The 54,319-nt window shown below is 70.3% G+C and carries 55 protein-coding genes (2 of these 55 only partly in view); 37 read left to right on the forward strand and 18 right to left on the reverse strand.

The features are described from left to right. The 8 genes from D9R14_RS12535 to D9R14_RS12570 form a co-directional block, all read left to right on the forward strand. On the forward strand, positions 1–597 hold the 3' portion of the coding sequence (locus D9R14_RS12535; protein WP_245420790.1) for a septal ring lytic transglycosylase RlpA family protein. The gene continues 222 nt to the left of window position 1, outside the view; the window shows 597 of its 819 coding nt (coding positions 223–819); its start codon lies beyond the left edge, outside the window; it ends in the stop codon at positions 595–597. After that, entirely contained in the window at positions 587–1,861 is a 1,275-nt protein-coding gene (locus D9R14_RS12540; RefSeq protein ID WP_121623673.1) for a D-alanyl-D-alanine carboxypeptidase family protein, read from the forward strand. Before D9R14_RS12535 ends, D9R14_RS12540 begins: the two co-directional genes overlap by 11 nt. Continuing rightward, positions 1,861–2,505: a dTMP kinase gene (gene tmk / locus D9R14_RS12545; protein WP_121623674.1), complete on the forward strand. Its 645-nt coding sequence runs from the start codon at positions 1,861–1,863 to the stop codon at positions 2,503–2,505. The genes D9R14_RS12540 and tmk overlap by 1 nt, the downstream gene beginning before the upstream one ends. Further along, complete coding sequence (locus D9R14_RS12550; RefSeq protein WP_121623675.1) at positions 2,502–3,563, forward strand: DNA polymerase III subunit delta'; 1,062 nt, start codon at positions 2,502–2,504, stop codon at positions 3,561–3,563. The genes tmk and D9R14_RS12550 overlap by 4 nt, the downstream gene beginning before the upstream one ends. Before the next feature lie 100 nt (positions 3,564–3,663). Then, positions 3,664–5,220, forward strand: coding sequence for a methionine--tRNA ligase (gene metG, locus D9R14_RS12555; protein ID WP_121623676.1), 1,557 nt, complete (start codon positions 3,664–3,666; stop codon positions 5,218–5,220). Between the two features lie 126 nt (positions 5,221–5,346). Beyond that, positions 5,347–5,847, forward strand: a complete 501-nt coding sequence (locus D9R14_RS12560; RefSeq protein WP_121623677.1) for a hypothetical protein — start codon at positions 5,347–5,349, stop codon at positions 5,845–5,847. A 457-nt stretch (positions 5,848–6,304) separates the two neighbouring features. Beyond that, entirely contained in the window at positions 6,305–6,859 is a 555-nt protein-coding gene (locus tag D9R14_RS12565; protein WP_121623678.1) for a DUF2087 domain-containing protein, read from the forward strand. A gap of 7 nt (positions 6,860–6,866) precedes the next feature. Continuing rightward, positions 6,867–7,760, forward strand: coding sequence for an alpha/beta fold hydrolase (locus tag D9R14_RS12570; RefSeq protein WP_121623679.1), 894 nt, complete (start codon positions 6,867–6,869; stop codon positions 7,758–7,760). Here the strand turns inward: D9R14_RS12570 and D9R14_RS12575 are convergent. Continuing rightward, the gene (locus D9R14_RS12575; protein ID WP_121623680.1) at positions 7,757–8,356 is read right to left on the reverse strand and encodes a biotin transporter BioY; all 600 of its coding nucleotides are present in this window, start codon (positions 8,354–8,356) and stop codon (positions 7,757–7,759) included. The genes D9R14_RS12570 and D9R14_RS12575 overlap by 4 nt on opposite strands. A 214-nt stretch (positions 8,357–8,570) precedes the next feature. On the opposite strand from D9R14_RS12575, the gene D9R14_RS12580 reads away from it, so the two are divergent. The 3 genes from D9R14_RS12580 to D9R14_RS12590 all read left to right on the forward strand — a co-directional run bounded on the left by D9R14_RS12580 (position 8,571) and on the right by D9R14_RS12590 (position 11,312). Then, positions 8,571–9,347, forward strand: a complete 777-nt coding sequence (locus D9R14_RS12580; protein WP_121623681.1) for a TatD family hydrolase — start codon at positions 8,571–8,573, stop codon at positions 9,345–9,347. 59 nt (positions 9,348–9,406) lie between these two features. Further along, positions 9,407–9,946, forward strand: coding sequence for a CoA-binding protein (locus D9R14_RS12585; RefSeq protein ID WP_121623682.1), 540 nt, complete (start codon positions 9,407–9,409; stop codon positions 9,944–9,946). Positions 9,947–10,028: 82 nt separating this feature from the next. Next, a complete protein-coding gene (locus D9R14_RS12590; protein ID WP_121623683.1) occupies positions 10,029–11,312 on the forward strand; it encodes an O-acetylhomoserine aminocarboxypropyltransferase in 1,284 nt (427 codons plus the stop codon). A gap of 16 nt (positions 11,313–11,328) precedes the next feature. Here D9R14_RS12590 and D9R14_RS12595 read toward each other — a convergent pair whose 3' ends face one another. Continuing rightward, positions 11,329–12,219 carry a LysR family transcriptional regulator gene (locus tag D9R14_RS12595; protein WP_121623684.1) on the reverse strand — a complete coding sequence of 297 codons (891 nt, stop codon included), beginning with the start codon at positions 12,217–12,219 and terminating at the stop codon, positions 11,329–11,331. A gap of 186 nt (positions 12,220–12,405) precedes the next feature. Here D9R14_RS12595 and D9R14_RS12600 point away from each other — a divergent pair, with 186 nt between their 5' ends. Together D9R14_RS12600 and D9R14_RS12605 are read left to right on the forward strand one after the other, a co-directional pair. Further along, positions 12,406–12,816, forward strand: coding sequence for a CidA/LrgA family protein (locus D9R14_RS12600; RefSeq protein WP_121623685.1), 411 nt, complete (start codon positions 12,406–12,408; stop codon positions 12,814–12,816). After that, positions 12,806–13,501 (forward strand): LrgB family protein, encoded by a 696-nt coding sequence (locus tag D9R14_RS12605; RefSeq protein WP_121623686.1) that lies wholly within the window; start codon positions 12,806–12,808, stop codon positions 13,499–13,501. Before D9R14_RS12600 ends, D9R14_RS12605 begins: the two co-directional genes overlap by 11 nt. Positions 13,502–13,513: 12 nt before the next feature. Here the strand turns inward: D9R14_RS12605 and D9R14_RS12610 are convergent, their stop codons facing one another. Beyond that, complete coding sequence (locus D9R14_RS12610; protein ID WP_121623687.1) at positions 13,514–14,596, reverse strand: COX15/CtaA family protein; 1,083 nt, start codon at positions 14,594–14,596, stop codon at positions 13,514–13,516. A gap of 129 nt (positions 14,597–14,725) precedes the next feature. Between D9R14_RS12610 and D9R14_RS12615 the strand changes: the two genes are divergently transcribed. Continuing rightward, positions 14,726–14,938, forward strand: coding sequence for a DUF2842 domain-containing protein (locus tag D9R14_RS12615; protein ID WP_121623688.1), 213 nt, complete (start codon positions 14,726–14,728; stop codon positions 14,936–14,938). A 3-nt stretch (positions 14,939–14,941) separates the two neighbouring features. Here D9R14_RS12615 and D9R14_RS12620 read toward each other — a convergent pair whose 3' ends face one another. After that, the gene (locus tag D9R14_RS12620) at positions 14,942–16,438 is read right to left on the reverse strand and encodes a hypothetical protein (RefSeq protein ID WP_121623689.1); all 1,497 of its coding nucleotides are present in this window, start codon (positions 16,436–16,438) and stop codon (positions 14,942–14,944) included. 245 nt (positions 16,439–16,683) lie between these two features. On the opposite strand from D9R14_RS12620, the gene surE reads away from it, so the two are divergent. From surE to D9R14_RS12640, 4 genes are all read left to right on the forward strand, one after another. Beyond that, positions 16,684–17,451 (forward strand): 5'/3'-nucleotidase SurE, encoded by a 768-nt coding sequence (gene surE / locus D9R14_RS12625; RefSeq protein ID WP_121623690.1) that lies wholly within the window; start codon positions 16,684–16,686, stop codon positions 17,449–17,451. A gap of 172 nt (positions 17,452–17,623) precedes the next feature. Then, on the forward strand, positions 17,624–17,932 hold the full coding sequence (locus tag D9R14_RS12630) for an FAD assembly factor SdhE (RefSeq protein WP_121623691.1): 309 nt from the start codon (positions 17,624–17,626) through the stop codon (positions 17,930–17,932). Between the two features lie 33 nt (positions 17,933–17,965). Then, positions 17,966–21,478: a transcription-repair coupling factor gene (gene mfd, locus D9R14_RS12635; protein WP_121623692.1), complete on the forward strand. Its 3,513-nt coding sequence runs from the start codon at positions 17,966–17,968 to the stop codon at positions 21,476–21,478. A 92-nt stretch (positions 21,479–21,570) separates the two neighbouring features. Continuing rightward, positions 21,571–23,112 carry an EAL domain-containing protein gene (locus D9R14_RS12640; RefSeq protein WP_121623693.1) on the forward strand — a complete coding sequence of 514 codons (1,542 nt, stop codon included), beginning with the start codon at positions 21,571–21,573 and terminating at the stop codon, positions 23,110–23,112. Positions 23,113–23,205: 93 nt separating this feature from the next. Here D9R14_RS12640 and D9R14_RS12645 read toward each other — a convergent pair whose 3' ends face one another. Continuing rightward, positions 23,206–23,547: a bacteriocin gene (locus D9R14_RS12645; protein WP_121623694.1), complete on the reverse strand. Its 342-nt coding sequence runs from the start codon at positions 23,545–23,547 to the stop codon at positions 23,206–23,208. 118 nt (positions 23,548–23,665) lie between these two features. Beyond that, positions 23,666–24,385 carry an SH3 domain-containing protein gene (locus tag D9R14_RS12650; RefSeq protein ID WP_121623695.1) on the reverse strand — a complete coding sequence of 240 codons (720 nt, stop codon included), beginning with the start codon at positions 24,383–24,385 and terminating at the stop codon, positions 23,666–23,668. Between the two features lie 473 nt (positions 24,386–24,858). On the opposite strand from D9R14_RS12650, the gene D9R14_RS12655 reads away from it, so the two are divergent. Next, positions 24,859–25,353, forward strand: a complete 495-nt coding sequence (locus tag D9R14_RS12655) for a hypothetical protein (protein ID WP_121623696.1) — start codon at positions 24,859–24,861, stop codon at positions 25,351–25,353. A gap of 4 nt (positions 25,354–25,357) precedes the next feature. Here the strand turns inward: D9R14_RS12655 and D9R14_RS12660 are convergent, their stop codons facing one another. Then, positions 25,358–27,187, reverse strand: coding sequence for an extracellular solute-binding protein (locus D9R14_RS12660; RefSeq protein WP_394010697.1), 1,830 nt, complete (start codon positions 27,185–27,187; stop codon positions 25,358–25,360). A 233-nt stretch (positions 27,188–27,420) separates the two neighbouring features. On the opposite strand from D9R14_RS12660, the gene D9R14_RS12665 reads away from it, so the two are divergent. Continuing rightward, entirely contained in the window at positions 27,421–28,185 is a 765-nt protein-coding gene (locus D9R14_RS12665; RefSeq protein WP_121623697.1) for an invasion associated locus B family protein, read from the forward strand. A gap of 145 nt (positions 28,186–28,330) precedes the next feature. Here the strand turns inward: D9R14_RS12665 and hspQ are convergent, their stop codons facing one another. After that, positions 28,331–28,678: a heat shock protein HspQ gene (gene hspQ, locus D9R14_RS12670; protein ID WP_121623764.1), complete on the reverse strand. Its 348-nt coding sequence runs from the start codon at positions 28,676–28,678 to the stop codon at positions 28,331–28,333. Positions 28,679–28,811: 133 nt separating this feature from the next. Further along, the gene (locus tag D9R14_RS12675; RefSeq protein WP_121623698.1) at positions 28,812–29,852 is read right to left on the reverse strand and encodes an HpcH/HpaI aldolase/citrate lyase family protein; all 1,041 of its coding nucleotides are present in this window, start codon (positions 29,850–29,852) and stop codon (positions 28,812–28,814) included. Positions 29,853–30,111: 259 nt separating this feature from the next. Between D9R14_RS12675 and D9R14_RS12680 the strand changes: the two genes are divergently transcribed. The 4 genes from D9R14_RS12680 (at position 30,112) to D9R14_RS12695 (ending at position 32,216) form a co-directional block, all read left to right on the forward strand. Beyond that, complete coding sequence (locus D9R14_RS12680) at positions 30,112–30,390, forward strand: GlsB/YeaQ/YmgE family stress response membrane protein (RefSeq protein WP_121623699.1); 279 nt, start codon at positions 30,112–30,114, stop codon at positions 30,388–30,390. A gap of 11 nt (positions 30,391–30,401) precedes the next feature. Next, positions 30,402–30,659, forward strand: a complete 258-nt coding sequence (locus tag D9R14_RS12685) for a GlsB/YeaQ/YmgE family stress response membrane protein (RefSeq protein ID WP_121623765.1) — start codon at positions 30,402–30,404, stop codon at positions 30,657–30,659. A gap of 145 nt (positions 30,660–30,804) precedes the next feature. Further along, entirely contained in the window at positions 30,805–31,758 is a 954-nt protein-coding gene (gene lipA, locus D9R14_RS12690; RefSeq protein WP_121623700.1) for a lipoyl synthase, read from the forward strand. Further along, on the forward strand, positions 31,758–32,216 hold the full coding sequence (locus tag D9R14_RS12695; protein ID WP_121623701.1) for a type II toxin-antitoxin system RatA family toxin: 459 nt from the start codon (positions 31,758–31,760) through the stop codon (positions 32,214–32,216). Before lipA ends, D9R14_RS12695 begins: the two co-directional genes overlap by 1 nt. A gap of 10 nt (positions 32,217–32,226) precedes the next feature. On the opposite strand, the gene D9R14_RS12700 is transcribed toward D9R14_RS12695, so the two are convergent. Together D9R14_RS12700 and D9R14_RS12705 are read right to left on the reverse strand one after the other, a co-directional pair. Continuing rightward, the gene (locus tag D9R14_RS12700; RefSeq protein WP_121623702.1) at positions 32,227–32,724 is read right to left on the reverse strand and encodes a CinA family protein; all 498 of its coding nucleotides are present in this window, start codon (positions 32,722–32,724) and stop codon (positions 32,227–32,229) included. Positions 32,725–32,728: 4 nt separating this feature from the next. Further along, positions 32,729–33,919, reverse strand: coding sequence for a bifunctional 2-C-methyl-D-erythritol 4-phosphate cytidylyltransferase/2-C-methyl-D-erythritol 2,4-cyclodiphosphate synthase (locus D9R14_RS12705; RefSeq protein WP_121623703.1), 1,191 nt, complete (start codon positions 33,917–33,919; stop codon positions 32,729–32,731). A 160-nt stretch (positions 33,920–34,079) separates the two neighbouring features. On the opposite strand from D9R14_RS12705, the gene dusB reads away from it, so the two are divergent. The 10 genes from dusB (at position 34,080) to hflX (ending at position 47,285) form a co-directional block, all read left to right on the forward strand. Further along, positions 34,080–35,147 (forward strand): tRNA dihydrouridine synthase DusB, encoded by a 1,068-nt coding sequence (gene dusB / locus D9R14_RS12710; protein ID WP_121623704.1) that lies wholly within the window; start codon positions 34,080–34,082, stop codon positions 35,145–35,147. Beyond that, complete coding sequence (locus tag D9R14_RS12715; protein WP_121623705.1) at positions 35,144–36,271, forward strand: two-component system sensor histidine kinase NtrB; 1,128 nt, start codon at positions 35,144–35,146, stop codon at positions 36,269–36,271. The genes dusB and D9R14_RS12715 overlap by 4 nt, the downstream gene beginning before the upstream one ends. A gap of 7 nt (positions 36,272–36,278) precedes the next feature. Beyond that, on the forward strand, positions 36,279–37,721 hold the full coding sequence (gene ntrC / locus D9R14_RS12720; RefSeq protein WP_121623766.1) for a nitrogen regulation protein NR(I): 1,443 nt from the start codon (positions 36,279–36,281) through the stop codon (positions 37,719–37,721). A 230-nt stretch (positions 37,722–37,951) separates the two neighbouring features. Next, on the forward strand, positions 37,952–40,192 hold the full coding sequence (locus D9R14_RS12725; protein WP_121623706.1) for a sensor histidine kinase NtrY-like: 2,241 nt from the start codon (positions 37,952–37,954) through the stop codon (positions 40,190–40,192). A 3-nt stretch (positions 40,193–40,195) separates the two neighbouring features. After that, positions 40,196–41,563: a nitrogen assimilation response regulator NtrX gene (ntrX, locus tag D9R14_RS12730; RefSeq protein ID WP_121623707.1), complete on the forward strand. Its 1,368-nt coding sequence runs from the start codon at positions 40,196–40,198 to the stop codon at positions 41,561–41,563. Between the two features lie 138 nt (positions 41,564–41,701). After that, positions 41,702–43,078 (forward strand): Trk system potassium transporter TrkA, encoded by a 1,377-nt coding sequence (gene trkA / locus D9R14_RS12735; protein WP_121623708.1) that lies wholly within the window; start codon positions 41,702–41,704, stop codon positions 43,076–43,078. 12 nt (positions 43,079–43,090) lie between these two features. After that, the gene (locus D9R14_RS12740; RefSeq protein WP_121623709.1) at positions 43,091–44,506 is read left to right on the forward strand and encodes a TrkH family potassium uptake protein; all 1,416 of its coding nucleotides are present in this window, start codon (positions 43,091–43,093) and stop codon (positions 44,504–44,506) included. A 9-nt stretch (positions 44,507–44,515) separates the two neighbouring features. Beyond that, entirely contained in the window at positions 44,516–45,373 is an 858-nt protein-coding gene (locus tag D9R14_RS12745; protein WP_121623710.1) for a D-amino-acid transaminase, read from the forward strand. A 150-nt stretch (positions 45,374–45,523) separates the two neighbouring features. Next, positions 45,524–45,778 (forward strand): RNA chaperone Hfq, encoded by a 255-nt coding sequence (gene hfq, locus D9R14_RS12750; protein ID WP_121623711.1) that lies wholly within the window; start codon positions 45,524–45,526, stop codon positions 45,776–45,778. Between the two features lie 106 nt (positions 45,779–45,884). Continuing rightward, a complete protein-coding gene (gene hflX, locus D9R14_RS12755) occupies positions 45,885–47,285 on the forward strand; it encodes a GTPase HflX (RefSeq protein WP_121623767.1) in 1,401 nt (466 codons plus the stop codon). Between the two features lie 43 nt (positions 47,286–47,328). On the opposite strand, the gene D9R14_RS12760 is transcribed toward hflX, so the two are convergent. Then, a complete protein-coding gene (locus tag D9R14_RS12760) occupies positions 47,329–47,688 on the reverse strand; it encodes a hypothetical protein (RefSeq protein ID WP_121623712.1) in 360 nt (119 codons plus the stop codon). A gap of 175 nt (positions 47,689–47,863) precedes the next feature. On the opposite strand from D9R14_RS12760, the gene D9R14_RS12765 reads away from it, so the two are divergent. Next, positions 47,864–48,667, forward strand: a complete 804-nt coding sequence (locus D9R14_RS12765) for a histidine phosphatase family protein (protein WP_147453023.1) — start codon at positions 47,864–47,866, stop codon at positions 48,665–48,667. A gap of 9 nt (positions 48,668–48,676) precedes the next feature. Here the strand turns inward: D9R14_RS12765 and D9R14_RS12770 are convergent, their stop codons facing one another. Genes D9R14_RS12770 through D9R14_RS12785 form a run of 4 tightly spaced genes read right to left on the reverse strand, consistent with a single transcriptional unit; the run spans position 48,677 to position 51,103 of the window. Continuing rightward, complete coding sequence (locus D9R14_RS12770; RefSeq protein WP_121623714.1) at positions 48,677–49,153, reverse strand: DoxX family protein; 477 nt, start codon at positions 49,151–49,153, stop codon at positions 48,677–48,679. Continuing rightward, positions 49,150–49,911 carry an HvfC/BufC N-terminal domain-containing protein gene (locus D9R14_RS12775; protein ID WP_121623715.1) on the reverse strand — a complete coding sequence of 254 codons (762 nt, stop codon included), beginning with the start codon at positions 49,909–49,911 and terminating at the stop codon, positions 49,150–49,152. Before D9R14_RS12775 ends, D9R14_RS12770 begins: the two co-directional genes overlap by 4 nt. An 8-nt stretch (positions 49,912–49,919) precedes the next feature. Beyond that, positions 49,920–50,771 carry an MNIO family bufferin maturase gene (bufB, locus tag D9R14_RS12780; protein ID WP_121623716.1) on the reverse strand — a complete coding sequence of 284 codons (852 nt, stop codon included), beginning with the start codon at positions 50,769–50,771 and terminating at the stop codon, positions 49,920–49,922. Between the two features lie 53 nt (positions 50,772–50,824). Then, positions 50,825–51,103, reverse strand: a complete 279-nt coding sequence (locus D9R14_RS12785; RefSeq protein ID WP_121623717.1) for a BufA1 family periplasmic bufferin-type metallophore — start codon at positions 51,101–51,103, stop codon at positions 50,825–50,827. 199 nt (positions 51,104–51,302) lie between these two features. Between D9R14_RS12785 and D9R14_RS12790 the strand changes: the two genes are divergently transcribed. Beyond that, positions 51,303–51,845 (forward strand): sigma-70 family RNA polymerase sigma factor, encoded by a 543-nt coding sequence (locus D9R14_RS12790; RefSeq protein WP_121623718.1) that lies wholly within the window; start codon positions 51,303–51,305, stop codon positions 51,843–51,845. Between the two features lie 4 nt (positions 51,846–51,849). Next, positions 51,850–52,521: an NrsF family protein gene (locus tag D9R14_RS12795; protein WP_121623719.1), complete on the forward strand. Its 672-nt coding sequence runs from the start codon at positions 51,850–51,852 to the stop codon at positions 52,519–52,521. A gap of 9 nt (positions 52,522–52,530) precedes the next feature. On the opposite strand, the gene D9R14_RS12800 is transcribed toward D9R14_RS12795, so the two are convergent. Further along, positions 52,531–53,424: a LysR substrate-binding domain-containing protein gene (locus tag D9R14_RS12800; RefSeq protein WP_121623720.1), complete on the reverse strand. Its 894-nt coding sequence runs from the start codon at positions 53,422–53,424 to the stop codon at positions 52,531–52,533. A gap of 12 nt (positions 53,425–53,436) precedes the next feature. Continuing rightward, positions 53,437–54,319, reverse strand: the 3' portion of a protein-coding gene (locus tag D9R14_RS12805) for a YeiH family protein (RefSeq protein ID WP_121623721.1). Its footprint extends 182 nt past the window's final position; 883 of the gene's 1,065 nt are visible here — the last part of the coding sequence; its start codon lies off the right edge, out of view; it ends in the stop codon at positions 53,437–53,439.

Consider the following 54,319-nt stretch of genomic DNA (forward strand, 5'->3'; position numbering starts at 1 on the left):
TACGGCAAGGACTTCCACGGCCGCAAGACCGCCAATGGCGAGATATTCGACATGGCCTCGGTCTCCGCCGCCCACAAGACGCTGCCCATGCCGTCTTATGTGCGGGTGACGAACCTCGCCAATAAGCGCTCCATCATCGTTCGCGTGAACAATCGCGGACCCTATGTGGGCGACCGGCTGATCGACCTGTCGTACCGCACCGCCGAGCTGCTCGGCTTCGCCGGCAACGGCGTCGCCAGGGTGCGTGTGGAATATGTCGGCCGCGCCCCGATCGACGGCTCGGACGATACGCGCCTCGCCATGACCCTGCGCGACGACGGCAAGCCGGCCGAGCTGAACGGCACGTCCAATGTGATGGTCGCCTCCGCACGGTCGTTCGTGCCGGACGTGAAGGAGTCCGCGCCGCGCAACCAGGTGGTGCCGCTGCCCCTGAGCCGGCCTTACGATCTCGGCGAGTCCGCCGGCGCCCCCCGCGCCGATGCCCCGGCGCCCGCGCGCACGCCGTCCGGCACCGCGGTCGCCGCCGCCGGCTGGTCGCAGGGCGCGGCGCCCGTGTCCGGGCTCGGCTATGCCGGCGTACCCGCGGATGGCCGCTGATCCCTCTCCCTTCCGCTTGGCCGGTGCCGCCCCGCGCCCATCGCGCCGCGCCGCGCTGCTGCTCGCGGGAGCGCTCTCGCTGGGCGCGGGCTTTGGCGCCGGCCTCGGCGCCGCGATCCGGCCCGCCGCTGCGGCGGAAGGCGGCTTCCAGTCCGGCGCGCCCTCGGCGATCCTGGTGGACGCGGAGACCGGCACCATCCTCTACGAGAAGGAGGCCGACCGGCCGATCCAGCCGGCAAGCCTCGCCAAGGTGATGACCGCCGCCGTCGTGTTCGACCGCCTGAGCACGGGCAAGATCAAGCTCGACACGGAATTCTTCGTCAGCCCCGACGCCTGGCGCCGCGGCGGCGGCCCCTCGGGCGGCGCGGCCATGTTCGCCGAGGTGAACAAGCCGGTCTCGGTGGACAACCTGCTCACCGGCGCCTTCGCCATCGGCGGCAACGACGCCGCTCTCACCCTCGCGGAGGGCGTGGGCGGCTCGGAAAGCGTGTTCGTGCGGCTCATGAACGAGACCGCGCAGAAGATCGGCATGAAGAACACCGTGTTCCGCAATGCCACCGGCTTCGCCGATCCCGCCCAGCTCACCACGGCGCGCGATCTCGCCACGCTCGCGCGCCACGTGATCCGCACCTATCCGGACTATTACCCGGTGTTCGCCCGGCCGGGCATCGACTGGAACAAGATCCGCCAGCGCAACCGCAACCCGTTCCTGGAGGCAGGCATCGGCGCGGACGGACTCCAGGTGGGCTGGCTGAAGGACGTGGGCAACAACGCGCTGGTCTCCGCCATCGGCGGCGCCCACCGGCAGCGGTTGATCGCCGTGATCCTCGGCGCCAAGACCGAAAAGGAGCGCCTGGAGGAGGGCAAGCGCCTGCTGGACTGGGGCTTCCAGTCGTTCCAGCAGCGCGCGCTGTTCTCCGGCGGCAAGGAAGTCGCGCGCGCCAAGGTATTCGGCGGCGCGGAAAGCTCGGTCGGGCTCGCCGCGCGCGGGCCGGTCTTCGTGCTCGCCTCGCGCGTTTCCACTGAGCGCGTGGTGGCGCGCGTGACCTATCGCGGGCCGCTGGTCGCGCCGGTGGCGAAGGACACCCAGGTGGGCACGCTCACCATCTCCCGCGGCCAGGCCAAGGTGCTGGAAGTGCCGCTTTATACCACCGCCGACGTGCCCACGGGCTCGCTGGCCCGCCGCGCCTTCGACGGCGCCATGACGCTCACCGGCGACGGCATCCGCGACATGGTGGGCAAGGTGCTGGCGAAGCTGCACTGATGCGCCGCGGCCGCTTCATCACTTTCGAGGGCGGGGAGGGGACCGGCAAGTCCACCCAGGCCGCCCGCCTCGCCGCCCGCCTCCGCGCGCAAGGACGCGAGGTGGTGGAGACGCGCGAGCCCGGCGGCTCGCCGGGCGCCGAGGCGGTGCGCCATGTGCTGCTGTCCGGCGCCGCCGAGCCTTTGGGGCCGAAGGCCGAGGCATTGCTCTTCGCTGCCGCCCGCGCCGACCATGTGGACACGCGCATCGCCCCCGCTCTGGCCGCCGGCCGCACGGTGGTGTGCGACCGGTTCATCGATTCCACCCGGGTCTATCAGGGCGCGCTGGGCGCCGTGCCGGCCGCGCTGCTCGATGCGCTGGAGCAGGTGGCGGCAACGTCCGCGTGGCCGGACCTGACCTTCGTGCTCGACGTGCCGGCCGAGATCGGCCTCGCCCGCGCCGCGGGGCGCGGCGCCGCGGCGGACCGGTTCGAGAAGCAGGGCGCCGACTATCACGGCCAGGTGCGCGCCGCCTTCCTCGCGCGCGCCGCGGCCGATCCGCGCCGCTGCGTGGTGGTGGACGCCTCGGGCGACGCGGACCAGGTGGCGGCGGAGATCGCGCGGCTTGCGGAGGCGCGGCTCGCTTTGGCGGACGCCGCGTCATGAGCGCTGCCGCCGGCGAGGCGCTGGCCGCCGACGTGCTCGCGGACGCGCCGGCCCCGCGCGCGCAGGAGCGCCTGTTCGGCCATGCCGCGCTGGAGGCGGACCTGCTGGGCGACTGGCGCGCCGGCCGGCTGCCCCATGCGCTGCTGATCGGCGGGCCGGAGGGCATCGGCAAGGCGACGCTCGCCTACCGCCTCGCCCGCACCGTGCTTGCTGGCCCGGCGGAGGCCCATGCCGCGCACGACCTCTCGATCGCGCCCGGCAACCCGGTGTTCCGGCAGGTGGCGTCCCTCACCCACCCCGATTTGCTGGTGCTGCGGCGCGTGGCCGAGGCGGGAGAGGAGAAGGTGCCGACCCTTATCCCGGCCGAGATGGTGCGCCGGGTGCGGCCGTTCTTCGGCTCCACGGCAGCGGCCGGCGGCTGGCGGGTGTGCATCGTCGACGCGGTGGACGATCTCAACGCCTTCGGCGCCAACGCGCTCCTGAAGACGCTGGAGGAGCCGCCGCCCAACGCCTTGTTCCTGCTGATCTGCCACGCGCCAGGACGGGTCCTGCCGACGATCCGCTCGCGCACGCGCCTCGTGCGCATGCGCCCGCTCGCCACCGAGGAGGTGCTCGCCGCCCTCGACCACCTGAAAGGCGAGGTGGGCGACCTCGACGACGCGCTCCTGCCGGCCGCCGCCGAAGCCTCCGGCGGCAGCGTGCGGCGTGCCATCGTGCTGGCGCGCGGGGAGGGGATGGAGGTGCGCGCCGCCACCCTGCGGGCGCTGGAGCAGTTGCCGGACGTGCGGCCGGAGGAGCTCCACGCCCTCGGTGCGCGGCTCCAGGGCGACCGGGCGGACGGGCTCGATCTGTTCGTGGAGGCGGTGAGCGATTTCGTGGCCGCGCGCACCACCGCGGGCGCCGCCGCCGGCGATCTCGGCCGCCATCGCCTTTACCGCCTCGGCGAGGTGTGGGAGAAGGTGCGGCGCAGCGCGGCCGAGGCGGATGTGTTCAACCTCGACCGCAAGGCGCTGGTATTCCGGGTTTTCGCCGATCTCGCCGACGCCGTGCGCGCCTGACACCGTGCGCGCGACGCTGCCGGCGGAGCCATCGGCCGCACCGAGCGCCGGCGTGTCCGCCGGGCGCAGTGCCAAGAGCACAGCGATTTAAGAGCAAGCGATGTCGCAGAAGCCGTCATTCTACATCACCACCGCGATCTCCTATCCCAACGGCGTGCCGCACATGGGCCACGCCTACGAGGCGATCGCCACCGACTGCATCGCCCGCTTCAAGCGGCTCGACGGCTATGACGTGCGCTTCCTGACGGGCACCGACGAGCACGGCATCAAGATGCTCCAGACCGCCCAGAAGGCGGGACTGACCCCGCGCGAGCTGGTGGCGCGCAACACGCCGCGCTTCGAGGCCATGGTGGAGGCGTTCGACCTCTCCAACGACGACTTCATCCACACCACCGAGGAGCGGCACGCCCGCTCCAGCCAGGCGATCTGGAACCGCATGGCGGCGAACGGGGACATCTACAAGTCCACCTATGCCGGCTGGTACTCGGTGCGCGACGAGGCCTATTACGCCGAGGACGAGACCACGCTGAACGACCAGAGCGTGCGCGTCGGCCCCCAGGGCACGCCGGTGGAGTGGGTGGAGGAGGAGAGCTATTTCTTCCGCCTCTCCGCCTATCAGGACCGGCTGCTCGCCTATTACCGCGACAATCCCGGCTTCATCATGCCGGAGGCGCGCCGCAACGAGGTGGTGAGCTTCGTCTCGGGCGGGCTCCAGGACCTGTCGATCTCGCGCACCACGTTCGACTGGGGCATCCCGGTGCCGGGCGACGACAAGCACATCATGTATGTGTGGGTGGATGCGCTCACCAACTACATCACCGCGCTCGGCTATCCCGACACGGACGGCGAGCTGTTCCGCCGCTTCTGGCCGGCGGACGTGCACGTGATCGGCAAGGACATCATCCGCTTCCACGCGGTGTACTGGCCGGCCTTCCTGTGGTCGGCGGGACTGGAAGCGCCGAAGCGCGTGTTCGGCCACGGCTTCCTGTTCAACCGCGGGGAGAAGATGTCGAAGTCGGTGGGCAACGTGGTCGACCCGTTCGACCTCGCGCAGACCTACGGCGTCGACGCGATCCGCTATTTCTTCCTGCGCGAGGTGTCGTTCGGTCATGACGGGTCCTACAGCCACGAGGCGATCGTCAACCGCATGAATGCGGACCTCGCCAACGACCTCGGCAACCTCGCCCAGCGCTCGCTCTCCATGGTGGCGAAGAATCTCGACGGCGTGGTGCCGCAGCCCGGCCCGCTCTCGCCCGAGGACGAAGCGATGCTCGCGCTCGCCGACGGCATGCTGGAGAAGGCGCGCGAGGCGATGGAGAACCAGGCGGTGCACCTCTATCTCAACGCGGTGTGGGCCGTGGTGGCGGAGGCGAACCGCTATTTCGCCGCCCAGGCACCGTGGGCCCTGCGCAAGACCGATCCCGCGCGCATGGCGACGGTGCTGTGGGTGACGGGCGAGGTGGTGCGGCAGGTGGCGATCCTGGCGCAGCCGGTGATGCCGCAGAGCGCCGCCAGGCTGCTCGACCTCGTGGCGGTGCCGCCGGACGCGCGCAGCTTTGCCGCCCTCGGGGCGGCCGGGCGGCTTCCGGCGGGCCAGGCTTTGCCGCCGCCGGTGGGCGTGTTTCCGCGCTATGTGGAGCCGGAGGCGGGTGCCTGACCATGCGTCAGGTCTGCCCGTGGCTGCGACCTTGCTGCGCCGGGCGGAAAAATGCCTTAACCTTCTTCCAATTAGACTGTCCGGGTTCGACCAAGACGGTGAGACCGAGACGGCGAGGATGAGCGTATGTGGAGCGTAAGGACCGCGGGTGCGATCGCCGCGGCGCTGCTGGTGGCCGGCTGCGCCAGCGACCGTTCGCCCGCGCCCAGCGCGACCTATGATCTGACGCCGCAGATGGCGCCGCTGGAGCCGGCACCGGTGCCGGAAGGCCCCGCGGTGCCGCGCATCGAGGTGAGGCTCGCCGGCGCCGACGCGACCTTGGTGCGCGGCCGCCTCGCCACCGCTCGCCGGGCGCGCGACTATGCCATCACGGTGGACCAGCCATCCCACCTGGTCGCCGAGAAGCGCCTGCCGCCGGACGAGGCGCTGAAGCGCACCAACGGCGCCTCCTCCGACGCCGCCTTCCGGCTCGATTATGTGTTCAACACCTCGGGCGGAACCGTCACCGTGTCGCTGGAGGCGTCCATCGTCACCAATCCGGGACGGCCGGGCGAGAAGGTGCAGCCCATCACCATGCCGTCCTCCGACGCCGACGCGCTCAAGAGCGAGATCTCCGAATCCGCGTGAGGCGCCGTTCCCAGGCCAAGCGACGGCGCAGCCGGAGCATCGAGCCGGGGTCCAGGGGAAACTCCCGCGCAGCGGACAAGACCCAACGCCGCACCGCCTGCGGCGGAAAGTGTCGCCTGCGGCGTCTTCTTTGCGCTGGGTCCCGGCTCTTCTTCCGCTGACGCTCCAGTCGGCCGGGACGCGAGGGCGCGCCCGGAGCGGGCGCTTGGCCTGGCGGCGGGGCACATTGTTCCCCGGACAAGCGACGGCGCAGCCGGCAATCCCCCGCGCCGCAGCACGGCCCTTGAATCTGCCGGCAGCGCCGCTATATGAGGCTTCGGTCGGCAGTTCACCGAGGCGTCGCTGTCCCTTGCGGGAAGCTAAACCTGCCATTTCCTTCGGCTGACACTCCTCGCGGTGCCATGTCGCAAGCCAGCGACCACGACAGACCCCTTCGGCACCCCTTCGAGGACTTGTCATGTCGCGACCCGTCTTTCCCTATGTCGCCGAGGACGTCTCGGCGCTCGCCCGCACACTCGGACGCGAGATCGGCGCTGCCGGCGAGAAGCCGAGCCACGTCGTGCTCCTGAACATCCTGGCCCGCGCGGCGGGGTTCCGGAACTTCCAGCATCTGCGCGCCCAGTACACGGCCCGCGCGCATCTCGACGCGGCCGAGCGGCCGGCGCCGGAGCCCGCGCCGGTGGACCTCACCCGCGTCGCCCGCACCGCCCGGCATTTCGATGCGGCCGGCCGGCTCGCCCGCTGGCCGTCGAAGGCGAGCCAGCGGGCGCTCGCGCTCTGGGCGCTGTGGTCGCGCCTGCCGCGCGGGACCACGCTCGCCGAGAAGGAGGTCAACGGCCTCCTCGCCATGGAGCACGGCTTCGGCGATCCGCTGCTGCTGCGCCGCTTCCTGGTGGATGCGGGCCTGCTCTGGCGCACCCGCGACGGGCGCCAGTATCGCCGGGTGGAGCAGGCGCCGCCGGGCGAGGCGCTGGCGCTGATCCGCCATCTCGGCCGCCGCACCGCGCACTGAGGCCGTCATGCGGGACCCTATCCTGCGCACCGCCGGACCCACGGTGGTGACGACGGCGCTCGGCCCCGTCGAGGTGGTCGAGGCGGGGGAGGGCCGGCCGGTGCTGGCCCTCCACGGCGGCATGGGCGGCTTCGACCAGGGCCTGATCCTGGCCGCGGCCGTCCTCGGCGGCCCACCCGCCGCCGGCGTTCGCGTGCTCGCCCCCTCGCGCCCGGGCTATCTCGGCACTCCGCTCGGTGTGCGCCGCACGCCCGAGGCGCAGGCGGACCTCTATGCCGCGCTCCTCGACCGGCTCGGCCTCGGGCCGGTCCTGGTGACGGCGGTGTCGGCCGGCGGGCCGAGCGCGCTCGCCTTCGCCCGGCGCCATCCGGGCCGGTGCGCCGGCCTGGTGCTGGTCTCCGCCTGCACCGCCCGGCTCGACGTGCCGGCGCGGGTGCGCGCGCGCCTGCCTATGCTCAAGGCGATGTCACGCGTGCCCGGCCTGTTGCCGCTGATGGGCTGGCTCGCCGCCCGCCAGCCGGAGAAGGCGGCCCGCGCCTCCATCCTCGATGCCGCCGAATGCCGCCGCACCCTGGCCGATCCAGAAGCCGGGCCCCTGATGCGCGCGCTCCAGGAGAGCGTGCTGCACCGGGCGGCGGCGCGCCTGCCGGGGACGGCGAACGACGTTGCGGTATTCGCCGCGCTTCCCGCGCAGCCGGAAGGGCCGGTCGGCGTCCCGGTTCTGGCGGTGCACGGCACCGGCGACCGGGTGGTGCCGTTCGCCCACGCGGAACGGCTGATGGCGGCCGATCCTTCGGTGGAACTGATGGAGGTCGCGGGCGGCGAGCACGTGTGCCTGTTCACCCACATGGACGCCATGCGGGCGCGGGTCCGCGCCTTCCTCGGCCGCCTTGACGGCTAGCGCGGGCGGGGTGTGCCGGCGAGGCGCTCCACCACGATGACGGTGGCGAGCACGGCGATGGACTTGATGACCGCGCCTGGCAGGAAGGGTAGGGTGCCCTTGTCGATGGCGAAGGCGAGGCCCTTCTGCCAGGCGAGCCAGCCCGCGCCCAGCGCCATGATGACCGCATGGCCGAGAAGGATGGCGCCGAACAGCCGGACGACGTTCATCTTCGCCCAGCTCTCCTGGAGCCGGCCCACCAGCACCGCGGCGACGATGAAGCCGATGAGGAAGCCGCCCGACGGGCCGAGCAGCACGTCAAGGCCGGTGCGCCCGCCGGCGAACAGATGCAGCCCGCTGAGGCCGAGTCCCACATAGGCGACCAGCGCCAGCAGAGCGAGGCGCGAGCCGAGCAGCGCGCCGATCGCGAGCACCGCATAGCTCTGGAGCGTGATCGGCACCGGCTCCACCGGGATGGAGAGCTGTGCCGCCCAGGCGATGAGGGCGACCGAGACCACCACCACCGCCGCGCTCCAGGCCGGCGTGTGCTCGGCAAGCCGCGCGAAGACGGGACGGAAGGGGGCGGCGGCAGGAGGAGGAGAGGCGGTGGCGGTCATGTGTCAGGTCCTGGAACGATCGATCCGGGCCGCAATGCCCGCCGCGGCGATCCGGACGATGAGGCCGGATCGCTGTCCCGGTATGCGCCCCTGGCCTCCGCGGTCAAGCCCGGCTTCCGTAGATGCGGGGTGCCTCGACGCCGCACGGGGATCGGCTTATGTCAGGGCCCGACCCGGGCGGCCCGGCCGCCACCTTCCGATTGACCGGTTGCCCATGCTCGTCGACAGCCATTGCCACCTCGACTACCCCGACTTCGCCGCCGAGCTGCCCGACGTGGTGGCCCGCGCCCATGCGGCCGGCGTCTCGCACCTCGTGACCATCTCGACGCGGGTGAAGCGGTTCGACGAGATCCGCGCCATCGCCGAGCGGTTCGCGCCGGTCTTCTGCTCGGTCGGCACCCATCCGCACCAGGCGGCGGAAGAGCCGGACGTGACCGCCGACGATCTCGTGCGCCTCTCGGCCCATCCGAAGGTGGTGGCGATCGGCGAGGCTGGCCTCGACTATCATTACGACACCAGCCCCCGCGACGCGCAGGAGAAGGGGTTCCGCACCCACGTCGCCGCCGCGCGCGCGACCGGCCTGCCGCTGGTGATCCATTCCCGCGAGGCGGATGCCCATATGGCGGAGATCCTGGAGGAGGAGAGCGCGAAGGGCGCCTTCCCGTTCCTGCTCCACTGCTTCACCGGCGGGGCGGACCTCGCGAACCGCGCCGTGGCGCTCGGCGGCTATGTCTCCTTCTCCGGCGTCATCACCTTCAAGAAGAGCGAGGATCTGCGCGCCATCGCCGCCTCCCTGCCGGCGGACCGGCTGCTGGTGGAGACCGACGCGCCGTTCCTCGCGCCGACGCCCCATCGCGGCAAGCGCAACGAGCCGGCCTTCGTGCGCGAGACCGCCAAGGCCCTCGCGCAGGCGCGCGGCGTGAGCCTGGAGGAGATCGGCGCGCTGACCACGCGCAACTTCTTCACCCTGTTCTCCAAGGCGAAGCCTTGAGCCCCGCCGGGGTGCTATAGCTCTGCGCCGGGCTCGGCCCGGCGCGGGAGGAGACGGCCATGAACCACGACCGCTATGACGACGCCTTCATCCGCTCGGTCCTCGAAGGCGTCTCCACCATCGCCATTGTCGGCGCCAGCGCCAATGCGGCGCGCCCGTCCTATTTCGTGATGAAGTATTTGGCCGAACGCGGCTATCGGGTGTTCCCGGTCAATCCGGGGCAGGCGGGCAAGGAGGTGGCGGGGCTCACCTTCTACGGCACGCTGAAGGACATCCCCGAGCCCATCGACATGGTCGACGTGTTCCGCGCGCCCGAGCATGTGCCGGCGGTGCTGGACGAGGTGCTTGCTCTCGTCCCGCTGCCCAAGGTGATCTGGATGCAGCTCGGCGTGCGCAACGACGAGGCCGCCACGCGGGCCGAGGCGGCGGGGATGCAGGTGGTGATGAATCGCTGCCCGAAGATCGAATATGGCCGCCTGTCAGGCGAGATCGGCTGGACCGGGGTGAATTCCCGCACCATCTCCGCGCGACGGCCCAAGCTGCTCGGCGGCGGCGTCCAGCGCCTGTCCATCTCGCGCGGGCCGCAGGGCCAGAAATAGCAGAATACTTTCGCTATTTTATTCAAATCACAAATAGCCTAAGAAAACGGCAGACGCCGAAAGCCGAAAGGGGAGAACACCCATGAGCGAGCGCGAACCCGGATTTGCCACCCTGGCCATCCATGCCGGCGCCCAGCCCGACCCGACCACGGGCGCGCGGGCGACGCCCATCTACCAGACCACGTCCTTCGTGTTCGACGACGTGAACCACGCGGCCTCGCTGTTCGGCCTGCAGAGCTTCGGCAACATCTATACCCGCATCACCAACCCGACGAACGCGGTGCTGGAGGAGCGCGTCGCCGCGCTCGAGGGCGGCACGGCGGCCCTCGCCGTGGCCTCCGGCCATGCGGCGCAGCACCTCGTGTTCCACACGCTGCTCACGCCGGGCGACGAGTTCGTCGCCTCGCGCAAGCTCTATGGCGGCTCCATCAACCAGTTCACCCATTCCTTCAAGAGCTATGGCTGGAACGTCGCCTGGGCCGACCCGGACGACATCTCGTCCTTCGAGCGCGCCATCACCCCGAAGACCAAGGCCATCTTCATCGAGAGCATCGCCAATCCCGGCGGCGTGGTGACCGACGTGGCTGCGATTTCCGCCATCGCCAAGAAGGCGGGCGTGCCGCTGATCGTCGACAACACGCTGGCGACGCCCTATCTGTGGAACCCGATCAAGGACGGCGCCGACATCGTCGTCCACTCTGCCACCAAGTTCCTGGGCGGCCATGGCAATTCCATTGGCGGCGTTATCGTCGACGCCGGCACGTTCGACTGGATGGCCACCGACCGCTATCCCTTCCTGTCGAAGCCGCGCCCGGAATATTCCGGCATGGTGCTGGCCGAGACCTTCGGCAATTTCGCCTTCGCCATCGCCTGCCGCGTGCTGGGCCTGCGCGACCTCGGGCCGGCGCTGTCGCCGTTCAACGCCTTCCTGATCCTCACCGGCATCGAGACGCTGGCGCTGCGCATGGCGAAGCACTCCGAGAATGCGCAGAAGGTGGCGGAATATCTCGTGGCGCATCCGAAGGTGGCCTGGGTGAGCTATCCCGGCCTGTCCGGCGACCGCTACCATGCGCTGGCCGGGAAGTACCTGCCCAAGGGTGCCGGCGCGGTCTTCACCTTCGGGCTGAAGGGGGGCTACGAGGCAGGCGTCGGGCTGGTGTCCAACGTCGAGCTGTTCTCGCACCTCGCCAATATCGGCGATACGCGCTCGCTGATCATCCACCCGGCCTCCACCACCCACCGCCAGCTCAGCGACGAGGCGAAGACCATCGCGGGCGCCGGGCCGGACGTGGTGCGCCTGTCCATCGGCATCGAGGACGCCGCCGACATCATCGCCGACCTCGACCAGGCGCTGGCGAAGGTCTGAGGCCAAGCTTCGAGGCCTATGCCCCCTGCGGGCCGTAGACCTCGCGCGCCAGGTCGAGCCAGGCCCTGGCGGCGTGGGAGAGATAGCTGCCCTGCCGCCAGACCAGGGCCATGTGCCATTGCGTGCCCGGCTCGTCGAGCCGGACCAGCGCCACTGCCGGCGTCGCCCGCTGGCGGGCGATGGTGGCGGGCAGGAAGGCGATGCCGAGGCCCGCGCCCACCAGTTCCACGATGAAGTCGGTCTGCCCGCTGCGCGCCGCCACCTGCGGCGCGAAGCCGTTGCGGGCGCAGGCGTCCTCCAGCACCTTGTTGAGCGCGAAGCCGCTCTCGAACAGGACGAAGGGCGAGGCCTTGAGCGCCGCGAGGGCCGTGTGGGACGCGCCCGCGAGCGGGTGCGCCTTGGGCAGCACCGCCATCAGCGGCTCAAGCCGCACCGGCTGGGCGGCAAAGCCGTCCTTGGCGGGCAGCAGCGAGCCGGCCAGCTCCAGGTCGCCGTCGTGCAGCATCTCCTCAAGCCGCGCCGATCCATGCTCTGTAAGGCGGATGTCCACCCCCGGATAGCGCGCCCGGTAAATGGCGAACAGGGGTGCGAACAGGGTGCTGGCGCCCAGTGGCGGCAGGCCGAGCCGGAGGCTGCCACGCCGCAGGCCGCGCAGTTCGTCCAGTTCCGCAATCAGCGCCTCGCGCTCCGCCAGCAGCGCCAGCGCGCGCCGATAGGCGATCTCGCCGGCCGCGGTGAGCTGGCTGCGATGGCCGATGCGGTCGAGCAGCGGCAAGCCGAGTTCGTCCTCAAGCTGCTTCACCGCCTTCGAGACGGTGGGCTGGGTGGCGTTGAGCGTCTTGGCGGCGGCGGAGAAGCCACTCTGCCGCACCACCTCGACGAAGGCCCGGAGCGTGCGCAATTCCATACATATTCCGATATGGAATGAACCGAATTCAGTCAATTCATTTTCATCATGCTGCACTGCGCGGTACACAAGGACCGAGGGCACAGGAGGTGCCGCGCCATGCGTATCGGCATTCGTTCCACCAAGGCCCGCCACACGGCGCCGAATCAGCGTTTTCCGGCTGTCTTCCGGCCGGGACGGGCGGGAATGCTGCATCTCATGCTGCGCAACATGCGCCATATGCTGCATCGCAGCATGATCGCGCAGATCGGCGTGCTGGCGGTGTTCTGGGTCCTGGGCGAGGCCATCGTCCGGGTGTCCGGGCTGCCGCTTCCCGGCGGCATCGTCGGCATGGTGCTGGTGCTCGCTTTGCTCGCCTCCGGGCGGGTGCGGCCGATCGCGGTGCGGCGCGGCGCCGGCTGGCTGCTGGCGGAGATGCTGCTGTTCTTCGTGCCGGCCGTCATGGCGATCCTCGACCACCGCGAACTGATGGGCCTCGTCGGTCTGAAGGTGGCGGCGGTGATCATCGCAGGCACGGTCATGGTGATGGGCGGCACCGCGCTGGCGGTGGACCTCGCCTGGCGCTGGCGCATGCGGGGAGAGCGCAATGCTGCGTGACCCGCTGCTCGCCGCCCTGTTCTGGTCGGCCGTCACCATCGGCGCCTATGCGCTGGCGCGCCTCGCGCACCGGCGCTGGCGCGCCTGGTGGACCTCGCCGCTGCTCACCACGCCGCTGCTGGTCGGTGCGGCGGCGCTCAGCCTGCATACCGGCTATGCGGACTATATCCGCGGCACCCACTGGCTGGTGCTGATGATGGGGCCGGCCACCGTGGCCTTCGCCATCCCGATCTACGAGCAGCGCGCCTTGATCCGGAGCCACTGGCCGGTGCTGGCGGTGGGGGTGATGGTGGGCTCGGCGCTCTCCATGTCCACCGCTTTCCTGCTGGCAGACCTCATGGGCCTGTCGCAGCAGCTCCAGCTCAGCCTGATGCCGCGCTCCACCTCGACGCCGTTCGCGGTGGCCATCGCGCAGGACCTCGGCGGCACGCCGGACCTCGCGGCGGTGTTCGTCATCGCCACCGGAATCTGCGGCGCGGCCCTGGGCGAAGTGGTGATGAAGGCGATGCCGCTGCGCTCCTCGCTCGCCCGGGGCGCGCTGCTCGGCATGGGCGCCCATGGCGCCGGCGTCGCCAAGGCGCACCAGATCGGCGGCGAGGAAGGCTCCGTCGCCGGCCTCGTGATGGTGCTGGCGGGCCTGTTCAACGTGCTGATGGCCTCGGCGGTCGCTGCGTTGCTGCGCTGAGCGGCCGGCGGGTCAGGTGCGCGCCAAGGCGGCGGCGGGAACCCGCTCGCCAGCACCGGCGAGGCCGTAGACGTTGAAGGTCGCGAGGATCAGCACCAGCGCCGCGCCGAACTGGTGCGCCAGCGCCAGATCGATCGGCACCTGATGCAGCAGCGTCGCGATGCCGAGCGCCGCCTGGACGGTCACGGCGGCGAGCAGCAGCCAGCCCCGTCCGGCGGCCGGCGCGGGCAGCGACCGGGCAGCGAGCGCGTAGGCGAGCGCGAGCGCCCACAGCGTATAGGCGATCATCCGGTGGCTGAACTGCACCGTGAGCGCGTTCTCGAACAGGTTGCGCCAGGCCGGATGGGCCGCCGTCAACTGCTCCAGCGGCGGCACGATGTGGCCGTCCATGAGCGGCCATGTGTTGTAGGCCATGCCGGCATCGAGCCCGGCCACCAGGCCGCCGGCGAAGATCTGCACCAGCACCAGCGCCAGCAGCGCCCAGGCCAGCGCACGCAGGCGGCCGGCCGCCTGAACCCGCACGGCGCCAGAGATGGAGCGCGCGACGCCGACCACGGCCGCGAGGATGATGCAGGCGAGGGTGAGGTGAACCGCGAGCCGGTACTGGCTCACCGAGGTGCGCTCCGTCAGGCCGGAGGCCACCATCCACCAGCCGATGGCGCCCTGGAGGCCGCCCAGCACGAACAGGCCGGAGGTCTGCGCCAGGAGCCGCCCGCGCAGCAGGCCGCGCCAGGCGAACCACAGGAACGGGATGAGGAACGCGAAGCCGATCAGCCGGCCCAGCAGGCGATGGCCCCATTCCCACCAGTAGATCCGCTTGAAATCCTCCAGGCCCATGCCCTTGTTGAGGATCGCGTATTGCGGAATGGTCTTGTACTTGTCGAACTCGGCCTGCCAGTCCGCCTTGGACATGGGGGGCAGGGCGCCGGTGACGGGCTTCCATTCGGTGATGGAGAGGCCGGATTCGGTCAGCCGGGTCGCGCCTCCCACCACGATCATGGCGACGATCAGGGCGGCGACCGCGTAGAGCCAGATGCGGACCGGGGCGAGCGCGCGCGGCGCGCTCAGGTGCGAACTCGAAACCGCCTGCGACATTCTCGGCTTCTCCGGCCCTCGTTCTTAAGCCCTCCCGCAGGTTCCGTTATAGAGGGCGGGCGCGCGGCGCAAGGGATGGAGTGTCGCCCCCGCCGGGGGCGCGCGGCGCGCGGTCAATGAGAGGTCCTGATGCCCCAGCGTTTGCGCAAGTTCATCGGCGCGGTCCTCATGCTGATCCTGGTGGTGGTCTGGGCGCTCGGCGCCATGACCATCGCCCAGGGTCGCGTCACCGAGCTGCATTGGGCGCTGCAGACGGTGTGCTACGTGCTGCTCGGCACCTTGTGGGTGATCCCGGCCGGGGCGCTCATCTGGTGGATGGAGCAGCCCGACCGCCGCGCCTGAGGCTCAGGCGGCGCCGGCGAGCGGCAGCGGGAGCTGCCCGGCCTTGCGGCCCTTGCGCTTGCGCCGCGGCGCCTCAGGCTCGCCGGCCGGAGGCTGGGGCTGGTCCTGCGCATCGATGCTGGGCGGCGCCAGCGTGTCCGGATCGTCCACCGCCGCGGGCGGATCGAAGGCGCGGGCCGACAGGCACAGCATGGCGACCCGCTTGAAGCTGTGCGCGGCGATGGCGTCGTAGCTCTGCACTGCGGCGGTCGCGGGCGTCTCCTCGCCATGGATGCACACCAGCAGCGGATCGAGCTGCGCCAGGCGCTCGGCGCCGCGGCTGCCGGCGAGGCTCGGCGCCGCCACCACCACGTGGTCGTAGGTCTGGCGCAGGGCGCCCAGCACCAGGACGAGGCGTTCCGCCCCCACCATGCCGGGTCCGCCGCGCGCGTCGCGCCCCGGCGGGATGACGTGGGCGCGCGAATGGGCATCGCGGTGGATGGTCTCGCCGAAGCCGGCGACGCCGAACAGCAGTTCGCTTACGCCCGGCGCGCGGGGATCGGAGACCAGCGCGCCGAGTTCCTCGGCGCTGCCGTCGAGGGCGATGAGCGCGACCCGCGCGTCCTCCGCCAGCCGGCGCGCCAGCTCCACGGCGCAGCGCGCCGAGGCCTCGGGCCAGTCGTCGGACGTGACGAGGGCGACCTGCCCCATGGGCGCGGAGGGCGGCATCAAAGCGGTGAGCCGCTCCACCGCCGCGGCGGCGTCGAGGCCGCGGTCGTCTCCCGCGTCCAGCCACTGCACGCGGATGTCGCCTTCCAGCTCGCGCGGCAGGTCGTCCGCCTCCACCTGGCCCGCCAGGATCGGACGGCGGCGCATGCGGCCGGTGATGAGGAGCGCCGAAAGGGCGCCGAGCAGCACGACGACGAGCACCGGCCGCGGCGGATCGGGCAGCATGGGCAGGGCGGCGGACGGGCCGCGCCGCATCACCGGCAGCGCGAAGCCCTGCGCCTCGGCTTCCGCCTGGGCGCGCGCCGAGGCCTGGAGGTCGAGAAGCGCCGAGACATAGGCATTGGCGATGCGCGCGGCGAGCGCGGCGCTCGGCGCGGAAACGGATATCTCGAGCGCCCGGCCGCCCCGCTCGGGCCGCACCTCGATGTTCTCCATGAGGCGCCAGGCGGCGCGGGCCGCGGACGAGCGGAAATCCTGGGTCGCCGCCGCGATGGTGCCGCCGGCGGACAGCCGCGCCACGTCGGCGGCGTCGAGCTTCTGCAGCGCATCGTGCGCCATCTCGCGCGAGGCGATGAGCTGCGCCATGCCGCGGGTGACGACGGCCGGCGGCTCGGCGCCGACCTCGAACGCCACGGTGCTGAAGGCGGTGAAGCGCAGCGGGAAGAGGGCAAGCACCGCCGCCACGGCGAGCGCGCCCCAGGCGACGGCCCGAACCGAGGGGCGAGCCCGCCGCACGCCGCTGAACGCGTATGCGCTCTCTTGTGCGCTCTCGTGCACCATGTCGTGCGCCATCGGCCGACTGCCTCGATTCGCGACGGTGTGCCGCGACTGTGCAGCAGACCCGAACATGGTTGAGGCTTGGTAAACGCCAACGCGCGCAGCCCCGCTTGCCGGCATTTGCGCCACGTTCCGTTGCGGAATCGACTTTCGGCTTCCGCGTCGGCGCGTTGCAGCTTGGCGCCCTCGCTCTCAGGGCCTATTCATGCGCCGCCCGCCTCGCGGGTCCCATATCCCCGCACGAGAGGCGAGACCGCACCATGCGCATCCTTGTCACCAACGACGATGGCATTCACGCGCCGGGCCTCGACGCCTGCGCCCGGATCGCCGCCGCGCTCTCGGACGACGTGTGGGTGGTGGCGCCGGAATTCGACCAGTCGGGCGTCGCCCATTCGCTCTCGCTGTCCGATCCGCTGCGCCTGCGGCAGGTGGAGGAGCGCCGCTTCGCCGTGAAGGGCACGCCGACCGACTGCGTCATCATGGCGGTGCGCCACCTGATGTTCGAGAACCCGCCCGATTTGGTGCTCTCGGGCGTCAATCGCGGCCAGAACATCGCCGAGGACGTGAGCTATTCCGGCACGGTGGCGGGCGCCATCGAGGGCACCATCCTCGGCATCCCCTCCATCGCGCTGTCGCAGGCCTTCGGCATCAAGAGCCGGGAAAATCCCAGCTTCGTCACCGCCGAGACCCACGCTCCGGACATCGTCCGGCGGCTGCTCGCCGAAGGCATTCCGCCGGGCATCGTGCTGAACGTGAACTTTCCCGACCGCGCGCCGGACGAGATCACCGGCATCGCCGCGACCTTCCAGGGTAAGCGCGACCAGAAGCTGATGCGTATCGATGCGCGGCGCGACGGGCGCAACAATCCCTATTACTGGATCGCGTTCGAGCGCCGCATCTTCGACACCGCCCCGGGCTCGGACCTGCGCGCCCTCGACGAGGGCCGCATCTCGGTCACGCCGCTGCGCCTCGACATGACCGACGAGCCGCTGATGACCCGCCTCGCTCTGCTGTTCGCGGAGAAGTAGGGGCGGGGCCTTCGGCTGCCGCTCCCCCCTCCCCGCAAGGGGGAGGAGAGCCGGCGAGGTGCCATCCACGCCCCCACATCTGGCCAAACCCCCGTCCTTGCCCGTATAAGCACCGCGTCGGACGCGCTCCCGGAGCGCGGCCGATGTTCGTGTTTCAGCGCAAAGGTGGCCCATGTCCGGCACTACGAGCGGCCTGGAGAGATCGAGCGGCGGGCTGGACCCGCGCCGGCGGCGCATCCTGTTCCGCGCCCGTCACCGGGGCATGCGGGAGATGGACTACATCATGGGCCGCTTCGTCGACGCCGAGGTGGAGGGCCTCAGCGAGCCGGAGCTGGACGAGCTGGAAATCCTGCTCGACGCCCAGGACCAGGAGGTCTTCTCCTGGATCTGCGGCACCCTTGCCGTGCCCGCCGAGCGCGACACCCCCTTCTTCCGCCGGCTGAGGGACTTCCACCTCTCCGGCCGCGGCCGCGCCGGCTGAAAGGCCGCCCAGTTTCCTGATCCGGAGTTCACCGTGAAGCGTCTCCGCCTTGTCGCCGAGGCCCTGGAAAAGGGCCGGCCGCTCATCCTCTCGCGTGTCGCCGACGGCATGGAGGGCATGGCGGTGGCCGACCTCGCCCGGTCGGTGGCTGCGGCCAAGGACGCGCCCTGGCCCAGCCTTCTGGTGATCTGCCGCGACGGCCAGCGCCTCGCCGCTCTCGAACGCGGCCTCGCCTTCTTCGCGCCGGAACTCCAGGTGTTCGCCTTCCCCTCGTGGGACTGCCTGCCCTATGACCGCGCCTCGCCCAACGCCGCCATCGTCGCCCGCCGCATGGCGACGCTCGCCCGCCTCGCGCGGGTGAAGGGCGGGCCGGCGAGCGTGGTGCTCACCACCGTCAACGCCACCGTGCAGCGCGTGCCGGCCAAGGGGCTGGTGGCGGCGCAGTCGCTCTCCGCCGCGCCGGGCAACGCCATCGCCCTCGACGGGGTGACGCAATGGGCCGAGCAGAACGGCTTCCTGCGCACCCCGACCGTGCGCGACACCGGCGAATATGCGGTGCGCGGCGGCCTGATCGACCTGTTCCCGCCCGGCCTCGACCAGCCAATCCGGCTCGATTTCTTCGGCGACACGCTGGAGAGCATCCGCGCCTTCGACCCCGAGACCCAACGCACCACAGGGCAATTGAAGTCGCTCGACCTCGTGCCCATGGCCGAGTTCCAGCTCACCACCGACACCATGCGCCGCTTCCGCCAGGCCTATGTGAGCGCGTTCGGCGCCGCCCAGCGCGGCGACACGCTCTACGAGGCGGTCAGCGAGGGCCGGCGCCATGCCGGCATGGAGCACTGGCTGCCGCTGTTCCACGAGCGCATGGACACGCTGTTCGACTATGTGGAGGCGACGCCGCTGGTGCTGGACGCGCTGGCCGACGAGGCGGCGGGCGAGAGAATCGCGCAGATCGCCGACTATTATGCCGCGCGCAAGGACGCGCTGGAGCACCCCGCCGGCGGCCCGGTCTACAACCCCCTGCCGCCCGACCGGCTCTATCTCACCGGGCCGGAATGGACGAAGCGCATCACGGGAGGCCGCATCGCCCGCCTGACGCCGTTCGCGGCGCCCGAGGAGGCAGGGGGGAACGTCATCGACCTCGGCGGCGCGCAGGGCCGCTCCTTCGCCGCCGAGCGGGCGGACCCGGAGGGCAACGTCTTCGACGCCGCCGTCGCTTATGTGCGCGAGCTTCAGAAGGCGAAGAAGGTGATCCTCGCGGGCTGGTCGGAAGGCTCGCGCGAGCGCCTCGGCACGGTGCTGGCGGACCACGGCCTCACCGGCACAGCCCCGATCTCGCGGTTCGACAGCCTCGCCGCGCTGCCCAAGACCCAGGCCGCGCTCGCGATCTATGGCGTCGAGGCTGGCTTCGAGACGCCGGACTTCGCCCTGATCGGCGAGCAGGACATCCTCGGCGACCGCCTCGTGCGCCCCAAGCGCAAGGCGCGCCGGCCGCAGGACGTGATCTCCGAGCTGACCGCGCTCACCGCCGGCGATCTTGTGGTGCATGTGGACCACGGCATCGGCCGCTTCGTCGGGCTGAAAGCCATCGAGGCCATGGGCGCGCCGCACGACTGCCTGGAAATCCACTATGCCGGCGGCGACAAGCTGTTCCTGCCGGTGGAGAATCTCGAACTCCTGAGCCGCTACGGCTCCGAGGATACCGAGGCCCAGCTCGACAAGCTCGGCGGCGGCGGCTGGCAGGCGCGCAAGGCGCGCATGAAGAAGCGCATCCGCGAGATGGCGGCCGAGCTCATCAAGATCGCTGCCGCGCGCCAGCTCGGCGAGGCGCCGCGCCTCGTCCCCGCGGCCGGGCTGTATGACGAGTTCCGCGCCCGCTTCCCCTATGAGGAGACCGACGACCAGGAGGCCGCCATCGACGCGGTGCTGGACGACCTCGGGTCGGGACGCCCCATGGACCGCCTGGTCTGCGGCGACGTGGGCTTCGGCAAGACCGAGGTGGCGCTCCGGGCGGCCTTTGCGGTGGCGCTCTCCGGCAAGCAGGTGGCGGTGGTGGTGCCCACCACGCTGCTCGCGCGCCAGCACTTCAAGACCTTCACCGAGCGCTTCAAGGGCCTGCCGGTGAACATCGCCCAGGCCTCGCGCATGGTCACGGGCAAGGAACTGACGGCAGTCAAGGCCGGCATTTCGGGCGGCACCGTCGACATCGTCGTCGGCACCCATGCGCTGCTGGGAAAGTCCATCCACTTCAAGGACCTCGGCCTCGTCATCGTCGACGAGGAGCAGCATTTCGGGGTCGCCCACAAGGAGCGCCTGAAGCAGCTTCGCGCCGAGGTCCACGTGCTGACGCTGACCGCGACGCCGATCCCGCGCACGCTCCAGCTCGCCATGACCGGGGTGCGCGAACTCTCCATCATCGCCACGCCGCCGGTGGACCGCCTGGCGGTGCGCACCTTCGTGACGCCGTTCGACCCGCTGATCGTGCGCGAGGCGTTGCTGCGCGAGCGCTATCGCGGCGGCCAGAGCTTCTACGTGGTGCCGCGCATCGAGGACCTCGCCGAGGTGCGGACCTTCCTGGAGGCCTCGGTTCCGGAGGTGAAGGTGGCGGTGGCCCATGGCCAACTGGCCGCCGGCGCGCTGGAGGACATCATGACCGCCTTCTATGACGGCCAGTACGATGTCCTGCTCTCCACCACCATCGTGGAATCCGGGCTCGACGTGCCCAATGCCAACACGCTGATCGTCCACCGCGCCGACATGTTCGGCCTCGCCCAGCTCTACCAGCTGCGCGGCCGGGTCGGCCGGGCGAAGCAGCGCGCCTATGCCATCTTCACCTTGCCGGCGGCGAAGCCCGTGACGGCGCAGGCGGAGCGGCGGCTCAAGGTGCTGCAGTCGCTGGAGACCCTCGGCGCCGGCTTCCAGCTGGCGAGCCACGACCTCGACATCCGCGGCGCCGGCAACCTGCTGGGCGACGAGCAGTCGGGCCACATCAAGGAGGTGGGCTACGAACTCTACCAGGAGATGCTTCAGGAGGCGATCGCCCACATCAAGGCCGGGATCACCGACTTCGTGGACGACAAGTGGTCGCCCAACATCACCATCGGGACTCCGGTGCTGATCCCGGAGGACTACGTGGCGGACCTGCATGTCCGTCTCGCCTTGTACCGCCGCCTCGCCGACCTCCAGGAGGACCAGGAGATCGACGGGTTCTCGGCCGAGCTGACCGACCGCTTCGGCCCGGCGCCCGAGGAGGTCGGGCACCTGGTCGAGCTGGCCAAGATCAAGGCCCTGGCGCGCAAGGCCAATGTGGAGAAGGTGGACGCCGGCCCGAAGGGCGTGGTGCTGGGCTTCCGCGACAACGAGTTTGCCGATCCCTCCGGCCTCGTGAAGCTGATCGGCCAGGAAGGTCCGCAGGCCAAGGTGCGGCCCGACTTCAAGGTGGTGTTCCTGCGCGACTGGCCGAAGCCCGAGGCGCGGGTGAAGGGGACGCTCGCTATCCTCAAGAAGCTGGCTGCTCTTTCAGGCCGGAAACAAATGGCGTAAGGAAATACCTATACGGCCTCAGAATTGAGGGCAGACGGTTCTCCCTGTGCCGTCGAGACCTGACGCCGCGATGAGTGAGGGGCGCACTCGGGATGAGCAATCTGCGTTTACGGCTGTTCCGGCTGTGGCCCAGGCACCTCGAGATGCTCGTTCCGCTCGTATTCGTCGCCACGTTGCTGCTGGTCTCGGTGGTCTACCTGCTGCTTGATTTCCAGCGCATGCGCATGGAGTTGAGCGACCGCTACCAGGCGCATGCCTCCGGTCTGCTGCGGTGGACCGAGGCCAACCTGGACACCATCGCGACGGAGTTGCGGAAATCAGCCGAGGGTGCCCGCGATCTGTGCTCCGGCGAGGCCATGGCAAGCCTGCGCCAGGGGATCAACACTCTGGTGCCGCTGACCGCGCTGGAGTTGCGGTCCAGCGATGGAGAGGCCTGCACCTGGCGCCCGGCGAAAGCTCCGCCTCCGACATGCGCCGGCGCCGCCGATGCCGGCACGGTGCGGGTTCCGATGAGTCTCGGAGAGGGTTGGCACGCTATCCTGGACGTGCGCGGCGCCTGCCTGTTTTCCGCGCTTGCGCCGTCGGACATGGCCTTCACTGTGGGCCGGAGCATGCGGCCCCGGACGAAGGCTGAACCCGCGGCCCGACAGGCGGGGACTGCGAAACAGGTGTGGAGCAGCTTTCTCGGCACGCTCGAAGTGGAAGCCGTTTCCGGGCGATGGCCGGTGGCGGTCCGGGTGGAGATTGGCGGCGCCTCCGTCGTCCACAACTGGATCAAGGAACTGCCGCTGCAGCTCAGCCTGATCGGTGGACTGAGCCTCGCCTTGTGGTTCGGCCCCATGTCGGTGGTGCGCAGTCGCCTCTCGGTGGAAGGCCAAGTGCGGCGGGCACTGCGACGCAACGATTTCTTCCTGGCCTATCTGCCAACCGTCGAGCTGTCGTCGCGCAACTGGGTGGGGGCGGAGGCGCTGCTGCGCTGGCGGCACGCCCGCTACGGCGTGCTGATGCCCGGCGCCTTCATTCCCTGGATCGAGGCGAGCCCGTTGATCCATGACACCACCCGCTGGGTGATGATCCGGGCGGCGCGCGATCTGCCCGAGATGTCACGCTGCATCCCGGATTTCTCCCTGTCGGTAAATGTCCCGCCAAATCAGATCGCCGACCCCCGGCTGATCGATCTGGCCGACGAGGCGTTCGGCACGCAGCCATACGCCATGTGCCAGGTCGTGATCGAGATGACGGAACGCCAGATGCTGGATCACAACGCGCCGGCGTTGCGCCACGTGCTCGCCGAGCTGCGGCGCCGCGGCGCGCAGATCGCCATCGACGATTTCGGCTCGGGTTTCTCGAACCTCACGGCCTTGGGGATGATCGACGCCGACCATGTGAAGATCGATCGTTCCTTCCTGCAGGAAGAGGCGTGGACCCAGCCAAACATGCTGGAGGCGATGATGCCGCTCCTCAGGGATATCGGCGTGCTGGTCATCGCCGAGGGGATCGAGACCGAGCGCCAACTGGACCGGGTGCGTCGCTGTGGCATCCGGTTCGCGCAGGGCTTTCTGTTCGCCCGTCCGATGGAGCTGGATGCCCTGCTCGCAAGGCTGGCAAACGAGGCCGAACGCTTAAGGGCGTGACGCGGCCGCCAAGAATATTGGTATTGAAACTCCATGAACGGCGGCGCCAGACAGGCGCCGCCGTCGAGCCCGCACGTGCGGGGCGGCCTTGCTCTACTTGATGCCGAGCGCGCCGCCGACGGTGCCGCCCACGGCACCGATCGTGCCGCCCACGGCGGCGCCGACCGGGCCAGCCGCTTTGTCGCCGGCCTTGGCGCCTTTCTCGGCGCCGCTCACGGCACCCTTCGCGCCGCCCTTCACGCCGCCGACGACGCCACCGCCGGCGCCGCCCACCGTGGCGCCAACGCCCGCGCCGACCGGGCCGGCGGCCTCGTTGCCGACCGCCGCACCCTTCTGCGCGCCTTCCTTGGCGCCCTGAACCACGCCCTGCGCGGCCGCGGCCGCCGGGGCGAGAGCGATGGCGAGAACGGCAACGGCCTTGATGATGGTCTTCATGGCTGATCCCTCCGAGATCGTCGCCCGCGCCGACGATGCGCGCGCGGGTCATAGCCAAGATAACGCTGGGACGCGCGATTTCGATCCCCGGCAATGCGAAAGTTACCGGCGTTTCCGGTCACGACTTCCGGTCGACCGCCCGGCTGTAGACGAAGCCGCGCTTGCCGTCTGCGACCACCTCGCACCACGACTTGCAGCCGATCAGCGTCACACGCGCATTCCGGTCCAGCTGGCCGATTGCCGAGGCGCCGCGGCGCGGGCCGGAGCGCATGGTCACGTCGAACACGATCCGGGCGGTACGCTCGGCTGCGACTTGCGGGCGCTCCGGTGGGAGGGGAGCGGGCGCGGGCATGGCCGTTTCGAGCGCGGCGACCTGCGGCCCCGGCGCCGCGCTGGCCACGGTATCCGGCACGGCGCCGGCCTCACGGGCTGGCGCGGTGGCCGGCCCGGGTTGGTCGCCGGCGGCGGGAAGGGGCTCCAGAAAGGCGGGGCGCGCGAAATCTTCTGCAGTCGGCGCGACCTCGGCCTTCGGCCGTTCCGGTGCCGCCGGGCTGCCGAGGATGGACGCGGCCTTGATCGCGAGGCGCCGGTGATCCTCGGGGGCTGGCGCCGGGGCCGTCGCCTCGACGAACTGGAAGGCCAGCAGCCCGCCGCCGCCGAGAATGACCGCGCAGGCGGCGATGGCCAGCAGACGCCACAAAGCGGGCAGGGTGACGCCTTCGGCCCGCGGAATCCGCGAGCGCACGGCCGGACGCCGACGGGCTGACGCCTTCGAGAGCATCGCCTCTGAAACGGTTCGGGGCGCAATGCGCCGCTGCGCGCGCTGGAGGCCCGACATGTATCCCCTCCTCGCCTTCCGTGCAGCCACAAGCTCACACAGATGGCGGTTGATATTCGGTGAAGCCGCCCGGCCTCACGTTCTCCCTTTCCGCAAGTTGGTACCCGGTCCATTGCCAGGCAGTGGGTCCGGAAACGCACGGATACTGTAAAGCAATTGCGGCCGTTATTGGCCCGATACAGAAGCGCACCCGGCGGGTTACGCGCATCGGCTCACCTGTCCTCTGGGGAAGAGGGCAGCCTGAGAGCCAGTCTGGAAACGCAAGACCGGGTACCGGCGCCGTTTCGCCGTCGTGCTCCGGCCAAGCCCGGCCAAGCCCGCTGGTGTGGACGTGCGGGGGCTGTGAAAGGCGACCTTCGTTGCGTTTCCAAACGGGCTCTGAGCGCAGATGGCGCCGCGGCCGTCGCGCTATGATCGCGTGCAATGGCACCGCCTTTGCTGCATCATGGAACCCTTCCATGGAGGGGGCTTCCATGTTCAATCCCTTGACGCTTCTCGGCATCCATACCTGGTTCAGCCTCGTCGCCATCGCGGCGGGGATCGTCGTTCTGCTCGGCCTGATCCGGGGCGATACGCGGCCGGCCGGCACCGGGGTTTTCCTCGCCACGGCCGTGCTCACCAGCGTCACCGGCTTCTTCTTTCCGTTCTCTGAGGTGAAGCCCTCCCACATCGTCGGCGGGATCGCGCTCCTCATCCTCGCGGTGGCGCTCTACGGGCTCTATGGCCGCGACCTCGGCGGGCGCTGGCGCGCCATCTATGTGGGCAGCGCGGTGGCGAGCCTCTATCTGCTGGTGTTCGTGGGGGTGGCGCAGGCCTTCGCCAAGATCGGCGCGCTCCAGGCGCTGGCGCCGACCCAGTCGGAGCCGCCGTTCGCCATCGCCCAGGGCATCGTCCTGGTGCTGTTCGTGGCGCTCGGCTGGCGCGCGGTGACGCGCGGCGGTGGCGGCGGCGGGCCGCTCGCGGCCTGAACAGTCAGCGTCCGGGCACGCGCCACCAGGTCTCCGGCAGGGTGCCATAGAGCGAGGCCCGGGCCGGGCGGGCGATGCGGGTCCAGCGCGCGAGCCATTGGCCTGGCGTGTGGAACAGCGGAATGGCGTAGGCGCCCGACAAAAGCGCCCGGTCGAGCGCGCGCGCGGCGGCGATGAAGGCGTCCTCGTCCTTGGCATCGACCAGGGCCGTCACGGCAGCATCCACCGCCGGGCTCTTCGCGCCCATATAGTTGCGCGTGCCCGGCGTATCGGCGCTGGCGGAGCCGAAATAGAAGGCCTGCTCGTTGCCCGGCGAGAGCGACTGGCTCCAGATCGCCGGCACCATGTCGAAGTCGTAGGCGTTGCGGCGGGCGTCGAACTGCACCGCATCCACGAACCGCACCCGCGCGGTGATGCCGGCGCGCTCCAACTGGCTCGCATAAGCGAGGGCCAGGCGCTCCTGGTCCCGCGTCGCCACCATGATCTCGAAGGCCAGCGGCTCGCCGGTGGCGACCCTGCGGACGAGTCCGTTCGCGAGGTGCCAGCCGGCCTGCTCCAGCAGGGCGAACGCGGCGCGCCGCCGGGTGCGGTCCCGGCCCGAGCCGTCGGAGACCGGCGGCACCAGCGTGCCGAGCAGCGCCTCGGGAACGATCTCGCTCGCGAACGGGCCGAGAATGGCCGTCTCGCGCGCGTCGGCCGCGCGGCCGAGGCTCGACAGCTCGCTGTCCTGGAAGAAGCTGCGCGTGCGGGCATAGAGCCCGTGGTAGAAATTGCGGTCGAGCCACTCGAAGTCGAACAATTCGGTCAGCGCGCGCCGCACGCGGATGTCCGCGAAGACCGGACGGCGGGTGTTGAACACCAGTGCCGAATAGGGCTTGGGCGTGCCGGTGGGGATCACCTCGCGCACCACCTCACCGGAGCGGGCGGCGGGAAAGTCGTAGCCGGTCTCCCAGCGCCCCGGATCCGTCTCGAAGCGGGCATCGACGAGGCCCTTCTTGAAGGCCTCGAACTCGCTGTTGGCATCCCGGAAATAGAGAAACCGCAAGGTGTCGAAATTGTAGAGACCGCGGTTGACCGGCAGGTCGCGGCCCCAATAGTCCGGACGCAGGGCCAAGGTGAGGCTCGCGCCGGCCTCGGCCGCCTCCACTTTGTACGGGCCGGTGCCGAGCGGGGCCGTCAGGCTGGTTTCCGCGAATCGCTCCGGATCGACCGAGGCGCGCGAGAACACCGGCATCAGTCCCATGATGAGCGGCAGTTCCGGGTCGGGCTCGGCGAAGGTGAATCGCACCCGTCCGTCCGGCAATGCTTCGGCCTTTGCGACCTTGGAATAATAGAGCCGGTGGTTCGGCCGCCCCTGGTCGCGCATCAGCACATGGGAGAACAGCACGTCGTCGGCGGTGACCGGCGTGCCGTCGGAAAACCGCGCGCGGGGATCGATCTCGAATTCCACGAAGCTGCGCGCGGCGTCGGTGGTGGCGGCGCGGGCGATCAGCGGATAGAGCGTGAACGGCTCGTCGAACGAGCGCGCCATCAGGCTCTCGACCACGTAGCCGCGCACGAACGGCGCCGCCGAGCCCTTGACGATGAAGGGGTTGAGGCTGTCGAAGGTGCCGGTGAGGGAGAGCGTCAGCCGCCCGCCCTTGGGCGCGTCGGGATTGGCATAGGGGAAGGCCGGAAAGCCCGCCGGCAGATCGGGCGCGCCGCGCATGGCGATAGCCGGCGCCGCGCGCCCGGGATCGTCCGCCGCGATCGCCGGCGACGCGGCGGAAGGCAGGGCCAAAGCGAGGCTGAAGCCTATGGCGGCGCGGTGCATCGCGCATTTGAGCCGTTCCATGCGTGCTCCTGCGTTTCGCGCCGTCGGCGGCCTGTGGGCGTCCCTGTTGGCCGTCCTTTCTTGGCCGCAATCCTGGGCAAGGTATGGCGCTCGCCCCCCGAGGGGAAAACCGAGTCGCGTTTGCCACCATCTTGCCTTAATTGACCCTGAGACAGCCGGGGTCGCAGAGGGGGTGCTGGCCCGGCGCCGAGCGCAAGACGATTTCGGCGACAGCCACCACAGGAAAGGCCACAATGCTTAATATCCCATTCATCGGACGGCTCACGGCTGGGGGCGCCGCCACGCTGGTCGCTGTGGCGCTTGCGGGATCGGCTTTCGCCCAGACGCCCGCCACCAAGCCCGCCCCGGCCAAGCCCGCCGCCCAGGCACCGGCAGCCCAGGCACCCGCCGGTGCCCCGGCGCAGGGCGCGCCTGCCGAGGAGCCCAAGTTCTCGGCCTCGCCGTGGCAGAAGATCTGCCAGGACATCCCCGAGAACAAGAAGCAGGTCTGCGTGCTGAGCCAGGTGCTCGGCGTCGAGAACCAGGCCATCGCCAAGGTCGACCTGATCGAGGTGAAGGACGAGACCCGCCGCCGCCTGACCATCGCCGTGCCGCTGGGCATGCGCCTGCAGCCGGGCATGCGCATCACCCTCGACAAGGACCCGGTGGCGGTTCCGTTCGTGATCTGCCAGCCCATGCCGGGCGGCGGCGCCACCTGCATCGGCGAGGCCGAGGTCAACGCGGACTTCATCGGCAAGATGAAGAAGGCGAACGCCATCTATCTCCAGATGATGAACGGCCAGGGCCGCACCCTCAGCCTGCCCATCTCCAACAGCGACTTCACCAAGGTCTATGACGGCCCCGGCGTCGACGCCAAGGTGGCGATGGAGCAGGAGCGCAAGCGCATGGAAGAGGCGGAAGCCGCCAAGAAGGCGCAGGACGAGCAGGGCAAGGCCGCGCTGCTGAAGAAGGGCCAGGAGCTGGAGCGCGCCAAGGCGCAGGGCACCGCGCCGAAGTGATGACCGCGCCGGCAGCGCCTCAGGGGGCGGCCGGCGGGCCTGACAGGCTCGAAATGAAGAACGCCGGGCCGCGATGCGCGCCCGGCGTTTTTTGTTCGATCGTTCGAAGCCGTCCGATGTCGACGGCGGGGCGACAGCTGCCTGCTCAGTTCAGCAGGTCTGAGCGCACCCGCCAGCCGCCCTCGCCATCCTGCGACAGCGCCTCGACCACCTTGGGGTGGCGCACAGGCTCGTCCGAAAGGTCGCGCTCCAGGTTCTGCTCGGACACATAGGCCACGTACTCGCTGTCGGCATTCTCGGCGAACAGGTGGTAGAAGGGCTGGTCCTTGTCGGGGCGGATGTCCTCGGGAATGGCGAGCCACCATTCCTCGGTGTTGTCGAAGGTCGGGTCCACGTCGAATACCACGCCGCGGAACGGGAAGTGCTTGTGGCGCACCACCTCGCCGATGCGGAACTTGGCGGTGCGGAACGTGCCCGCCTCCGTATCCTGCATCATGGCCGGACGCTGCGCCGCCGCCGAAGCGGTGAGCGCGCCGGCCGGATCGCCCGCGCCGGCCTTCTCCCGCATCCCGGACTTCACAGATGCGCCCATGGTCCTCAACTCCCGCTCATTCGCCGCGATTGTGTCACAATCCGTAGGCCTTGCCCATTTGCGGATCCTTTGCCGCGACAATGCGCGCCAGATCGACAATGACCTTGGCCTGCTTCCAGGTGGCGTCGTCCTGCATCTTGCCGTCGATCATCACTGCGCCGGCACCGTCCGGCATGGCCTCCAGAATGCGCAGCGCGAATGCCACCTCGCCTGGATCGGGCGAGAACACGCGCTTGGCGATGTCAATCTGGGTCGGGTGCAGCGTCCAGGCGCCGACGCAGCCTTGGAGGAAGGCGTTGCGGAACTGGCTCTCGCAGGCGGCAAGGTCCGCGAAGTCGCCGAACGGCCCGTAGAACGGCTTGATGCCGTTGGCGGTGCAGGCGTCCACCATCTTGCCGACCGTGTAGTGCCACAGGTCCTGCTGGAACCCGGTGCGCGGCTTGTCGCCGTCCGGGTCGGCCAGCACCTGGTAGTCGGGATGGCCGCCGCCGACGCGGGTGGTCTTCATGGCGCGCGAGGCGGCGAGGTCGGCGGGGCCGAGGCTCATGCCGTGCATGCGGGGGGAGGCGGCGGCGATCGCCTCCACGTTCTTCACCCCTTCGGCGGTCTCCAGGATGGCGTGGATCAGGATCGGCTTGCCGATGGCGTGCTTCGCCTCAAGCTGGGCCAGGAGCTGGTCGAGATAATGGATGTCCCACGGCCCGTCGACCTTGGGCAGCATGATGACGTCCAGCTTGGCGCCCACGCTGGAGACGATCTGGACGATGTCGTCCAGCACCCACGGGCTGTTGAGGCAGTTGATGCGGGTCCACAGGCCGGTCGCGCCGAAGTCCACCGCCTTCGCCATCTCGATGAAGCCGGCGCGCGCCGCCTCCTTGGCGTCCATGGGGATGGCGTCCTCCAGGTTGCCCAGCACCACGTCCACCTGGGCGGCGATGTCCGGCACCTTGGCGCGCATCTTCTCCAGATGCGGCGGCACGAAATGGATCATGCGCTCCAGCCGCACCGGAAGCTCGCGATAGGGCGCAGGCGCGCCGATGGCGAGCGGCTTGAAGAAATTGCGCGGCAGCTTCATGGACGTCCCCCGGATGGCCCGGCCGAGTTCGCGACGAGGGGAGCGTTTTCCTCGTGCGCTTGGCCTTGATGTGCAATGCAGCATAGCCGGGCGCCGGGCGCAACTTCACCGCGCGGCGGGCGCCAGCGGCCGTGTGCGCGATCTTGGCGGGCGATCTTGGGCTGTGCCAGAGTGGCGCCGCCGCCGCGCGGGGGCGATCGCGAGTCGCGTCGGCCGGTTGCGGGGCGCTGCCTGAGGCGGCGCGGACAGGAGTTCGCAGATGAACGACCAGGCCTACGCGTTCCTCAGCCAGCCGGGCGTCGGCTTCTTCTCCATGATCCTCATCGGCGTCATCGCCGGATGGGTCGCCGAGCGGATCACCGAGAGCAACCACGGCCTCCTTACCAACCTCATCGTCGGCGTGGCGGGTGCCTTTGTCGGCGGCGAGCTCGCCTCCCTGCTGAACATCGAGGTGTTCGGCTTCTTCCGCACCCTGGTCGCAGCCATCGTCGGCGCCATCATCCTGCTGTGGGCCTGGCGCGCGCTGCGCGGGCGCTGAAGGAGAAGAACATGGGCTTCTTCGTTTCGATCATCGTCGGCATCCTCGCCGGCTACATCGCCGAGAAGGTGATGAACTCCACCGGCGGGCTGTGGACCAACCTGTTCGTCGGCATCGTCGGCGGCATGCTGGGGTGGTGGGTGGTGGGGCTGCTCGGCCTCACCTATATCCAGCGCGACGGGTTCGTGGACAGCGTGGTGGTCTCCGCCTGCGGGGCGGTGCTGCTGCTCGCCATCTGGCGCGCCGTCCGCGGCAGGAAGCCGGCCTGAGGCCCACCGTCGCGCCGCGTTTCCCGCAGGGCAGGGCGGCGCGCGGGCGGTTCCGGCCCGCGCAGGATTATTCTATGCTCCGGGCTTCGTCCCGAAGCGCGCCGCGGCCTCGCACCGGCAGGGCCGCGCAGCTGGAAAGCGTTGCATGGTCACCGTCATCGACAATCTGAACCGCCCCCGCCACCCCGAGAAGGCCAACCGCCCCCTCACCGAGGTGCTGCGCAAGCCGGACTGGATCCGCGTCAAGGCGCCGGGCTCGGCGGCGTGGTCGAAGACCGCCGGGATCGTGCGCGCGGGCGGCCTCCACACGGTGTGCGAGGAGGCGAGCTGCCCCAATATCGGCGAGTGCTGGGAGAAGAAGCACGCCACCTTCATGATCATGGGCGACACCTGCACCCGCGCCTGCGCCTTCTGCAACGTGCGCACCGGCATGCCGGACGCGCTCGACGCGGGCGAGCCGCAGAAGGTGGCGGACGCGGTGGCGAGCCTCGGACTCTCCCATGTGGTCATCACCTCCGTGGACCGGGACGACCTCTCGGACGGCGGCGGCGAGCACTTCGCCCGCACCATCCTGGCGATCCGCGCGGCGAGCCCTTCCACCACCATCGAGATCCTCACCCCCGACTTCCTGCGCAAGGACGGGGCGCTGGAGGTGGTGGTCGCGGCGCGTCCGGACGTGTTCAACCACAATCTGGAGACCGTGCCCTCCAAGTATCTGTCGGTCCGTCCGGGCGCGCGTTACTTCCATTCGCTGCGGCTGCTGCAGAAGGTGAAGGAACTGGACGGCACCATCTTCACCAAGTCCGGCATCATGGTCGGCCTCGGCGAGGAGCGGCCCGAAGTGCTTCAGCTCATGGACGATTTGCGCTCGGCAGACGTCGACTTCATCACCATCGGCCAGTATCTCCAGCCGACCCGGCGCCACCACAAGGTCGAGCGCTTCGTGACGCCGGACGAGTTCAAGGCGTTCGAGACGGTGGCCTATGCCAAGGGCTTCGCGATGGTCTCGTCCAGCCCCCTGACACGCTCGTCGCACCATGCCGGCGAGGACTTCGAGAAGCTTCGCAAGGCCCGCGCGGCGAAGCTCGGGCGGGGCTGATGCCCGCGTTCTCGTCCAGCCGCACGGTCGCCCATTCCGCCGCCGACATGTTCGACCTGGTGGCGGACGTGGAGCGCTATCCCGAGTTCGTTCCGCTCTGCCAGTCGCTGCGCATCAAGCGCCGCACCAAGTCGGACGAGGGCGTCGAGGTGCTCGTCGCCGACATGACGGTCGCCTACAAGCTGATCCGCGAGACCTTCACCTCGCGGGTCACGCTCGACCGGCCGCGGCTGGTGATCCATGTGGAGTATCTTGACGGGCCGTTCAGCCGTCTGGACAACCGCTGGGAATTCCTCGCGCTCGGCGAGCGCAGGTCCGAGGTGAAGTTCCACATCTCCTACGAGTTCCGCTCGCGCGCCCTCGGCCTCGTCATGGGCGCCATGTTCGACGCCGCCTTCCGCCGCTTCGCCGATGCGTTCGAGGCGCGGGCGGACGCGATCTACGGCGCCAAGGCCTGAGGCCGCAGGGTCACGCCCGCGCTGCCGCCTCCAGCAGCAAATCGAGCGCCACCAGCACCGAGCGGCGCCGGATCTCGTCGCGGCCCAGCTCGCCGAACAGCATGCGGCGATGGACCGTCTCGCCGCCCACAACCGCGCAGCCGAAATGCACGAGGCCGACCGGCTTCTCGGTCGAGCCGCCGCCGGGACCGGCGACGCCGGTGACCGAAACGGCCGCCTGCACCGGCGCGCGGGCAATCGCCCCCTCGGCCATGGCGCGCGCGGTCTGCTCGCTCACCGCGCCATAGGCCGCGAGCACCGCTTCGGGCACGCCGACGAGCTCGCTCTTCGCCCGGTTGGAATAGGTGACGAAGCCGCGCTCCACCACGTCGGACGAGCCGGCGACGGCGGTCAGCGCGCCGGCCACCAGGCCGCCGGTGCAGGATTCCACCGTCGCGAGCATCAGCCCCTTGGCCCGGAAGGCGGCGAGGACGGACTCGGCGTGGGCGGCGGTCGCAGCGTCGAACATGGGCCTACTCCGCCAGCGGCAGCCGCACGGTGGCGCTCGCCATGGCGGCGATGCCCTCGCGCCGGCCGGTGAAGCCGAGCTGCTCTGTGGTGGTGGCCTTCACGCTGATCCGGCTTTCGGGCACGCCGGTGATGCGGGCGATGGCGGTGCGGATCGCCGGCCGGTGCGGACCGACCTTGGGCGCCTCGCAGATCAGCGTGAGGTCGAGATGGGCGATGCGCCCGCCCAGCGCCGCTACCTTCTCCACCGCGTGGGCGAGGAACTGGTCGGAGGCCGCGCCCTTCCACTTGGGATCGGAGGGCGGGAAATGGGTGCCGATGTCGCCGTCGCAGATGGCGCCAAGCACCGCGTCGGTGAGCGCGTGCAGGCCCACATCGGCATCCGAATGCCCGGCGAGGCCGAACGGATGCGCGATGGCGACGCCGCCCAGCATCACATGGTCGCCCGGCCCGAAGGCATGGACGTCGAAGCCGGTGCCGGTGCGCACGTCGGCGAGGGCGCAGAGGCCTCCGCCGGCGCGGGACAGGGCGGCGTCCGCCTCGGCGATGTCGGCGGCTGAAGTGAGCTTCACGTTGCTAGCCTCTCCCTCGAAGGTGAAGACGGGCCGGCCGGCCCATTCCAGGACGGCGGCGTCGTCGGTCAGGTCGTCGACGCCGGCCGTGGCGGCGGCGGCATGGGCCGCCGCGAGATCGGCGAGGCGGAACGCCTGCGGCGTCTGCACCGCCCGCAAGGCGGACCGGGGCAGGGTGGCCACCACCTGCCCCTCGGCATCCACCTGCTTGATGGTGTCCGTGACCGGCACCACAGGGACGGCCGCGCCGGAGGCCCGCGCCGCGGCGACCGCCCGGGCGATCAGCGCATCGCTCGCGAACGGACGGGCAGCGTCATGGACGAGCACGATTTCGTGTGCCGCAAAGTCAAGCGCTGCCAGTCCGGCCCGGACGGATGCCTGTCGCGTGTCACCCCCCGCAACCGGTGCAAGAATTTTGGGCAAGCCCTCCGCGGCCTCCCTAAAGAGGTCCGAATCGTCGCTATGGATAACCGTAAGCACGGCCGAAACGTCCGGGTGCGACGCAAACAGACGCAGCGTGCGACGCAGCACGCATTCGCCGCCGATACGTTGATATTGCTTGGGCAGCGCCCCTCCGGCCCGGGTGCCCCGACCGGCGGCGACCACGAGTGCAACGCAATGCATGAGGCTTCATCCTGTTCAGCCTCACCTTCAAGCGCGCCCGCGGTCCGGGCGCAAGGGGCGGGCAAGCGGCGGAGCGCGGAACGGAGCCTTGTCAGCCTGCGTGATGGGCACTGCGCAGGAACTTCGCAGACGCCCCTTGCACGCGCGCAGCATTTGTCTAATGTGTAGGCAGAACCATGGTGGCCTAATTTCTGTGCAAGAGAGTCGAAATATTTCACCCCCCACGTTGCGGATCGGCCCGCACGAGCTGCCGAACGGCGTGATCCTCGCCCCCATGGCCGGCATCACGGACGCCCCTTTCCGCCGCATGGCGGTGCGCTACGGCGCGGGGCTGGCCGTATCCGAGATGGTGGCGAGCGCCGCGCTCATGGAAGGGCGGCCGGAAATGGTGCTCAAGGCGGAAGGACGCGGCATGGGCCTGCACGCGGTGCAGTTGGCCGGCAACGACCCCTACTGGATGGGCGAGGCGGCGCGCCTCGCCGAGAGCGCGGGCGCGGCCATCGTCGACATCAACATGGGCTGCCCCTCGAAGCGCGTCATCACCGGCGCCGCCGGGGCGGCCCTGCTGCGCGACCTGCCGCTCGCCCGCCGCATCATCGCGGCGGTGCGCAAGGCTGTGCGCATCCCGGTCACGCTCAAGACCCGCCTCGGCTGGGACGACGGCGCGCCGACCGCGGTCACGCTGGCGCAGGCGGCCGAGGCGGAAGGGGTCGCCATGGTGACGATCCACGGCCGCACGCGCTGCCAGTTCTATGACGGCCGCGCCGACTGGAGCGCGATCCGCGCCGTGAAGGACGCGCTCGCCATTCCGGTCATCGCCAATGGCGACGTGACGCGGCCCGAACACGCCCCCGCCATCCGCGCCGCCTCCGGCGCGGACGGGGTGATGATCGGGCGCGGCGCGCAGGGCCGGCCCTGGTTTCCCGGCCAGGCGGCGCGCGCGCTCGCGGGCCGCCCGGTGCCGCCGGACCCGGATGTCGGCGAGCAGCGCGACGTGCTGCTGGAACTCTATGACGGCTGGCTCAGCCATTACGGCACCGAACTCGGCGTCCGGCAGGCGCGCAAGCATATCGGCTGGGCGCTCGCCGCCGCGGGGCAGGGGGCCGCCGAGGGAGCGGACTTCGTCGCCCGCTGGCGGCGTCCGCTCCTCACTGAAGATGATCCCACGAGGGTCGCGGCGGGCATCCGCGCGGCCTATCACGAACTCGATCGGAGGGCAGCGGCATGAAGGCCGAGGCCAAGCGCCGGCACGAGGCGGAACTGGGCCTGACCCGGGCCATCCTCGATGCCGTTCCCCATCCCGTCCTCACCGTCTCCGACACCGGCTTCGTGGTGGACGCGAACGTGGCGGCGGAAGCCTTCTTCGAGGTGAGCGCGCCTTTGCTGCGCCGCCGTCCGTTCGCGGAGTTCGTGCCGTTCGGCACGCCGCTGCTCGGCCTGATCGACCAGGTGCGCGCCCGCGGCGCGCCGGTGAACGAATATCGCGTCGACCTCGGCACGCCGCGCAACGGCGGCGAGCGGGTGGTGGACATCCACGTCGCGCCGGTCACCGAGCGGCCGGACCACGTGGTGGTGATGCTCCAGGAGCGCACCATCGCCGACAAGATGGACCGCCAGCTCACCCATCGCGGCGCCGCCCGCTCCGTGAGTGCGCTCGCCTCCATGCTGGCGCACGAAATCAAGAACCCGCTCTCCGGCATCCGCGGCGCGGCGCAGTTGCTGGAGCAGTCCGCCGGCGACGAGGATCGCGCGCTCACGCGCCTGATCTGCGACGAGGCGGACCGGATCGTGAAGCTGGTGGACCGCATGGAGGTGTTCTCCGACGAGCGCCCCGTGGAGCGCGAGCCGGTCAACATCCACGCCGTGCTGGAGCATGTGCGGACCCTGGCGTCGTCAGGCTTTGCGCGGCATATCCGGTTCCACGAGGAATACGATCCCTCGCTGCCGCCGGTGCTGGCCAACCGCGACCAGCTCATCCAGGTCTTTCTCAATCTGGTGAAGAATGCGGCGGAGGCGATCGATCCCGATCAGGACGGCGAGATCTATCTCACCACCGCCTTCCGGCCCGGCGTGCGCCTGACGGTGCCCGGCTCGAACTCGCGCGTCAGCCTGCCGCTGGAGTTCTGCGTGCGCGACAACGGCAAGGGCGTGCCCGACGACCTCGTGCCCCATCTGTTCGACCCGTTCGTGACCACCAAGCCGACTGGAAGTGGCCTCGGTCTTGCTTTGGTCGCCAAGATCATCGGCGACCACGGTGGCATCGTCGAATGCGACAGCCAGCCCCGCCGCACAACCTTCCGCGTGCTCCTGCCCATGTATCGCGGCAAGAGCCTAGCAAACGAGGACAACTGAGGTGTCCATGCCCTCCGGAAGCATCCTGGTCGCCGACGACGACGCCGCGATCCGCACGGTGCTCAACCAGGCCCTGTCTCGGGCCGGTTATGAAGTGCGCTCGTGCGGCAATGCCGCGACCCTCTGGCGCTGGGTGAGCCAGGGCGACGGCGATCTCGTCATCACCGACGTGGTGATGCCCGACGAGAACGCCTTCGATCTCCTGCCGCGCATCAAGAAGGCGCGGCCGGAACTGCCGGTCATCGTCATGAGCGCGCAGAACACGTTCATGACCGCCATCCGCGCCTCCGAGCGCGGAGCCTACGAATACTTGCCCAAGCCGTTCGACCTGAAGGAGCTGATCTCCATCGTCGGCCGCGCGCTCGCCGAACCCAAGAAGGGCGACCTCCACGGGCTGCGCTCCGAGGAGCAGGACAACATCCCGCTGGTCGGCCGCTCGCCCGCCATGCAGGAGATCTACCGCCTGCTCGCGCGCCTCATGCAGACCGACCTCACGGTGATGATCGCCGGCGAGAGCGGCACCGGAAAGGAGCTGGTGGCGCGCGCGCTGCACGACTACGGCAAGCGCCGCACCGGGCCGTTCGTCGCCATCAACATGGCGGCGATCCCGCGCGATCTGATCGAGAGCGAGCTGTTCGGCCATGAGAAGGGCTCGTTCACCGGCGCCACCACGCGCAATTCCGGACGCTTCGAGCAGGCCGAGGGCGGCACGCTGTTCCTGGACGAGATCGGCGACATGCCCATGGAGGCGCAGACCCGCCTCCTGCGCGTGCTCCAGCAGGGCGAGTATACGACGGTGGGCGGCCGCACGCCCATCAAGACCGACGTGCGCATCATCGCCGCCACCAACAAGGACCTGCGCACCCTGATCCAGCAGGGCCTGTTCCGCGAGGACCTGTTCTTCCGCCTCAACGTGGTGCCGCTGCGCCTGCCGCCCTTGCGCGAGCGCTCCGAGGACGTGCCGGACCTGGTGCGCCACTTCTTTCTCCAGGCCGAGCGCGAGGGCCTGCCGGCCAAGCAGATCGATACCGCCGCGCTCGACCGGCTGAAGCGCTATCGCTGGCCCGGCAACGTGCGCGAGCTGGAGAACTTGGTGCGCCGCCTCGCCGCGCTCTATCCGCAGGAGGTGATCACCCCGGCCATCATCGATGCCGAGCTGTCGGAGCCGCTCCCGAACGCTCTGTCCGAGGACGCGCCCGGCGATGCCACCCTGGCCGCCTCCGTGGAGCGCCACCTCAACGCCTATTTCGGCGGCTTCGGCGAGGACCTGCCGCCGCCCGGCCTCTATCACCGCATCCTGAAGGACGTGGAGTATCCGCTTCTGTCCGCTGCGCTGGCGGCGACCCGGGGCAACCAGATCAAGGCCGCCGAACTGCTCGGCCTCAACCGGAACACGCTGCGCAAGAAGATCCGCGACCTCGACATTCAGGTCATCCGCACCAGCCGGTGAGCGCGCCCGCGCCCGACGCCGCGCCGCGTCGGCGCCCCACGTCGGGCTGCGGCCGGCAACCTATGATGGTATGCGCGAACCGAGCAGCCTGCGTGCCTTGTGGGCGGCATGCTGAAAGACGCCGCGACTGCGGTTTCTGTCACATTTTTGCACCAGTGTCGTTCCACAGCATCACCCCGGCCCGCGACTCATCCCTGTTGCGCTGCCGCCTTTTGGGGTGACCCATCCTGATGTCTGACGTCCCCGTCGAGGACCACGTGGCCGAGCCCGTGCTGCCGAAGCGCCGCGGCCTCGCGCGTTTCACTGCGCCGGTGATCGTCGGCCTGGCACTGGCTTCGGCGGTGGCCACCTTCCTCGTCCTGATGGGGCTCACGTCGGTGGTGCCCTCGCCGGAGGTGGTGGTCGGCATGCTGGCCGCGAGCGGCGTCGCCGTGCTGGCGCTGGCCGTTGTGATCGGCCTAGAGGTGTGGGGCATCGTCCGGGCTCGGGCGCGGGGCCGCGCGGCGTCGCGGCTTCATGTGCGCATCGTCGCCCTGTTCGCGGTGATCGCCGTGGTGCCGACCATCGTCGTGGCCGTGGTGGCGAGCCTGACGCTGGACCGCAGCCTCGACCGCTTCTTCTCCTCCCGCACCCAGGAGATCGTCGCCACCGCCGGGTCGGTGGCGCAGACCTATATCCGCGAGCACGCGCTCTCGATCCGCGGCGATGTGATGGCCATGGCCAATGACATCTCGCGCCTCAAGGAGTTGTACGACAGCGATCCCGAGAAATTCCGCCAGATCCTCACCGCCCAGGCGGCGCTGCGCAACGTGCCGGGCGCGCAGATCATCCGCCGCGACCTCTCGGTGGTGGAGCGCGCCAACCTGCGCACCGAGAAGGAATATCTGGTTCCGGCCAACATCGCCGTCGGCGATGCGACCGTCGACCAGCCCATCATCTACCTGCCGTCGGATGCCGACTTCGTCGGCGGGGTGATCCCGCTGCAGAATTTCGGCGACATGTTTCTCTACGTGGCGCGGCCGATCGATCCGCGCGTCATCGGCTATCTGAAGGTGACGAGCGAGACGCTGGCGGACTATCGCTCGCTGGAAGAGCGGCGCACCACCGTTCAACTGGCGTTCGCCGCCATGTATGCGGTCATCACGCTGATCGTCCTGCTTTCGGCGGTCTGGCTCGGCATCAACTTCTCGAAATGGCTGGTGGCGCCGATCCGGCGCCTCATGTGGGCGGCGGGGCGCGTCGCCGGCGGCAATCTCGACGTCCAGGTGCCGGTGCACCGGGCCGAGGGCGACCTCGCCTCGCTCGGCGAGACCTTCAACAAGATGACCGGGGAATTGCGCGCCCAGCGCAACGCCATCGTCACGGCGCGCGACCAGATCGACAGCCGCCGCCGCTTCACCGAGGCGGTGCTGGCTGGCGTCGGCGCGGGCGTGATCGGTCTTGATGCGGACGAGCGCGTCACCATCGTCAACCGCTCCGCGGAGCGCCTGCTCGGCCTCACCGAGGCGGAGGCCCTGGGGCGCAAGCTCGCCGAGGTGGTGCCGGAGACCGCGGCGCTGCTGGCGGAGGCCGAGAGCGCGAGCCAGCGCATCGTCCAGGGCAACATCACAGTCCAGCGCGAGGGCCGCGAGCGCGTGCTCGCCATGCGCGTGACCACCGAGCAGTCGGCGGAGGACGACCACGGCTGGGTGGTGACGCTGGACGACATCACCGCGCTGATCGCCGCCCAGCGCACCTCTGCCTGGGCCGACGTGGCGCGGCGCATCGCCCACGAGATCAAGAACCCGCTGACCCCGATCCAGCTCTCCGCCGAGCGCCTCAAGCGCAAGTACGGTCGCCACATCACCCAGGACCGCGACGTGTTCGACCAGTGCACCGACACCATCATCCGCCAGGTGGGGGACATCGGCCGGATGGTGGACGAGTTCTCCTCCTTCGCCCGCATGCCGAAGCCGGTGGTGGATGCGCAGGACCTTACCGAGACCATCCGCCAGTCCGTGTTCCTCGCCCGCGTCGGCCATCCCGACCTGACGTTCGAGACCGATCTGCCGGCAAGCCTTCCGGCGCGGTACGACCGCAGACTGATTTCCCAGGCCCTGACCAACATCCTCAAGAACGCCGCCGAGGCCATCGAGGCCGTGCCGAGCGACGTGCGTGGACCGGGCCTCATCCGCATCAAGGCGCAACAGGTGGGCGACGACCTCATCATGGACGTGATCGACAACGGAACCGGCCTGCCCCAGGACAAGCGCAACCGCCTGCTGGAGCCCTATGTGACCACCCGCGAGAAAGGCACGGGCCTCGGCCTCGCCATCGTCGGCAAGATCATGGAGGAGCATGGCGGCGGCATCGAGCTGAACGACGCCCCGGACGGACGGGGCGCCTGGATTCGCCTGCGCCTGCGCCAGGACGGGCGGCCGGAAGGCGCGCCCGCACCGGCCCCCGCGGCGGATACGGCGGGGAGGGCCTGAGCCATGGCGATGGACATTCTCGTCGTCGACGACGAAGCCGACATCGGCGAACTGGTCTGCGGCATCCTGGAGGACGAGGGCTACGGCGCCCGCACGGCCCGCGACGCGGATTCGGCGCTCGCCGCCATCGCGCTCCGGCGGCCGAACCTGATTTTCCTCGACATCTGGCTCCAGGGCTCGCGCCTCGACGGGCTGGAACTGCTCAACGAGATCAAGGCCCAGCACCCGGACGTCCCCGTGGTGATGATCTCCGGCCACGGCAACATCGAGACCGCGGTCGCCGCCATCAAGCGCGGCGCCTACGACTTCATCGAGAAGCCGTTCAATGCCGACCGCCTGGTGATGGTCGCCGAGCGGGCGCTGGAGACGCTGCGCCTCAGGCGCGAATTGAAGGAGCTGAAGCAGCTCACGCCGCACGGTCGCGCCATGGTGGGCCGCTCGTCCTCGGTGCAGCAGCTGAAGGCCACCATCGAGCGGGTGGGGCCGACCAATTCGCGCATCCTCATCGTCGGGCCGTCAGGCTCCGGCAAGGAGCTGACCGCCCGGATGATCCACGCGGCGTCGTCGCGCGCCAACGGCCCGTTCGTGGTGCTGAACTCCGCCGCCATCACCCCGGAGCGTCTGGAGTTCGAGCTGTTCGGGGTCGAGGAGGGCGAGGGCCGCGAGCGCCTGCGCGGCGCGCTGGAGGAGGCGCACGGCGGCACGCTGTTCCTCGACGAGATCGCCGACATGCCGCGCGAGACCCAGAACCGGGTGCTGCGGGTGCTGGTGGAGCAGACCTTCTCCCGGGTCGGTTCGGCCGAGAAGGTGAGCGTGGACGTGCGCATCATCTCGTCCACCGCCCGCAATCTGGAGGAGGAGATCTCCAGGGGCCGCTTCCGCGAGGACCTCTACCATCGGCTTTCGGTGGTGCCGATCCGCGTGGCCCCGCTTGCCGAGCGGCGCGAGGACATCCCGGACCTGGTGGAATTCTTCGTCGATTCCATCTCGCAGACCACCGGCCTGCCGCGCCGGCCCATCGGCGAGGACGCCATGGCGGTGCTCCAGTCCCACGACTGGCCGGGCAACGTGCGCCAGCTGCGCAACAATGTGGAGCGGCTGCTGATTCTGGCCGGCGGCGACCCGGAGGCCACCATCACCGCCTCCATGCTGCCGCCGGACGTGGGCGCGCTGGTGCCGAGCCTGCCCAACGGCAATGGCGGCGAGCACCTCATGGGCCTGCCGCTGCGGGAGGCACGGGAGGTGTTCGAGCGGGAATATCTGGCCGCCCAGATCAACCGCTTCGGCGGCAATATCTCGCGCACCGCCGAGTTCGTCGGCATGGAGCGCTCGGCGCTGCACCGCAAGCTGAAGGCCTTGGGCGTCGGCTGATCTGCCCCTGCGAAAATGGGGAACAAGCGGGGGCTCGTTTTCCGCCGTAGGGGCGCATAACCTGCGCGCGACCGGGGGCCGGATCGCGCGCGGCGCGGCGATGATGCCGAGGGCGAAGCGGCGGGGAAGGGTGGGGCGATGAAGGTCGTGATCTGCGGAGCGGGCCAGGTGGGGTTCGGCATCGCCGAGCAGCTCGCCGGCGAGCAGAATGACGTGTCCATCATCGACACGAACCCCCGCCGCATCCAGATGGTGGCCGACCAGCTCGACGTGCGCGGCGTGGTGGGCATGGGCTCGCACCCGGACGTGCTCGCCAAGGCGGGCATCGACCACGCCGACATGATCATCGCCGTGACGCTCCACGACGAGGTCAACATGATCGCGTGCCAGGTGGCGCACGCGCTGTTCAACGTGCCCACCAAGGTGGCGCGCATCCGCGCCCAGTCCTACCTCGCCCCCGAATGGCGCAACATGTTCGCGCGCGATCAGCTCCCCATCGACGTGGTCATCTCGCCCGAGATCGAGGTGGGCGAGATGGTGCTGCGCCGGCTGTCGCTGCCGGGCGCCATCGACACCGTGACGTTCGCCGACGGGGCGGTGGTGGTGGCGGGCGTCCATTGCGGCGAGGAATGTCCGGTGGTGGACACGCCGCTGAACCAGCTCACCGATCTGTTCCCCGATCTCCAGGCCACGGTCGTGGCGGTGAACCGGAACGGGAAGACGGTGGTGCCGCGCTCCACCGACCAGCTGGCCACCGGCGACATCGCCTATTTCGTCGCCCAGGCGGACCAGGTGCAGCGCACCCTCTCCATCTTCGGCCACGACGAGATCCCCGGCCAGCGCATCGTCATCGCCGGCGGCGGCAATATCGGCCTCTACGTCGCCAGCGAGCTGGAGAAGCGCAACCAGGCGGCGCGGGTGAAGGTGATCGAGGCCTCGCGCGAGCGCGCCCAGGCCATCGCGGAGGTGCTCACCCGCTCGGTGGTGCTGAGCGGCGACGCGCTCGACCGGTCGATCCTCGACGAGGCGGGGGTGGGGGAGGCCGACACCATGATCGCCCTCACCAATGACGACCGCATCAACATCCTCTCCTGCCAGCTCTCCAAGCAGATCGGGGCGCGCCGCATCCTGGCGCTGCTCAACGAGCAGGGCTTCGCCTCGTTCGCCCGCGGCCTCGGCATCGATGCCCATGTGAACCCGCGCCAGATCACCGTCTCGAAGGTGCTGCAGCACGTGCGGCGCGGCCGCATCCGCGGCGTGCACGCGCTGCTCGACGGGGCGGGCGAGATCATCGAGGCGGAAGCGCTGGAGACCTCGCCGCTGGTGGGCAAGCCGCTGCGCGACCTCGGCCTGCTCGACGGGCTGCGCATCGGCGCCATCGTGCGCAACGGCCAGGTGATGCTGCCCACGGGCGACTTCGTGGTGCGAGCCCATGACCGGGTGGTGCTGTTCGCGCTCGCGGAGCGCATCAAGCGCGTGGAACAGCTGTTCCGCGTCGCGCTCGAATTCTTCTGAGCCCGGCGCGCCATGATGGATGCTGCCCGCGCGCTCGCAGGGGCCCTGTTCGCCATCGGCGTCATGGCGCTGGTCCCGGCCGCCGTGGCGGCGCGGATGGGCACCGGCCAGGCGCCGGCCTTCCTCGCCACCAGCGTGTTCTGCATCTTCATCGCCGGTGCGCTGCGATTCTCCACGCAGGGCCTCGTCGTCCGCCTGCGCCACGCCCAGGGGCTGGGCGGGCTGGTGGCGCTGTGGATCGTGCTGCCGCTGGCGGCGACGCCGGCCATCGCCATCGCCTCCGGCCTGCCGCCGCTCGCGGCCTGGCTGGAGGCGACATCCGCGCTCACCGCCACCGGCATCACGGCGCTCAAGCACGGGCCGGTCTCGCTTTTTGTCTGGTTTGGGCTGCTGCAATGGGCGGGCGGCTTCCTCACCATCGTCTCGGCGCTGGCCATCCTCGCTCCGGCCGGGCTCGGCGGCCTGCCCGACCGCACCGTGCGGGGCGGCGGCGCGGTGGATGTGGCGGACCTGCGCCTGATCGCTTCGGAGACGTTGCCGCTCTATCTCGGCGGCACGCTCGCCGTGATGCTTCTGCTGCTGTTCGACGGCGAAGGGCTCTACGTCTCCTTCACCCTCGCCACCGCCATCGCCTCGGCCGGCGCCCATCTGCCGCCGGAGGCGCACCTCGCGCTGGCCCTCGACCCCGAGGTGAAGTGGATGCTGCTGCCGTTCCTGCTCTGGAGCGCCACCAGCGTGCGCTGGCACCGCGCCTTGGTCTCGCGCCGCGTGAATGCCGCGCCCGACCAGCCCGAGAGCCTGGTCATCCTGGCCTACTGGATCGTGCTCGGCGTGGTGTTCGGCGCCATCCTGTTCCGCGCCGTCGACATGGACGCGCTGGCGGCGGTACGCGACGGGCTGTTCTCCGCCGCCGCGCTGATCTCGACCAGCGGCATCGGCGCGCGCGACGGCACTTATGAGAGCCTGCCCTTCGCCCTGGTGATCTTCGTTGCACTGCTCGGCGGCGGCGCGTTCTCGGTGGCGGGCGGGCTAAAGATGCTGCGGCTGCGCGCCATGCTGCTGCGCACCCGCGGCGACCTGATGCGTCTCGTCTATCCCAGCCTGGTTCAGCCGGCCTCGTTCGGCGAGGGCGGCATGGGCTCGGCCATGCGGGGCGTGTGGGTGGGGGCCGCCGCCTTCTTCATCCTGTTCGCGGCGGTGCTGCTGGCGATCAGCCCGGGCCTGCCCAGCTTCGAGGCCGCCCTCGCCGCCGCCGCAGCCCTGGTGAGCAACACCGGCCCGGTCTATGACGCCGCCGGCAAGGGCTGGCCGGTGATCGCCAGCCTGCCCGCAGGCTCCGTCGTCGCGGCCGGCATTGCCATGATCGCCGGGCGGCTGGAGATCATCGGCCTCGCCGTCGTGGTCCATCTTCTCTTCTGGCGCACCTGAGCAGACCCCATGTCCCGCATCGCCTACGTGAACGGCCGCTACGTCCCGCACCGCACCGCCAGCGTCCATGTGGAGGATCGCGGCTACCAGTTCTCCGACGGAGTCTACGAGGTGTGCGAGGTGCGCGGCGGGCATCTGGTGGATGCGCGTCGGCATCTGGACCGCCTGGAGCGCTCCTTGTCCGAGTTGCGCATCGCCATGCCCATGGGCCGGGCCGCGCTCATGGCGGTGCTGCGCGAGGTGGTGGCGCGCAATGGGGTGAAGAACGGCATCGTCTATCTGCAGGCGACGCGCGGCGTCGCCCGGCGCGACCACGCCTTCCCGGCGCCCGGCACGGCGCCGAGCCTCGTCGTCACCGCCCGCCGCGCCGACATGGCGGCCCAGGAGCGGCTCGCCACGGTGGGCGTGCACGTGATCTGCGTGCCGGAGAACCGCTGGCCGCGGGTGGACATCAAGACCGTGGGCCTCCTGCCCAATGTGCTCGCCAAGCAGCAGGCGAAGGAGGCAGGCGCCCGCGAGGCCTGGTTCGTGGACGCGGAAGGCCACGTCACCGAGGGTTCATCCACCAATGCCTGGATCGTCACCGGCGACGGGCAGATCGTCACCCGCCCGGCGGAAAGCGGCATCCTGAAGGGAATCACCCGCGCCGTGGTGATGGAGGCGGCTAAGGCGCTCGGGCTTGTGGTCGTGGAGCGCGCCTTCACCCCGCAGGAGGCCTATGCCGCGCGCGAAGCGTTCATCACCGCCGCCTCGACGCTGGTGATGCCGGTGGTCGAAATCGACGGCCACACCATCGCCAACGGCCAGCCCGGTTCCGTGGCGCGGGAACTGCGGCAACGATTCCACGATTTTTCAGAGGTATCGTGATATTTGAGGCGTGGGCATCACAATGCTGCACGGCAAAATATATTGCGCCGCCGCAGCACTGTGCCATTCTAGGCCTACAACTCTCTCGCCGCATCGGGCTCGGACGCTCGGCGGCGAGGGCTCAACGCCCTAAAAAGAACGGATATTAAAATGGCGGCGGAACGGCAACAGAACCTCCAAGACACCTTCCTCAACCACGTCCGCAAGAACAAGACCCCTTTGACCATCTTCCTCGTCAACGGCGTGAAGCTGCAGGGGGTTGTCACCTGGTTTGACAATTTCTGCGTGCTGCTGCGGCGCGATGGCCACTCCCAGCTGGTCTACAAGCACGCCATCTCCACCATCATGCCGGGCCATCCGGTGCAGCTGTTCGATCCCACCGACGAAGCCGGGGAGAAGGCCTGATCCCGTGGAGCGCCGCAGCGCCAAAGGGGGGATGAAGCAGGGGGACGGAGCCGGGACCGCCAAACGGAGCGCGAAAGCCTCCGGCGAGGCGGCCGAAGCCGACCCCATGCCTCTCGAAGGCCATCCGGACCTCCGCGAGAAGAAGGACGCCGCAGGCCCCGCGTCGTCGCGCGGCAGCGTCGACCGGCTCCAGCCGCCGACCCGCTGCGCCGTGATCTCGCCGATCCTTTCCAAGCGCGCGACGCGCGGCGCCGGCGAGCGCCGCAGCCCGCAGGCGCGCCTCGACGAGGCGGTCGGCCTTGCGGCCGCCATCAGCCTCGACGTGGTCTATGCCGGCCTCGTGCCGCTGTCGGAAATCCGGCCCGCCACCTATCTCGGCACCGGCAAGGTGGAGGAGATCGCCGCCATCGTGAAGGCGGAGGCGGTGGACCTTGTCTTCTTCGACGCCGCGCTCACGCCGGTGCAGCAGCGCAACCTGGAAAAGGCCTGGTCCGCCAAGGTGGTAGACCGCACGGCATTGATTCTCGAAATCTTCGGCGAGCGCGCCCGCACCAAAGAGGGCGCGCTGCAGGTGGAGCTGGCCCACCTCAACTACCAGCGCTCGCGTCTGGTGCGCTCCTGGACCCATCTGGAGCGCCAGCGCGGCGGCTTCGGCTTCCTCGGCGGGCCGGGCGAGACCCAGATCGAGGCGGACCGCCGGCTGATCGGCGATCGCATCATCCGCATCGAGAAGGAGCTGGAGCAGGTCAAGCGCACGCGCGGCCTGCACCGGGCGAGCCGCAAGCGGGTGCCTTATCCCGTGGTGGCGCTGGTGGGCTACACCAATGCCGGCAAGTCCACTCTGTTCAACCGGCTCACCCGGGCCGAGGTGATGGCGCAGGACCTGCTGTTCGCCACCCTCGACCCGACGCTGCGCGCGGTGGACCTGCCGCACGGCACGCGCATCATCCTGTCCGACACGGTGGGCTTCATCTCGGAGCTGCCGACCCAGCTCGTCGCCGCCTTCCGCGCCACGCTGGAAGAGGTGCTGGAGGCGGACCTGATCCTGCACGTGCGCGACATCTCCCATCCCGACACCGACGCCCAGGGCCAGGATGTCGAGGACGTGCTCGCCGACCTCGGCGTCGAGGCAACTCCCGGCGGCCGGGTGGTGGAGGTCTGGAACAAGATCGACCTCCTCTCCGGCGAGGAGCGCGAGGCGGTGGAGAACCAGTGCCGCCGCGCCGACGGGCTCGACGGGCCGGTGGCGGTCTCCGCTCTGACCGGCGAAGGAACCGACCACCTGCTCGGTCTGATGGAGCGCCGCATCACCGCCGGTCGGGTGACGCTCGCCGTCACGCTCGCCGCCGAGGACGGGGAGGGGCTCGGCTGGCTCTACCGCCACGGCGAGGTGATGGAGCGCTCCGCCGATGCCGACGGGGCGGTCCATGTCAGCCTGCGCATCGCGCCGGAGCGGGTGCGGCTGGTTGCGCGCAAGTTCGGCGCGAAGCGCGTCAAGGAAATTTAGCGGCGCGGCAGCGGCGGGAGCGTCCCGCCGTCGCTGGGCCCGCTCAGAAGCTCGGCGTGTCGCCGTCGAGCGGGCTCCACTGGCCGTTATTGGTCGGGTCGCCGGGCGGGCCGGAGCCATAGCCGCCGGACAGATCCGGCGGGAACACGTAGTCGTTGTTCTCGCCCTTGCCGATGCTCACGTCCGGGCGAATGGCCGGACCCGGGCCGGGATCGAGATAATTGCCCTGGGGGATCACCGGGAGCTGGATCACCCGCGGCGTGATGGTGACCTGCGGGCGCGAGGACTGGGCCCACGCCTCCACCGCCACCTGGGTGGCGAGGGCGGCGGCCAGCGCGCCCACCAGCGGCCACACCCGGTTCTGGCCGGGTCCAAATCCCAAGGGCAAGCGAAGGTCGATCATTGCGGTGTCCCGGCCAGGCCGCCGCGGCGCGCCGCGCGGCATCTGACGCCTTAGAAGCACGTTCGCGCGAAGGTGTGAAGGCCCCGCCGCGCGATCGTGCGCGGCCTATGGCGCCGCCCCCGGACCCGCTAAGCTTGCGCCGGGCATGTGAATCGGGTCGGGCAGGAGCACAGACATGGGGCGGAACAGTTTTGGCCTAAGGCGCCGCGGCGCCGCATTGGGGCTGGTCGCTGCGTTCGCCATCGGCCTGCTGGCGACGCTGGCCGCCGGGGCTGCCGCCGCGGCGCCTGCCCGCATCATCCTGCTGCGCCACGGCGAGAAGCAGAATGCCTGGAAGCTGTGCCCGGTGGGCGTCCAGCGCTCCCAGGCGCTGAAGGCGCAGCATCTGGGCAAGGGCGCCGCCGACAGCCTGTTCCGCCCGGGCGAGACGCCCAAGGCGTTCTTCGCCATCACGCTCCACACGCTTGAGCTCATCACCCCGGCGGCGACCTCGTGGGGGCAGCCGGTCATCACCTATTCGGTGCTGCCCGAGGGCTCGCCTGCCGACTTCCGGGAGCAGCTCAACGTTCAGACGCGCAAGGCGGCGCAGGACCTGCTCAACGACCCGCGCTGGGACGGGTCGACGGTGGTGGTCGCGTGGGAGCATGACCACATCGCCAAGGTCGTGCCCCCCGCCAAGGCGGGCAAGATGCCTGGTCCTGTGCCGGTGACGCTCTACGACCTCCTCGGCCTCGCGAAGTTCAAGGACGCCCCGGCCAACTGGCCGGACGAGACCTACGACTATTTCTGGATCATCGACTTCGACCCGGCGACCAAGGCGCCGGCTTCATTCCGGATGGAGAAGCAGGTGTTCAGCGGCGCCTTCGCCGGCGTGCCGCAGAACGACTGGGGGGCCCCCAACGGACTGACGCCCGCCAGCAAGTGCCAGATGCCCAAGCCGAAAAAGAAGGCGGACAGGAAGGCCGGCGGCACGCAGTGAGCCGCCGGCTCAGCGGCCGGCCCAACGCCCGATGAGGTGATCGAGCGAGATCGCCCCGGGCCCGCGCGCCACCACCAGCAGGAACAGCGCGGCCCAGGTGCCGTGCGTCGGCCAGGCGTCGGGATAGACGAACAGCTGGATCACCGCCGTCATGCCGAGCAGCGCCAAGGCCGAAAGCCGGCTGGCGAGGCCCAGCACCAGCAGAGCAGGAAAGACGTGCTCGGCGGCCGCCGCCAGGTGCGCCCCGATCGCCGGGTCGATCAGCGGCAGGCGGTATTCTTCCTGGAACAGGTAGACCGCATTCTCGGAAACGCGCCAGTTCGCATCGAGCTTGGTCTGGCCCGACTGCCAGAACACCGCCGCGGGGAACACCCGCGCGGCGAGGCCGAGGACGGCATAGGGGATATGTTCGCCCAGAAGGACGAGGCGGCGCAGCCGGCACAGCAAATGGAGTGCCGGACGATCGGCGATGGCATGGTCGGTCATGGCTGGACCTCCGGGGCGCAGAAGGCGCCGGCCTGTGCCAGCGCCGCGAGGATGAGGGAAAGGTCGGCACCGGGCACGTCCAGCGCGGCCGCCGCGGCGGCAGCAGGGCCGACCTCCAGCGTTTCGAGGAAAGCGGCGGCGCCCGGCGGCAGCAGCACCGCGGACACCTCCAAACCCGGCCGGGCGACGAGGATCTCCTGGCCGCTCCAGTCTTCCACCGCGGCCAGTTCCACGTGGCCGGTGTTCATGCGCCACAGCGTCAGAACCGGCCATTGCGAGCGCAGCAGGAACGCCGCCGGATGGCGCCGTAGCGCGATCGCTCCCGATGCCAGCGCCGGCAGATGGTCGTGGGCCAGCGGCAGTGCGTCGGCGGCGTGGAAGGCCTCCAGCACCAGAGCCTCAAGGCGTGCCACATCCGGCAGATAGGGCAGCCCGGCGGCCGGCGGAAAGCCGGCGAGGAAATCAGCGAAGGGGCCGCCGAAGCGTGCCATCACCGGCCCGCGCGGCGGATGGGCGGCAATGAACAGGCGCGCCGTGGCGCGGAAGAATTCGTCGCCGACGATAGCCGCGACGGCCGGATACTTCGCTTCGAGCGCGCCGATCAGCGAGGCCACCACATTGTTGCGGTAGACCGAAAAGCGCCGTTCCGGCCGCTCGCCTGCGGGGCAGCGGATGAAGCCGGGCACCGGCTGCCCGGCGTCGAGGCAGGCGGCAGCGAAGGCGGCGTCGGCCGGCGCGGGGAGGACAGGGGTCGCCATGGCGCGCCTCATGCCGCGATGCGGCGGGCAGAATCGAGAAGGCGCCCGGCGCGCTCCGCCTCGGCGCGCAGCACCGGCCATGCAGGCACGTCATTGTCCCACTCGACGAGGCTCGGCACCGGCCCGATGCGCCGGATGACCTCGGCGAACAGCGCCCACACCGGGTCCGCCACCGGCGCACCGTGATCGTCGATCAGCAGAGGCGTTTGCGCGCCGTCCTCGGCTTCAGCGTGGCCGCCGAGATGGATTTCGCCCACGAGGTGGAGCGGAAAGGCATCGAGATAGGCCGTCGCGTCGGTGCCGTGGTTCACGGCCGAGACGAACACGTTGTTCACGTCCAGCAGCAGGCCGCAGCCGGTGCGGCGGGCGATCTCGTTCAGGAATTCGGCCTCGGGGATCGTGCTCTCGGCAAAGGTCACGTAGGTGGCCGGGTTCTCCAGCAGAAGCCGCCGGCCGAGCGCCTCCTGAACCTCGGCCACGTGCTGCGCCACCACCGCGAGGCGCGCCTCGGTGTAGGGCAAGGGCAGAAGGTCGTTGAGATAGACCCCGTCATGGGTCGCCCAGGCGAGATGCTCGGAGAAGCTCTCCGGCTGGTACCGGTCGCACACCGCCTTGACCCGCGCGAGGTGCTCCGTATCGAGCGGCGCGAGACCGCCGATGCCGAGCCCGACGCCGTGGACCGAGAGCGCATAGTCCGCGCGCAGGGCCGCAAGCTGGGCGTGGGGCAGCCCGCCGGCGCCCATATAATTCTCCGCATGCACCTCGAAAAAGGCGAGCGGCTGCCGCGCCGCGGCGATCTCGGCGAAATGCTGCGGCTTGAAGCCGACGCCGGCGCCGGCCGGCAGGGACGTCCTGGTCATCATTCCCTCCGAAAGCGAGGGGCGGGAGCGCCGCGGCGCCCCCGCCGCGTGCGTCAGGACTTGATGGGCATGAGCGAGCCCATGCCGGACGGCGTCTTCATGGTCATGCAGGTGCCCTTGGGCACGAGCTTCCAGGCGTTGCCCTGATAGTCCACCTTGGAGGTGCCGGCGCAGGTGGTGCCGGGGCCGGCGGCGCAGTCGTTCTGGCCCTTGAGGGCGACGCCGAAGCACTTCTCCTTGCCGGCATTGGCGTCCTGCGCGAACGCCGGCGTGGCGGCGCCGAGCGCGACGGCGAGGGCACCGAGAACGGCGAGGTCGAGGGCGGTCTTCATGGCTGGTCTCCGTTGCGGATCGGCCGACCGAGGGGGCGGCCATGACGGGGAGTTCGCCGATCGCCGGCGCGTCGTTACGCCGCTCACGCGTTCGTGTGAGGCGCCGGTCACGAGGCCGTGATCAGGTGCGGAATCTTCGTGAGGCGCGTAACGAAGGCGCCCCGTCGCGCGAAGACGTCAGACGTAGACTCAAGGCTCCATGAACGAGACCTGGACGATGCTTATGCGGTCCGCCCTCGACGGGGACGGTGCCGCCTATCGCGAACTGCTGAGCGCACTTGCCCCCGCGCTCAGGGCGTTCGCGCGCCGGATTCTGCTCGCCGCGGGGCGGGATGCGGGCGATGCGGAGGACGTGGTTCAGGAGACGCTGCTGGCGCTCCACCTCAAGCGCCAGACCTGGGACCCGGCGACGCCTCTCGCGCCCTGGATCTGGGCCATCGCCCGGCACAAGGCGGTGGATGTCCTGCGTCGCTCGGGCCGGCGCGCCGAGGTGCCGATCGACGGCCTGGAAGATTTCCTGGCCGATGCCGAAGCCGAGGCCGAGCCGGAGGCGCTCTCAAGCCGCGATGCCGGCCGCATGGTCGCCAGCCTCAACGGCCGCGAGCGCGACGTGGTGGAGGCGGTGTGCCTGTCGGGGGCGAGTGTGAAGGAAACCGGTGCCCGGCTCGCCATGAGCGAGGGGGCGGTGCGGGTGGCTCTGCACCGGGCGCTGAAGCGCCTCGCCGCGGCCCACGGAGGTTGAAGCCATGACACCTGTTTCCGCCGAGCGCGAGCGCGCGGACACCGAGGCGCTGATCGCGCTCATCGCCGCCGACGCCGCTCCGCGCGGCCCCTCGCTGCGCGCCAGCCTGCTGCTGGCGCTCGGCGCGGCCGTGCTGGTGGCTGCGGGCGTCATGCAATGGGCGCTCGGCATGCGGGGCGATGCTGCCGCCGCCTTCCTGTCCTCGGCACGCTTCGTCTTCAAGTTCGCGGTTACGGCGGCGCTTGCCGTGGCGGCGGCCCACCTCGCGCTCGCCATGAGCCGGCCGGGCGCGCGCGTCGCCGGTGCGGCGGCGTGGCTCGCCGTTCCCGCTCTCCTCATCGCGGGGGCGGTGGCGCTGGAGCTGCTTGCGGTGCCCGAGCCGGCCTGGAGTGCGCGGATGGTGGGCAGCAACTGGCTGGTGTGCCTGACCTATGGCCCGCTGATCTCGCTCGGTCCGCTGGGACTGCTGCTGCTCGCTTTGCGGCGCGGCGCCCCCGCCGTGCCCTGGCGGGCCGGCCTGGCGGCGGGGCTCGCCGCGGGCGGCATCGGCACCTTCTTCTATGCCGCGCACTGCCCGGACGATTCCCCGCTGTTCGTGGCCGTCTGGTATTCGCTGGTGGTGGCGATAATGGGCGCGCTCGGTGCGCTGATCGGCAGCCGCGTGCTGCGCTGGTAGCGCGCCGCATCAGGCGCCGGGCTTGGCGCCGCCGCGTACCAAGGCCAGCAGCGCCTGCTCGGCCTTCGACTGGTAGCGGTCCGCATGACGCAGGACGTAGAATCGCCGTTGGGGGAAGGTGAGGGGGATCTGCCTGAGCGCCCCGGCCGCGAGGCCCGCCGCGGCGGCGAGTTCCGAGATCACGGTCGCCCCCGCGCCGGCCGCCACCGCGCTGATGACCGCCTCGTTCGACGGCAGCTTCAGCGCCACCTTCAGCAGCGCCGGATCGATGCCGTGGGCCGCGAGCCCCTCCTCGAACACCTGCCGCGTGCCCGAGCCCTCCTCGCGCAGCACGAACGGCACGTCGAGAATGTACTGTGCCCGCACCTGGCCGTGGCCGAACGGGTGGTCGCGCGCCACCACCATCACCAGCCGGTCGCCGGGCACGGCGATCTTGGCGAGCAGCAGCGCATCGACCGCGCCCTCGACGAAGCCAAGGTCGGCCTCGCCCTCGGTGACGGCCGCCGTCACTTGCGTGCTGTTGCCGATGGCCACTTCGAGCGCGATCTCGGGATAGAGCGCATGGAAGCGGTGGAGCAGGGGGCCGAGCCAGTAATTGGCGATGGTCTGGCTGGCGTGGAGCCGCAGCCGTCCGCGCCGCAGGCCCGAGACGTCGGCGAGCACGGTTTCCGCCACCGTTACCCGGTCGAGGATGGCGCGCGCCTCCGGCAGGAAGGCGCGCCCCGCGGCGGTCAGCTCGATGCGCCGCCCGACCCGGTGGAACAGCGGCACGCCGCAGGTCGCCTCCAGCGCCGCCACCGAGGCGGACACGGCCGACTGCGTCATGTGGAGGCGCTGGGCGGCACGGGTCATGTGCAGCAGGTCGGCGACGGTCGCGAAGACCCGCAATTGCTCCAGCGTCATCACCGCTTGGGATCACCCCGTGAAGAAAGCCGCGATGAGGATAAAGCTCACAGCCGAGATGAAAAGCCACGCCGCCGCGCCGAGCGCAAGCGGGCGCAGGCCCTTCAGGCGCAGCTTGGCCACATCGGTCTCCAGCCCCATGGCGCCGAGCGCCACCGCCAGAAGGAAAGTGGTGGTGGTGACGATGGCGGGCCGCGCCTCGTCCGGCACGAGGCCGGCGCTGTTCACCAGCACCATGGCGATGAAGCCGAACACGAACCAGGGCAAAGGCACGCTGGCCGAATTGGCCGCGCCGCCGTCCCGGCGCGCCTGGCGCAAGGCGGCGAGGCCGAGGCCGATCACCAGCGGGCCGAGCAGCATCACGCGCGACAGCTTCGCCACGGTGCCGAACTCGCCGGCCGGCTGGCCGCCCTGGAATGCGGCGGCCACCACCTGCGCCACCTCGTGGATGGAGGCGCCGGTCCACAGGCCATAGGCGTGGGCGTCGAATCCGGTCAGCGGCAGAAGCACGGGCGCCAGCAGCATGGAGAGCGAGCCGAATACGGTGACGCAGGCCACCGCATAGGCGACATCCTCGTCAGCGGCCCGCGTCACCGTATTGGTTGCGATCACCGCCGAGGCGCCGCAGATGGAGGTGCCGGCGGCGATCAGCTCCGCGAGCTTCGCCTCGACGCCCATCAGCCGGCCCATCCAGCGGGTCGCGAAGAAGGTGGCGAACAGCGTCGCGGCGATGATGGCGAAGCCGGTCGCCCCCACCATGCGGACCTGCGCGAAGGTGAGCTGGAGCCCCAGCAGAACGATGGCGAAGCGCAGGATGCGGCGCAGGCAGAACTTCACTCCCGCCTTCGCGGCAGGGGGCGTGCCGACGAGGTTGTGAAACGCCATGCCGATGACG

Source organism: Xanthobacter tagetidis (assembly GCF_003667445.1).
Lineage (GTDB): Bacteria > Pseudomonadota > Alphaproteobacteria > Rhizobiales > Xanthobacteraceae > Xanthobacter > Xanthobacter tagetidis.

Coding starts and splice junctions, on each gene's coding strand:
- D9R14_RS12550 (WP_121623675.1), top strand. CDS start 2,502: ATGAGCGCTGCCGCCGGCGAGGCGCTGGCCGCCGACGTGCTCGCGGAC.
- dusB (WP_121623704.1), top strand. CDS start 34,080: ATGTGTAGGCAGAACCATGGTGGCCTAATTTCTGTGCAAGAGAGTCGA.
- D9R14_RS12630 (WP_121623691.1), top strand. CDS start 17,624: ATGTCCGGCACTACGAGCGGCCTGGAGAGATCGAGCGGCGGGCTGGAC.
- D9R14_RS12565 (WP_121623678.1), top strand. CDS start 6,305: ATGTCGCGACCCGTCTTTCCCTATGTCGCCGAGGACGTCTCGGCGCTC.
- tmk (WP_121623674.1), top strand. CDS start 1,861: ATGCGCCGCGGCCGCTTCATCACTTTCGAGGGCGGGGAGGGGACCGGC.
- ntrC (WP_121623766.1), top strand. CDS start 36,279: ATGCCCTCCGGAAGCATCCTGGTCGCCGACGACGACGCCGCGATCCGC.
- D9R14_RS12795 (WP_121623719.1), top strand. CDS start 51,850: ATGACACCTGTTTCCGCCGAGCGCGAGCGCGCGGACACCGAGGCGCTG.
- D9R14_RS12640 (WP_121623693.1), top strand. CDS start 21,571: ATGAGCAATCTGCGTTTACGGCTGTTCCGGCTGTGGCCCAGGCACCTC.
- ntrX (WP_121623707.1), top strand. CDS start 40,196: ATGGCGATGGACATTCTCGTCGTCGACGACGAAGCCGACATCGGCGAA.
- hspQ (WP_121623764.1), bottom strand. CDS start 28,678: ATGCAGGATACGGAGGCGGGCACGTTCCGCACCGCCAAGTTCCGCATC.
- hflX (WP_121623767.1), top strand. CDS start 45,885: ATGCCTCTCGAAGGCCATCCGGACCTCCGCGAGAAGAAGGACGCCGCA.
- D9R14_RS12560 (WP_121623677.1), top strand. CDS start 5,347: ATGTGGAGCGTAAGGACCGCGGGTGCGATCGCCGCGGCGCTGCTGGTG.
- D9R14_RS12675 (WP_121623698.1), bottom strand. CDS start 29,852: ATGAAGCTGCCGCGCAATTTCTTCAAGCCGCTCGCCATCGGCGCGCCT.
- D9R14_RS12610 (WP_121623687.1), bottom strand. CDS start 14,596: ATGTCGCAGGCGGTTTCGAGTTCGCACCTGAGCGCGCCGCGCGCGCTC.
- D9R14_RS12715 (WP_121623705.1), top strand. CDS start 35,144: ATGAAGGCCGAGGCCAAGCGCCGGCACGAGGCGGAACTGGGCCTGACC.
- lipA (WP_121623700.1), top strand. CDS start 30,805: ATGGTCACCGTCATCGACAATCTGAACCGCCCCCGCCACCCCGAGAAG.
- D9R14_RS12680 (WP_121623699.1), top strand. CDS start 30,112: ATGAACGACCAGGCCTACGCGTTCCTCAGCCAGCCGGGCGTCGGCTTC.
- D9R14_RS12590 (WP_121623683.1), top strand. CDS start 10,029: ATGAGCGAGCGCGAACCCGGATTTGCCACCCTGGCCATCCATGCCGGC.
- D9R14_RS12660 (WP_394010697.1), bottom strand. CDS start 27,187: ATGGAACGGCTCAAATGCGCGATGCACCGCGCCGCCATAGGCTTCAGC.
- hfq (WP_121623711.1), top strand. CDS start 45,524: ATGGCGGCGGAACGGCAACAGAACCTCCAAGACACCTTCCTCAACCAC.
- D9R14_RS12650 (WP_121623695.1), bottom strand. CDS start 24,385: ATGTCGGGCCTCCAGCGCGCGCAGCGGCGCATTGCGCCCCGAACCGTT.
- D9R14_RS12800 (WP_121623720.1), bottom strand. CDS start 53,424: ATGACGCTGGAGCAATTGCGGGTCTTCGCGACCGTCGCCGACCTGCTG.
- D9R14_RS12575 (WP_121623680.1), bottom strand. CDS start 8,356: ATGACCGCCACCGCCTCTCCTCCTCCTGCCGCCGCCCCCTTCCGTCCC.
- D9R14_RS12770 (WP_121623714.1), bottom strand. CDS start 49,153: ATGACCGACCATGCCATCGCCGATCGTCCGGCACTCCATTTGCTGTGC.
- D9R14_RS12740 (WP_121623709.1), top strand. CDS start 43,091: ATGATGGATGCTGCCCGCGCGCTCGCAGGGGCCCTGTTCGCCATCGGC.
- D9R14_RS12655 (WP_121623696.1), top strand. CDS start 24,859: ATGTTCAATCCCTTGACGCTTCTCGGCATCCATACCTGGTTCAGCCTC.
- D9R14_RS12570 (WP_121623679.1), top strand. CDS start 6,867: ATGCGGGACCCTATCCTGCGCACCGCCGGACCCACGGTGGTGACGACG.
- surE (WP_121623690.1), top strand. CDS start 16,684: ATGCGCATCCTTGTCACCAACGACGATGGCATTCACGCGCCGGGCCTC.
- D9R14_RS12760 (WP_121623712.1), bottom strand. CDS start 47,688: ATGATCGACCTTCGCTTGCCCTTGGGATTTGGACCCGGCCAGAACCGG.
- D9R14_RS12775 (WP_121623715.1), bottom strand. CDS start 49,911: ATGGCGACCCCTGTCCTCCCCGCGCCGGCCGACGCCGCCTTCGCTGCC.
- D9R14_RS12605 (WP_121623686.1), top strand. CDS start 12,806: ATGCTGCGTGACCCGCTGCTCGCCGCCCTGTTCTGGTCGGCCGTCACC.
- D9R14_RS12725 (WP_121623706.1), top strand. CDS start 37,952: ATGTCTGACGTCCCCGTCGAGGACCACGTGGCCGAGCCCGTGCTGCCG.
- trkA (WP_121623708.1), top strand. CDS start 41,702: ATGAAGGTCGTGATCTGCGGAGCGGGCCAGGTGGGGTTCGGCATCGCC.
- D9R14_RS12745 (WP_121623710.1), top strand. CDS start 44,516: ATGTCCCGCATCGCCTACGTGAACGGCCGCTACGTCCCGCACCGCACC.
- D9R14_RS12695 (WP_121623701.1), top strand. CDS start 31,758: ATGCCCGCGTTCTCGTCCAGCCGCACGGTCGCCCATTCCGCCGCCGAC.
- D9R14_RS12585 (WP_121623682.1), top strand. CDS start 9,407: ATGAACCACGACCGCTATGACGACGCCTTCATCCGCTCGGTCCTCGAA.
- bufB (WP_121623716.1), bottom strand. CDS start 50,771: ATGACCAGGACGTCCCTGCCGGCCGGCGCCGGCGTCGGCTTCAAGCCG.
- metG (WP_121623676.1), top strand. CDS start 3,664: ATGTCGCAGAAGCCGTCATTCTACATCACCACCGCGATCTCCTATCCC.
- D9R14_RS12580 (WP_121623681.1), top strand. CDS start 8,571: ATGCTCGTCGACAGCCATTGCCACCTCGACTACCCCGACTTCGCCGCC.
- D9R14_RS12595 (WP_121623684.1), bottom strand. CDS start 12,219: ATGGAATTGCGCACGCTCCGGGCCTTCGTCGAGGTGGTGCGGCAGAGT.
- D9R14_RS12540 (WP_121623673.1), top strand. CDS start 587: ATGGCCGCTGATCCCTCTCCCTTCCGCTTGGCCGGTGCCGCCCCGCGC.
- D9R14_RS12600 (WP_121623685.1), top strand. CDS start 12,406: ATGCTGCATCTCATGCTGCGCAACATGCGCCATATGCTGCATCGCAGC.
- D9R14_RS12645 (WP_121623694.1), bottom strand. CDS start 23,547: ATGAAGACCATCATCAAGGCCGTTGCCGTTCTCGCCATCGCTCTCGCC.
- D9R14_RS12785 (WP_121623717.1), bottom strand. CDS start 51,103: ATGAAGACCGCCCTCGACCTCGCCGTTCTCGGTGCCCTCGCCGTCGCG.
- D9R14_RS12765 (WP_147453023.1), top strand. CDS start 47,864: ATGGGGCGGAACAGTTTTGGCCTAAGGCGCCGCGGCGCCGCATTGGGG.
- D9R14_RS12685 (WP_121623765.1), top strand. CDS start 30,402: ATGGGCTTCTTCGTTTCGATCATCGTCGGCATCCTCGCCGGCTACATC.
- D9R14_RS12615 (WP_121623688.1), top strand. CDS start 14,726: ATGCCCCAGCGTTTGCGCAAGTTCATCGGCGCGGTCCTCATGCTGATC.
- D9R14_RS12620 (WP_121623689.1), bottom strand. CDS start 16,438: ATGGCGCACGACATGGTGCACGAGAGCGCACAAGAGAGCGCATACGCG.
- D9R14_RS12705 (WP_121623703.1), bottom strand. CDS start 33,919: ATGCATTGCGTTGCACTCGTGGTCGCCGCCGGTCGGGGCACCCGGGCC.
- D9R14_RS12665 (WP_121623697.1), top strand. CDS start 27,421: ATGCTTAATATCCCATTCATCGGACGGCTCACGGCTGGGGGCGCCGCC.
- D9R14_RS12700 (WP_121623702.1), bottom strand. CDS start 32,724: ATGTTCGACGCTGCGACCGCCGCCCACGCCGAGTCCGTCCTCGCCGCC.
- D9R14_RS12790 (WP_121623718.1), top strand. CDS start 51,303: ATGAACGAGACCTGGACGATGCTTATGCGGTCCGCCCTCGACGGGGAC.